Origin of the sequence: Chengkuizengella axinellae, assembly GCF_030730905.1 — a bacterium.
GTDB lineage: Bacteria > Bacillota > Bacilli > Paenibacillales > KCTC-33759 > Chengkuizengella > Chengkuizengella axinellae.
The window spans coordinates 1-57,671 of sequence record NZ_JAVAMP010000014.1 but is presented as its reverse complement, the minus strand read 5'-3'; the positions used below and the strand labels follow the sequence as shown (position 1 = coordinate 57,671).

Genomic DNA, 57,671 nt, shown 5'->3' with positions numbered 1-57,671 from the left:
AGTAATAATCGTTTTATGAGAGTAAATAAGACTAGCTATCGTTTGTATAACTTCATTAACATACTGTAAGTCGGCTTCTCCATCTGGAAGAGGAGGTGTGCCAACTGCAATGAGTATAACCTCAGCTTTTTCAATTGCTTTTTCAATATTTGTAGAAAAAGACATGTTTCTATTAAAACTAACAAGCAATTTTTCCAATCCTGGTTCAAATATTGTAACAGAACCTTCTTGCAGTTTTTTTATTTTATCAGCATCTTTATCTACACAGTTTACTTTATGACCAAGTCTTGCAAAAATGACAGAAGAGGTTAAGCCAACATATCCTGCCCCTATAACACAAATTTCCATTAATAACACTCCTTCGTGTTAGAGATGATATATAGTTTATATCGCTCCTTTTGTTTTTGTGACAATGGAATGTAAAGGGATTTGAAAATGGTATAATGTTATACATCAAAAGCTTGCTAAAGATTTAATATTGGAGGTGTCGACATAGCTGCCATTATGCTATGAAACTATGAGATTATTAGAAATGATTTTATTATTGCTAGTCATATTGATGGTATTGTCTAGGGGATTTCGGTGGAATAAGATGAATAGGTATTTACCAGGTTTAGCTTTCTTGACATTCATGCTTCAGGCTGTAATAGAAGGTATGAGATGGCAATTGATACCTATATATACTCTAGTCGTTTTATTTTTAATGTTTAGTATTCCTTTCCTGCAACGTATTACTTTTAAAAAAATAAGGCTTAAGAAAATGGGTTATATAGTCATGATTTCGTTTATTGTCATATCCTTACTATTTACATACGCATTTCCAGTCTATAAAATGCCTGTACCAAAAGGGAAATATGAGGTTGGAACTGTTTCATTTGATCTTATAGATGTAAACAGAAACGCGATTTACAGTGATGATCTGTCCAATAACAGAAAAGTAAAAATGCAGGTATGGTATCCTGCAGAGGATGTTAAAGGTTACGAACAAGTACCATGGTTGGGGGAAAATCCAAAAGCGGTAGCAGAAGGGATATCCTCTATGATGGGATTTCCTAAATTTATTTTAAGTCACACTGCCTTGGTCATGTCTAATTCCTATGAGGATGCCCCTATCATTGAAGGTAAAGATAGCTTGCCAGTTGTAATCATATCTCATGGGTGGACTGGATTTAGCAATGTTCATGCTGATGTGGCTGAACTGCTTGCAAGTCATGGATATATTGCGATATCCATTGATCATACATATGGTTCAGCGGTAACAGTATTTAACGATGGTGAGGTTGCTTATGTGAATGAGAACGCATTGCCTGAAAGAGAAATCACACCTAACTATTTAGAGTATGCTAATAAGTTAGTAAGGACTTTTGCAGGAGATATCTTATTGACATTAAATACGTTAGAGGATTTAAATGAAGTCGATTCAAAATTTGAAAATAAATTAGATCTTTCTAACATTGGGTTAATAGGGCATTCTACAGGTGGTGGTGCTTCTGTTTATACAGCACTTAATGATGATCGAGTAAAAGCTGTTTTAGGTATGGATGCGTGGGTAGAGCCGATTCAAAAGAATAATTTAGAAGCAGGACTTCAAGTTCCTTCTTTATTTCTAAGGAGCTACGAATGGGAAGAAGGACGAAACAATGAAAATTTATTTATATTGTTAGATGAAAATAGAACGCCAACAGAATTGTTTCAAATCAATGGAACGGGTCATCAAGATTTTTCAATGATATACATGTACTCTCCACTTAGCAAGTACTTTCAAATTACAGGGGAATTGGACGGAAGAGAGGGTGCTGCGATGCAGCATGATTTTATTTTGAACTTTTTTGATTTGTATCTAAAAGGCAATGCTGATAAATCCGTTGATGAGGTGTCTAAACAATATGAAGCAGTGGAAAAAATATATAGCAAAACAAAGAATTAAGCGAAGAGGTGTTTAGGAATGAGCAATGAAATGAATAATGAAAGATTAATCATATTGCGTCGACATCAGTTTATATTGCAAAACATCACAATGCTTATCATTTTGATCATTATTCTAGTTTTATCTATGTTGGACATTACGATGAAGCAATTTTATATTGGGACTACTATTTTATTCCTTATTCAGTTCATTTTATATTTAGTGTATGGTAAAACCGATGTAGTAGTACATACGAAGAAAATGAAAGAGCTACATGAATATGAGGAAAGTAAGCTTGGTAAGGAAGCAAAGAAACAAAGAAAATTCGTGATTGGAACTAATTTATTTGCCATTGTTTGTTTTGTTTTTATTGCTATCATTACTCCTTCTGAAAAGATTTTCTTTAATGAATTAACTTTTTCATCTGCACCTCAGTTTGGCATTTTTTTCTTCTTAATATTTTGGATGATTCTTATAAATATCATTACTTTTTTTAGGAACAAAGCATTTGATCGCAGCAAAAATTTAGAAGGATTTACGATGAAAATGTTTTTGTCTTCGCTGTTTCTATCGTTGATTTTGTTTGGTGTTGTTGTAGTTTGTTCTATATTGTTTATCATATATTGAATTTAATTTACATGTTTACATGTACTATTTTGAATAATTTTCTAGATTTGATCAAAATAGAGGAAATGAGGGTCTTATATCGATGTTTTTCTATAGATAATAGGGAAACATAAGAATAAGTCCAAAATATTCCTCTTTTTTGTGTTTTCTTATAACATCGATGAAATAAGGAAAAAAAATTCTCTTATTTATTTCTGATTTTGACAGTAGTGAAAGTACAGTTTCTATGTATTTTTTTTATTTCCTACTATTGACAACTTTGGACTACATGTGTAGTATTGTATTTACGGACTACACGTGTAGGAAGTGTTATCAAAGTTAGTTCACTAAGGGCAGCCTGAGGAAGGGGAGTGAATAATGTTTGAATCTAACATACATATTTAATCATATTTTGTATTTATCATTTATGGGAAGCGTTGTTATTGGAATTATTCTGTTCACGAAATTTATTTTTAAAGATAAGTTGAATGCTCGATGGCATTATTATATATGGTTGATTTTGATCATTAGACTCATCATTCCGTACACGCCAGAGAGTTCACTAAGCATTTATAACATATTACCACAACAGCAACAACAGAGTGAACCAGTTAAGAATAACATTGTTAATACGAAAGTAGAAAATGAAAGTCCATTGATTACAAACAGTGATGAGATTTATGAATATCAAATGGCATTGAACAACATAAATATGAATAGGTCTATCCACGAGGAATTTTCTTATTATGAAAAGTTGGGATTTATTTGGATTATTGGAATGATCATCATGCTGCTAACGATTTTATATTCAAATGTAAGGTTTCAAAAAAAACTTAGTTTACAACAAATGTGTGAAGATCATGATACTTTACTTCTTTTAGAATGGTGCAAGAAAACATTAAATATAAAAACAAATGTAGCAATTATTTATGATGACACAATAAAAACACCATCCATTGTAGGTATGCTTCGCCCGAAACTTTTAATACCAAAAAAGATGGTCAATCAGTTGTCTAAGTATGAAATGAAGTATGTACTTTTACATGAACTTACTCATTTAAAAAGAAAGGACATCTTCATTAACTGGATTACTATAATAGTTCAAGCCAATTATTGGTTTAATCCATTGGTATGGTATGCATTTTATAAAATGCGTGCGGATTGTGAAGTTGCTTGCGATGCCTATGTATTGTCTCATCTTAAGAAATCTGAACATGTTGAATATGGAAAAACAATTATTAATGTGTTGGCAGCAATATCTAGACCAAATTTCATTCCAGTTGCGGTTGGGATGTCTAATCATAAATCAAATTTAAAAAGAAGAATATGGAGAATAAAAATGTTTAAAAGAACATCATGGAAATGGTCAATCATGGCAGTAGTCCTAGCAGTAGGAATTGGAGTAGTTGGATTGACGAATGCTTTAGGAGAATCAGATCTTGATTCAGATCAAGATGATCCAATCGATATGCAAAATACTGCGGGCAGTGATGATATTGAATTAGATATACTTACCATTGAAGGTAAAAAAGTAATCAGAACTGAAGGTTCAAGGAGTGAGAGTGGATATATCGACTACATTTTTATAAAATTCACAAAAGATATTGATCCGAGTTCTTTATTAAAAGAATTTTTTACAGTTGAAGGTTATCAAATTGAGGATATTCATTTTAGACAAGAAATTAATGAAGAGAGGGAGAAACAATTATTGGCTGGGGATGGAGCCTATTCAAGAAGCGAGATTAGGGAAGAGGATTATGAAGATGTCAGAACTGACGTGATTATATGGATAACAAATGATAGTGAAATTCCAAATGGGAATGAAACTCCGAAGGTTACGATAGCTAAACAAGCGCTCAAAGATATGGACGGAAATCCTTTTGTCGGAATACAAGATATGATTCCTTACGATAATATTGGTCCATTTGCTACTTACATAAATAACGCTAGTTTTACAGAAGGAGGTTCAACTGAAAGTCACATTGAAGGTAGACTTATGTTTGATGTTAGACGTGAGTTTGATGTGGATCACTATGAAGTCACGGTCTATGATGAAGAGTATAATATGGTAGAAAAATCTACTGCGAAAGTGTATGCAAATGGGAGTGAGAATTACTCCATTGATATTGAATTCCCCAATAGAACAAGCCCATTTAATATTTACATTACTCCATTTGATGAGAGTGGAAATAGAGGGACTGGTACAGGGTTAAACATTAATTTGAATCAAACTGAATAAATAAAGGAGATGTTTACGATTAAAGAAATTCCAAAAATTTCAGAGGCAGAGTGGTCAATTATGAAAGTGTTGTGGGAAAAGTCTCCTTTAACATCAACTGAGATTATTCAAGCGTTAAAGGAAGTTACAAGTTGGAGTCCAAAAACAATTCACACCTTAATTAGCAGATTAGTAAAAAAAGAAGCTATTGGTGAAAAGAAAGAATCCAGATTAAAATCATTCTTTCCGCTTGTTACGGAGGAAGAGTGTAAAAGTACAGAGACGAAGTCATTTTTAAAAAAGGTTTATTCTGGATCGCTTCAAATGTTTATTGCCAATTTTGTTAAAGATGAGAAATTATCACAAAATGAGATAGAGGAACTGAAAGACATATTAGATGGAAAAAAAGATTCTTAATAGGGTTGTAAATAGAGTACTCTTTTGATAGTCATCCAGAAAGTTTATATTGACATCAAAGAAAGACTTTCTGGGATCTAAGTAACTTGAACAAGCACAAACTTTTCGATAATGGAAATAGGACTTATGAGCACTTACTTATAGGAAATGTGTTTAAAGAAAGGAGAGGGAGCTATTGGATCTAACCTATTTATCTAAATATATATTGTATCTATCTTTTATGGGTAGTGTTGTCATAGGAATCATCTTACTTACAAAAGTGATATTCAAAGATAGACTGAACGCACGTTGGCACTACTACATATGGTTTCTAGTGATATTAAGATTGATGATTCCATATACACCAGAGAGTTCATTGAGTATATTTAACTTTTTACCGCAAATCTCACAACAGGATGAAGTGATAGAAAGTTTACGAGAATCACAGGGTTCCGAAATTGAATATGAATTTAAAGTTGTTAATGATAATCAGATTGTTTATGACGATTCATTTGATGATAGTACATATACTAGCAATACCCTACCAAAGGTCAATTCTATGATACGAACTGAAGTAGATAATACAGCAGATTCTAGCATCCATGAATCTATTATTTTTGAAAGCAAAAGTGATTTTTCAGTAAACAATGAAAACTCAATAAGTGAAGAAGTGAATAATGCTTCTAGAGAAATTAAGACTCCTATCATCAGTAGCAATATATCTTCAGAAAATATAAATGGTATACGAAAGATTGATCCAGTGCTTCAATATGCTGTTCCAGGTACTTTATCAAAGAATGATACATCTATGAATTTTAAATATGATGTTTTTAGCCTTATTTGGCTCTTTGGTGCATTATCTGTCTTGTCCACGGTTTTGTTTGTAAATATAAAATTTCACTGGAAGCTAAGAAAGCAGCGTAAATGTGATGATCTAATCTTAAATGAGCTGTTAGCTAAATGTAAACAGCAATTAAATATAAAGACTAATATTCAGATTGTATATGATGAGAACTTAAAAACGCCATCAATTATAGGCGTTATGAAACCAAAAATAGTACTGCCAAAAAGGATCAATGATCAATTATCTCATGATGAGCTGAAATATGTACTTTTACATGAGTTGACTCACTTAAAAAGAAAAGACATTCTCATCAACTGGATTACTATATTGATTCAGGCGATTTACTGGTTTAATCCTTTAGTTTGGTATGCATTTTATAAAATGCGTGAGGATTGTGAAGTAGCTTGTGATGCGTCCGTGTTATCTTATTTAGAAAAATCTGAACATATTGAATATGGGAAAACGATTTTAAGTGTGTTAACAAATCTCTCAAGACCCAATTTCATTCCTGTTGCAGTAGGGATGGCTAACAACAAATCAAATATAAAAAGAAGAATATGGAGAATAAAAATGTTTAAACAAACGTCTTGGAAGTGGTCCATTATTGCTGTCGTTTTAGCAGTAGGTATTGGCTCAGTAGGTTTAACGAGTGCACTAGGTGATTCCAATAATGATGATACTTTAGATATTGTAACTTTAGAAAATGGACAAAAAGTGATTGAAACAAGAGATAAAAATGAGAACGGTAGAATAGACCATATTTTCATCCAATTCACAAAAGAAATAGATCCTAACTCACTTTCTGTTAACAACTTTACAGTAGAGGGATTTCAGGTGGAAGATGTACATTTAGAGAAGGTATTAAAGGAAGAGAAAATTCAGCAATTAGTGGCTGAAGCATCCGAGAAGTATGATATGTCTTCTGAGATTTTAGAACCAATGTTAAGAGATCAGGAGAAAGGGAAGTATCAAACTAAGTTTTTTAAAGAAGAGAAATTTACCGATGCAGATTATGAAGCAATAAATACAAACGTAATTGTAGAAGTCATGGAACTCGAGGATAGAGATGGAGCTGAGACACCTAAGATTTCAATTAATAAAGATACTTTGAAAGATAAGGATGGAAATTTGTTTACAGGACTAAATAATGAGATATCTAATGATAGAGTTGCGCCAACAGTTGGAATTCGTTATGAATCTTTATTTTTTGAAGATGAAAATCCTGATCCGTATATTGTTGAAGGTACATTAACATTCGAGTTTCATAATCAGTACGTATTTTATGATATAAGTCATTATGAAATCCTATTAGAAAATCAAGATAATCGAGCAGAAGAGGCCATTAGTACAGTAATTCCAGATGGTAGTACAAAATATGCTGTGAATATTAAAATAACTGAGAAAGAATTGATCGAAAATAGTTTGTTTATCACAGATCAGTCAGAATTTTTAAGATTCCGTTTGCGTGCTATTGATGTTGGTGGAAATATCAGCTATCCAAATTTTAACTCTGAAGAAATTGTAGATTTTACAAACGACTTAGAATTAACTAATTTTGCAGCACACGATGTTTTATTAGCAGATGAACCAGAAATTGCTTATCTATCCTTTAACTTTAGTAAACAGATAGATCTAAGTTCTTTATCAAAGGATTCCTTTTCAGTAGAAGGGTATGATGTAGAGGATGTATTCTACAATTACCTTATAGATGAAGATAAGGTTGAAAAAAATATTGCAATAGTACGTGTTAAACAAAAGTCAGAAAATAGCTCCAAAAAACCTAATGTTTCAATTTCTAAAAGTGCTATCAAAGATTTATATGGCAACTTATTTGAAGGCATGAGTAATGTCCAGGTTGAGAAAATAATAAAAAGTGACAGCTACAACGCAATCTTAGATAGTCAGGATATTACAACAAGAGATCAGGATCTCAATGGAAAGATAGAACACATTATTATTAGATTTGCCAAAAGAATAGATCCTAGCACATTGTCTAAAGAGTATTTCACTGTGGAGGGATACAATGTTGAAGATGTGTATTATAGACATGAATACTTTAATGAAGACTTGCCGCAGAATGAATTAGTTTGGGTTCGAGTCACTGAGCAAGGACATCCAGATGGATTATATTCACCTAAAGTTTCCATTACAGGAGACAAACTTAAGTACGAAGATGGCAAATATTTTGAAGGGATAAAGGGTATGCAAGCTACTGCTTTTGTTGGGCCTAGGTTTAAAGATAGTAAATTATCTTTTACCGATACTAATTTCCAAAAAGGTTTCATCGAAGGAACACTTACATTTGACGCATCTCCTGATGAACATTTTATTGATTATTATTTAGTCAGCTTTGATGGTGAAGAACAAACTTCAAAATTATGGATAGATAAGGATAAGTTAGCAAAATTCTGGGCGGTAGATGTAATGAAAGATAACGAGGTGACTACCCCTAATAAATATGTAGACGCGTTTGCTGAGCATTATGTTGAATCTTTATTTCAATTGAATACTGGATTAAGCATGGAAATCTTGCCTGATGAAAGTAAAACTTATTCTATTGATTTTAAGCTTTCTGGTTTCGAGGAACAGGACTTCTATTCCTTCGAAGTAACTCCTGTGTCTGGAAAGGTTTATGGGCCTACTCGTACGATTGAAATACAAGATTACTTAGGTGGGTAGAGGATGTGATAGAAGTGGGGGATATCCTCCACTTCATAAAAAAATCAATTGATTAATGCACTAACATCACGATGGGTTTGATAAGAATGGGGAAGGTGCTTTTGTTTGAAACCATGTTTGAAACGATTTTACGATTATCTATAATGTCGAGTGTACTAATAGGCATTATCTTACTTACAAAAGCAATATTCAAAGACAGTCTGAACGCTCATTGGCATTATTACATATGGTTTCTAGTAATATTAAGATTGATTGTTCCATATACACCAGAAAGTTCAGTGAGTATTTTTAACTTTTTACCGCAAATCTCTCAACAGATTGAAGAAATAGAAGGTATACAACAATCACATGATGCTTCTCCAATAAATGAGGATGCAATGATTGCTAAGAACCTGACCAATGTTAGTCTACCAACGGAAGAGAAAAGTGTGGAAATTATAGGGGAAGAAAATGTTATAGCTTTTGAAACAGGAGAGCAGAAGGATGTATCCTTTAAGCTAAATTATGAATCTATAATTATAATTTGGATTATTGGTGTAATCATCATTCTTTTAGTTATTGCTACAGTAAATATAAGATTTCATTGGAAGTTAAAGAAACAGCCAAAATGTAAAGAAGATGCTCTATTAAATATATTAGAAGAGTGCAAAGCTAAACTAAAGATCACATCCAATGTATCTATCATTTATGATGATACGATTAAAACTCCTTCAATTGTGGGAATGGTTTTTCCTAAATTATTAATGCCAAAACAGATGGTTAATGAATTATCTAGGGATGAAATAAAATATGTGATTTTACATGAACTTACGCATTTAAAAAGAAAAGATGTCTTTATAAATGGGGTAGCTATTTTGCTGCAAGCGATTCACTGGTTTAATCCTTTGGTGTGGTATGCATTCCAAAAAATGCGCACAGATTGCGAAATTGCATGTGATGCAAAAGTACTATCCTATTTAGAGAAAAATGAACATTTAAAATATGGACAAACGATTATTAATGTTTTGTCAAAGCTATCAAAAACGAACCTGATTCCTATTACTGTAGGAATGGCAAGTAACAACATCACAAATATAAAAAGAAGAATATGGAGGATAAAAATGTTTAAAAAAACGTCCAAGAAGTGGTCAGCTATTGCAGTTCTATTAGCTGTTGCCATTGGAATAGTAGGATTAACAAATTCCATTGATACTCCGGTTAGTGCGAATGAGAATAAACTTGAATTTGAAAGTTTAGATCAGATGATATTTAGTTCAGATCAATGGCTTTCCAATAAAGTAAGTATTTCTAGTGAAAAAAACATTGAGGATTCATTTGAGATTGTAACGATGGAGAATGGTTTAAAAAGAATTGAAACCAGAGATGAAAATGAGAATGGTAAAATAGATGCTATTTTTATAAAATTCACACAAGATATTGATCCGTCTACTTTATTAGAGAGTTACTTTACAGTGGAGGGATATCAGATTAAGGATGTAAGATTTGAACAAAAGTTAGATGGGGAATTGCTTGAACAATTAATAGATAGAGCAAACGAAACAGGAACAGAAGTGACGGTTGCTGAAGAATATTTTGAAAATGTGAAAACGAATGTGATCATTAACGTAGTGGAACTTACAGAGTTTGATGGAGCTGAAATGCCTGTGATTTCAATTGCAGAAAAAGTGATTCAAGATATGGATGGTCATGTGTTTGCAGGAATGAACAAGACACCTGCAACTGTAGACAACGTCTTCCCATATACTAAACTGAAAAATGCAAGCTTCAAAGATCAAAATTTAAATTCAGGTTATATCTCAGGAACTCTAACGTTTGAAACGGATGGTATTGAGTATGACACTGCATTTTATGATGTTTTCTTATGTGAAAATGAATGTAATGGAAAATACGAAGTAAGATTAGATAGAATATGGGCAAGTGGAAATACTACGTATTCAGTAGAAATTGAAGAGTTTCAAATTTTAAAAGATAACATTCTTCCATTAAAGATTGCAATCCTACCTGTCGATGCATCGGGCAATTCTAATAGTTTAGCTAGTGTTGAGGTACAATTTCATGATTATAGCTCCATTATTAGTGACTCTATCCATTCTGAATCTGACAATCAAGGTATTCATGAGAAAACAGCAGTTAATGGAGAAACGATATCAGAAGAAGAAATACTGGATAAATATCCAATCATTGAAAATAAGATATATCATGTTTATGTAAAAGAAGAATTTTTTACTAAGGGAGTAGTTGAGGATAAACCATACATTGAAAGAAGTGGTTATACGATTAACGGTATAGAAGGTTATGCTTATCCTAGTTCATTGGTTATTGCTGTTCCAAAGGAAATAACTAATTTAAAGCAGGCAAGAGAATATTTAGTAGAAATGAATTCAGATCAATTACAACTACCTGACTCAAGCATTATTCACGACAGTTTAATAAAACAGTGGGAGTTAGAACAATATGATGCTGTTTATGAATACTGGGAAGAATCACCGAAAGGTTTATCTGTAGAAGACATTAAATGATAACAGCAATTAGAAAGAATGGCAAGCAGAGAAGGTATCTAAGTTTAAAAGGATATCTTCTCTTTTGGTATTGAAATAATGCCTAGACCTAAGTCTAGGAAATAAATTAGCCTTAGGTCTATTTAGCGTTCCGTATAAACATCCTATAGTAATTTTAGGAAAGAAATTATATTGGAGCGTGAAAAAAATGAATCATATAAAAACTATGTTAAGGCAAGAAAAAGTATTAGTATCTACAGGTATTGCAGGATTTTTGGCAGGTATCTTTTGTTTGATTTATATTGTTTTTCGGGGCGGTTCTATAGTACCTCCTGAAGGTGATATTTTGAGAGCTGTTTCATTTGATTTTGCCATTGGATTGTTTGCCCTGACTACAGCATTTCTTATGCCTTTTGCTAACTTTTCTAGGATAAGTGGACATGTTTTTAGGTTTTCTGTTCTTATTACTTTTTTAATTTCGATACTGATTGAGACAACACAGCATTTTAGAGGAATAGATCCTAGATTCTCATCTAGTACAGCACCATTTGATATTACATTAGGCTCAATGTTTGGTCTCAATGCCATTTTGATTATCCTTACATACTTATTCTTTACTTGGCAAATTTTTCGACCTAGTACGATAAAGCTTTCACCTAATATGGTTGTTGCTATACGTTACGGTATGTTATCTGTTTTATTATCTTTTGCTGTTGGTTTTTGGATTACTTCTTTGGGAAGTCGTTTTACTGGAATGGATGGAAATATCATATGGCTGCATGGCTTAGGTTTTCACGGTGTACAACTTATCCCAATCTTGGCATGGCTTCTGGGAAAAAGCCATTTGCAAGATCAGACTCAGAAAAGTTTAATCCATGTGACAGGTTTTCTCTGGTCCATTGTATTGCTTTCAATTGGAATACAAACATATAACGGTCAATCTGTATTTGAACTGTCTCCGATCATGCTGGTTGGTTGGATAAGTGCTGCAGTATACGTCATTCTTTTAAGTTATGTGGTTTCTCTTGTTCCAAAAAAGAAGGATTTGAATCTTAAAAAGACGGGTTAGAACCCCGTCTTTTCTTTGTTAAGAAAGATATTAAGGATCCAACGATCTCTCTGAGAGACTCCGATACGTGTTTTAAACAGCTTATTCAATTGGAATTGTAATTTCTAATCCCTCTCTGAACCAGACAGTAAGAAACGCTGGTACTTCCTGAACTGCTTCGTATTCAGCTTCCCATTGAACTATATTTTCATCATTTCCAAAGGATACGCCACTATTATGTCTTCTTAATGATTCACCTTGATCATCTATGACTTCAAAATCATCATATGTGTCATATAATACTCCTGGTTTAAGCATTTGTGCTCTTATTTTCGTGCTAGTTAAGGTGAAATTCACTTCCTCTATAATAATGGTTGTTTCTCCCTCTGTTATTGTCAGCATTGGTAATATTGTTGTAGTTTCACTCTTTTCCTTTGTAAGTGGGAATGAGAATGACCAATTTCCTTTTGTTTCTCCGATTTGTTCAATAATTAAATCAAATTGGAATTGTTCTGATGAGGGTTGATCTGTATTGATAGTAAACATATTTATATAAGTTAGATCATTTATCCATTGTCCAGAGCTAGTATCAACTGACACAGAAGATGGAGATTTCCCATCTAGCTTAATTTTGAAATCAGGAAAAATATTTGAGGAGTTTAATTTATCAGAAAAATGAATGGCATATCCTACTGAGATATTTATGCCGTCATTAAAAACCTCAATGATACTGACTGTAATATTTTCATCGGTTGCATTCTGATCAATATTTGAAATTAACCCCATTTCGTTGGCTTTATTTAACCCTTTATTCTCTAAAAGCTGAAAGACGTATTCGATTACTGGAACTTGTTTTAAAGCGTTTGTGATGCTAGGAGAAGATATAGAGATAGCAATTAGTAATGCAAATGATGCAACCGTTACAGACGATGTAATTAAAAATCTTTTGAGAAATTTGTTTTTCTTTTTTGCAGTTGGCAATTTTGTTAAAGTTTGATCGATACGTTTTTGAATGGTAGTAGGAATTTCTGGTTCACTTTCTCTCAAAATCTTTCTGAGTTCTGAGTCCACACTATTATTTTCCATCTCTAACACTCCTCTCATTTTCACTTTGAAGTAAGTTTGCTAATTTGGAGCGAGCTCTGTTTAATCTAGATTTGACTGTCCCTTCAGGTATTTCTAATAATTTGGCTATTTCTTTCACAGGGCGATCCTCCAAATAAAACAGCACAGTAATGGTTCGAATATCTACATCCAAAGAATCGATCGCTTCTTGTATTTCGATAGAATGATATGAATCCACCTTTGTTTCTTCCACAACTTCATTTACAACCTTCTTTTTTGATATAATCATTTTTTTGCATTCGTTAATTAGTATGCGAATCAACCATGTTTTGAAATATTTAGGCTCTTTTAGGTTTTTTAAAGATTGGAAAGCTTTTAGAATGGTTTCTTGTATAACGTCGGCACAATCTATATCATCTTTAAAAAAGGATCTAGCTACTCTATACATCGAATTCTCATTGTTTTTGATTAATAGAACAAAAGCATCTTGATCCCCTTTTTGTGCAAGTTTAACCCACTTATCATATTCCACAAATAAATACCCTCCTTTTATGATTTTCTGAACCAGACTGTTTCATCATTTACTTATTAGATATTTCATCTAGATATTTGGTTCACAAAAAATATGATTTGGGTATAAAAATATAAATTTGAAGAAAAAAACCCTCCAAATCGTTTGATTAGTGATTTGGAAGGCTGTTTAGATGATATATTATTTTGATCTCTTACCATGGAACAGGGTTGCCCTTAAGCTCTTTTTCCCAGAAGTTTTGGAGCTGTTGTTTGATTTCATAATTCATTTTTAAGTTACTCGCGGACAAATTGCTGAATAATTGCTCTTCATTTTTTATACCTGGAATCACTGTAGATATTGCATCGTAAGATAGGATGAATCTTAAAGCAGCTTGTATTAACGTAGTATCCTCTTGTGTAACAAATTCAATTTTATTTAAAAGCTCAAACCGACGCTGAATATCCTCTTCTGACCATCTACTGCGAATGCCTTCGAACTGACTGCTTGCATTGTATTTTCCAGACAACCATCCAGAATCAAGAGGAACTTTGGCAATGATTCCAACGCCTTTTTCTTGTGCCATCGGAAATGCAGCAGCTGTTTCTTGGTGGAAAATGTTAAACAACACTTCTAACACTTGACTGTCTGTTTTTTGAATAACCTCCAACATTTCTTTGCTAGAATCAACTGAAGCGCCATACGCTCTAATCTTACCTTCTTTTTTCAGTTTCTCTAATTCTTCATAGATGGGGCTTTCACCATTTAAAAATTCAAATGGTGGGTTATGTAATAATATTGTGTCGATATACTCAGTTTGTAATCTTTTTAAGCTTGTTTCAAGAGATGTTTTTAATTGATTTGGACTGTAATCTTTACCAACCTTTGTGTTGATGACTACTTGATCTCTTTTCCCTGTAAAGGCTTTACCTAGCAATTCCTCACTTTTTCCACCGCCATAACCAGGTGCAGTGTCAAAAAAATTGCATCCTTGGTCTAAGGCTGTATGAACTAAATTGACAGCTTCTTGCTCAGTCATGCTTCCCCAGTCTTTTGCATTACCTAATTGCCATGCGCCAAATCCAATCTCAGAAACCTTAATGCCTGTACTGCCTAATACTCTAGTTTCCATATTTATACCTTCCTTCAATGCGATAGTTTGTGTGAGCTTTTTGAATACCCTATTCTTTGTTAAATTTTATCATAGTCGTAGTGATAATATACAGTTTAAATTATTTCCTTCAAATTCATAAAAAAACCTTGACTGAGTTCCAATAGTTGGATAAGCTTTCATTTAAATCATTTTCAATTACAAAATGATATCAGGAGGGAACTTACATGTCTGTAATAGAAAAAAAATTAAAAGAATTAGATATTGTTTTACCTGAAGCGAGTGCACCAGCTGCAAAATATTCAAATTTTGCAATCGTAAATGGATTGTTGTATGTTTCGGGGAAAGGACCTTCTGGAAATCCGAGAGGAAAACTTGGCAAGGAATTTACAACAGAACAAGGGTATGAATTTGCAAAGCAGGCAGGAATTGAAGTGTTGGCCGTTATAAAAGATGCGTTAGGTTCATTAGATAAAGTAAAAAGAGTGGTGAAAATCCAAGGATTTATTAACTCTTCTGCTGAATTTGAAGAGCCGCATAAAGTATTAAATGGTTGCTCTGATCTGATGTTAGAAGTATTTGGACACAAAGGTGACCATGCAAGATCTGTCTTTGGCGCTAATTCATTAAGAGATCAGCTTCCAATAGTGGTTGATTCTATCTTTGAAATAGAAGAATAGAACGAGATGTCTACTGATTGGGAAGATTCATAGATAGGAAAATCAAGAAATTTAGTTGGTCATACTGAACTTATTGTTCCTTCAGTACGTACCATGATTCAAAATGATAGAGAGCATTTCTTATTCACTAAAAGAAGAGATAGTGAAAGCTGGGGAATGCCATCTGGTTCGATGGAACTTGGTGGGAATATAGTTCAATGTTAAATAAATTTTTTATTATAGGCTTGGCATTTTGCCAGGCTTTTTTTGTATGAATAAGGATGAAAAAGACAAAATAATTAGAAGTCAAATGAAAGGATTTCTAATATGAAAATAATAAATACATTAATTATTTTAAATATATCTTGTGTACTATTTGCTTTTGTAACATTCATTGTATTGGCTGAAGATAGAGTTAAGATTTTTATAAATGATTTGGAAATGACCCCAGATGTCTCTCCACAAATTGTAGATAACCGAGTGATGGTCCCATTAAGTTTCATTTCTACGGCATATGGGAAAAGAGTGTTTTGGGATCAATATGCCAAACATGTATTAATCAATGATAAGGAAGAGTTTCTTTCAGAGTTAAAAGAATTAAATACTGGCAGTGTCAAGATTTTTGGAACGTTAGGAACATACGGAAGCTATTATCACAATCTTAAAATCAAAACAGATAGTCATGAACGAGTTTTTGCTTGGAGAACTACTTGGAACCCTACATATTTTCCAAAAATATATGAAGCAGATTTGAATGGCGACCACAAAAAAGAAATTGTAGTGGTTGTGACAACAGACCATGGAACAGGGATCAGTCAGAAAGAATTATATGTTTTTGATAAAAATTCCCTGTCAGAAATTCCAGTAGAAAAAGCAGATATCTTATTTATGGAAAACTTCAGTGGGAGTCTTACAGATGAAGGGATTAATATAAAAATTAATGGGAAGGAAGCATTTTCTGCCCCATATGATGTAACTCAATTTCAGGCGAAAAAAAAGGGGCTTTTATATAAAGTTCCAACCATAAAGGATTTACAAGATTATTACGTTGAAAATAATATATTATATGCAACAGCAGGTATACAAATTGCCCCTAGCAGGTTTATTGGTGAATTGAGGATGAAGTATGTGTATGGAGATGGATTTTATTACGGAGATCACATATCATTCTCAAAAAAAGTGCATTAACTATAAATAAACTTATGGACAATAATTAGATGACGAAACTTTAAATTTTTGAGTATTGGAAAAGACACAAGTTAATTTAGAGATTCAAATTCAAATGGAAGGATGTTTATTATGAAAATGAAAAATACATTCATCATTTCAAGTATAACTTGTGTGATATTTGTTTTTGCAACTTTTGCTATATCGGCAGATGATGTGATTAAAGTTATTTTGAACGGTTACGAAATAAAACAGATGTCTCACCTCAGGTAATGAATGATAAGGTTCTATTTCCATTAGAAACAGTTTCTGAAGTGTTTAATAAAAAAGCAACTTGGGATCGTGACAATAACTAATAAAAAAACATTTGCTTGGAGAAATGTAGATGGACCAAAACATTTTTTGCCTGAGATCTATGCAGTTGATTTAAATGATGATCAAAAAAAAGAAATAGCAGTGGTATTGACCACTGGATATGGAATTGGCATGCATTATTCAGAATTACATGTATTTGATCATTATATGCTGTTTGAAGCACGAGTTGAAGATGCGGAGATTGCATTGATGAGAAAGTTTAGTGGGATTGTTTCTAACGAAGGCGTTAAGATCATTATAGATGGAGAAGAAGCTTATGTTGTACCTTATGAAGAAATCGAAACAATCGAAGAGAGCCATCTATTTAAAAAAGCAGTAATAAGAAATCATATCACCTATAATGTTGAAAATAATACCTTGTCTGCCAACAGCAGGAGTACAAATTACACCAGCTATGTATATTGGTGAACTTAAGATGAACTATGTGTTTAAAGATGGATTTTATCAAGGTGGTCACATATCGTTCTCAACATATTAAATTGGGGTCTGCTTCTGATTTTTAGTTGATATGAATAAGCTAAATTAATAGTACAAAATTAAAAACCCAAACAAAATATTGTATTTGAAGGGAGCGTGATGATACTCCATGAATTTACAATTTAGAACGGGATATGACCAACATTTAAACGTATACTCCAGTCGTTTGATGGTCTTCTTTTTTATTTTTGTTATTTTGTTGTCTATATTTTTTAGTCTTATGGTTTTAAAAACGCCAGCACCGATGGAATTCAATGCAGATTCAACACAATTTTCTGCCGAAAGAGCAATGCTGCATTTAGAGGTGATAGCAAAAGAACCACATCCCGTTGGATCTGAAGAACATGAAAACGTTCGTAATTATATATTCAATGAACTGAATGACCTAGGTCTTGATCCTGAAATACAAGAAGCAGGTGAATTTAAGAATATTATGGCTAGAATCAATGGGACAAATTCTGATTCTGTAATAATGCTTTCTGCACATTACGATACTGTTTCTGAATCTCCAGGCGCAGCAGATGATGGTATGGGTGTAGCGACTATACTAGAAGTATCAAGAGCCATTATAGAAGGGGATTCTATTAAACATGATCTTGTTTTATTGTTCACGGATGCGGAAGAGAAGGGCGATTATGGGAAAGGAACGCTCGGTGCTCAGGCTTTTGTGAATGAACATCCTTGGTCAAATGAAGTAGAATTTGTCGTTAATTTAGAAGCTCGTGGTAATAGCGGTCCTTCAATTATGTTTGAAACAAGTGATCAGAACGGATTGCTGATAAATGAATTCAAAAAGGCACCTTACCCAGTAGCTTATTCTTTTTCATATGAAGTTTATAAAAGAATGCCTAATTATACAGATTTCACAGTCTTTATAGAATCAGGTATGCAGGGTTTGAATTTTGCGCCTATTATTGGATTAGACGCTTACCATACACTAGAGGATAGTGTAGACAATTTAAATGTGGGGACGATGCAAGGTCAAGGTGATAATGCATTGAGTTTAGTTCAATCGTTAGGGAATATGGAATTGGGGAATGAAAAAGATGACAATGCAGTATATTTTACTGTTTTTAGCAAGCAGTTTATCTCTTATTCAAGCAAACTCGTCATTCCATTCATGATAGCCATTGCATTATTGTTTATATTTATTTTTATCTATGGAATTAGAAAACAAATGCTTTCATTTAGAGGGACTGTCATTAGTATGTTTGTTTATATTGTTTTATTAGGGTTTGTATACGCTATCTTTCAACTAGAATGGAATGCAGTGTATAACTTATTTTCTGATTTTGAGTCTACATTCATTATGGATCATCGTTATAGTGATATGTTTTTAATTGGCTTTGCACTGCAAATTTCTGCGTTATTTATCCTTGTTTACCAACTATTAAATCGAAAAATAAATCAAAATAACTTAAGCTTTGGTGTATTATGGATATGGTTCACTTTCATGATTGTTTGCAGTTTGTTCTTGCCAGGAGCCAGCTATTTATTTACTTGGCCGCTACTCACTAGTTTGTTGGGTATGTTCTATGTATTCATTAGAGGTGAAAATTTAAGACGAGATAGCTATAGCAATTTTGTGTTATTATTATTGGCGATTCCAGGGATCTTTATATTTGTTCCAGTTATTTACTTACTATCGATTTCATTAACTTTGAATATTTCAGGTGTGATCTCATTGGTTATGGCTTTAGTATTCAGTTTGTTTGTTCCCATATTACCTGTACTCTATAGAAAGAGAGTTATTTTATTCCCGTTTGTATTATTTATGTTAGGGTTTCTATTCGTTATGATCACGAGTTTAGTTGCGGGCATTGTTTAATCTGAATTTCAGTGTGCTTTTTTGGTCAGATTAGGCTTTACCCATAGCTTGGAAAAATCAACATAACCAAAGTGTGTGATGTTAATATTCATTAAGTCATGAGAGAAGGGAATCTGTCTTTTACTATAATAAAGTGGAATCATAATTGAACTACTTATCAATGTTTTTTCCATTTGTAAATTCAATGAATTCCATTTTTTAAATGGTGTATTCACGTAATTATTTAACAATGCTAATAAGGTTGGATCCGTTTCTAACACATTAGCTAATGGTGATCGTCCATTTTGTAAGAAGTAATAAAAAGAAAAATCATGATTTATTTCAAAGCCTTCTCCATGAATAAAAAGGTCAAAATGTTCATTCCCTTTCCGCTTAATTGTATCTTCAAAAGAAAGCCATTTGATTTCGACTGGGATATTTTCTTTTTCTAGTGTTTCTTTTAACCACATCGTTGTTTGTTCTGTATAATTGACTCCACGTATTATAATTGGTTCTGTAAAATGTGGTCGTTCCACCTCTTTTAACATATAAAGTTGGCTTTGACCGATTAAGCATCCTTCATGATTGGCTATAAGACGAGTCGATACTTTATCGATTTCATGACGTTGTTTTCCTATAATGTAATGTAAATAATCACGGACTCCCTTGTGCTGAATTGCGGACTGACGAAATGTATTCATGATGATTACACCAAAGCCTGAATTGCTTTCAACCTGAAAAGTGGAGTCCTCTTTCTCTTGATTAGCTGAACGATAAATCATATCAAAATCTAGAGGAACTTGCACAAATTCAACAGCATCAAGCAGTGGCCTTTCTTGAAAATAGTCCTTGAAAGCTAATAAAGTAGTCTTAAACTCATTATTTTCTTCTATATAAAAGCATCCAGTTCCAAATAACCTTCCATTCACTTCTTTATATATGCAGGCGTTCAATTTACTAAGCATTTGAAGACTACAACTCCAGCCAGATGAGAAGTCAATATCTACAATTAAAGGAGACAGAGCACTGATATTATCTGCATGTTTCCAGAGTCCTCTGAAATCTTCATGATTACGCAATCTTTGAAGGCAAAACACCACATCCTCAGCACTCAGTACGGAACCATCATGGAACTTTATATCTTTTTTCAAATATAACCTTAGTTTGTAAGAAGTTAGATCCCAACTGTGTGCTAATTCAGGCAAGACTACTCCTTTTTCATCGATAGAAACCAATTTATTATAGACATTGGCTACAATATTAGCACTTTGAATATCAGCAGATTCTAATGGATGAATAGTAAGAAATGGGTATTTTCTTGGGACAATCAATTTATCATATACATTTGTACTTTGAGTATATCCAAACTTGGAATGAAATTTTTTAAGCAAACGCTGTTTACTTTCTATGGACCAATCAAACAATAAATATTTACTAGTAATTTCAATGGGTTCTTGATCCATCATTTTCATAATGTGATCCTCATATATTTCTTCTACATTTTTTAACCACTGTAGTTTAGAGACATTACCTCTACCACGACCAGAAGTAAAGGTTAGCCAACCTTCCTTTGTCCATTTGTGAATATACCTAGTTGTCTGTTTTAGACTTAATCCTAATACTTCAGCTAAGTGTTCCTTTTTACTGCTTCCTGAAGATACGGATTGCCATAATCTTAATAAGTTTTTATCCATCATACTCTCCTTGTAAAAGTGGACGTAATTATTTAAAATGTCCATTTTTAATATATTGAGTCTAGTTTAATATACAATACACGAAGGAGAGTGACAAGATGAGTTGGAAAGACTACCCACAAAATATCAAAGTTCGTTTAATTACATCTTTTTTTAGTCGAGTTGTATTTTCTGCTGTAATGCCCTTTATGGCATTGTTTTTTGCTCAAGAAATGAATAAAGTTTGGGCAGGAATATTTTTAATCATTACAGTTTTTATTGGTTTTTTTGTTAATTTGATTGGTGGTTATATTTCGGATCGCCTCCCTCGAAAAAAAGTGTTGCTAATTACATCCTCATTAAGTGCTTTGATGTTTTTATTTATGACGATTAGCTTATTACCTAAAGATAACTTAATCTGGATATTTGCGATTGCTTACGTAGGATTCATAGTGACCAGCAGTTTAGGTCGACCAGCAATGCACGCAATTATTCTCGATTCAACAACACCTGAAAATCGTAAATCTGTATATACTATTGATTATTGGCTTGTAAATTTATCTATGGCCATTGGTGCTGCTTTAGGAGGTTTATTATATTTAAACCACCAAATTTTGTTGTTTTCTTTACTTTGTATAACTTCTTCTATGCTTCCGATTGCTTATAAAATCTGGTTAATAGATGAGCAAAAGAGAATGTTAAAAAAACAGCATCATAATGTATTTTTAGATTTAATACAAAACTATAAAATAGCATTGCAAGACAAACCATTTGTTAAAGTAGTTGTAGGATATATGTTTATCCTTGCAGCTGAGTTTTCAAAAAATAGTTACATAGGTGTACGTTTAGCAGAATCGTTCCAACCTATTGAAATTGGACAGTATAAAATTGTAGGCGTTCATATGTTAAGTATTCTTAATATCCAAAACATGCTTTTAGTAGTATGTTTAACATTTATGGTTAACAAATTTACGAACCGCTTCAGCAGTCAGAAGGTGTTGTTAATAGGACTTATGATATATGCCATTGGCTATATCACAATTACCTCAGCAAATTCGCTGCTCATTCTAATTTTATTCAATTTTATTGCTACGATAGGAGAGTTAGTATATTCCCCAGTAAGGAATGCGGAGCAGGCTAACATGATTCCTGATGATAAAAGAGGTTCTTATTTAGCTTTTGCAGGTATTTCCTTTAGCGGAGCTGATTTAATTGCACGATCTACCATCATTATAGGTGCCTATTTGATCCCTACAATGATGTCAGTATATATTGGGATTGTGATTATGCTAGGCATATTATTGGTTTATACAGGTTTGTTTGTGAAATCCTCCGTTTCATCAAATAAACAAGTAACTGAAAAAACGGCTTGAGTAAAAAACTATGAACAAAGATAGGTCTATATCTTTGTGAAAATACCTTACTCCTCATCCTGAAATGAAAATAAGGGAAAATTTTTCCCTTATTTTTTTAATTTCAACATATCATACGAAATTAGGGGAATTTCTTAGCCCTATTTGCTCGTTTTCCTCTATTTAAAATTCATTAAATCTTTTGAGGGTTACATGAAGTATTGGGAAACCTCTTCGAAAGACCCCAATAGGAATTTTTGTTATAGAAACGAAATGTAACTTCTTTGTAACCATCTACCTATATTTTTATAGTAGGATGATTACAGAAACAAAAACGAGTTTGAAAAATGATTCATAGAATTACAATGGGTAGGATGAGCCTTAAATGAGCCTTAAATATAATTTAAGCAACATACATCAAAGGAGAGATAAACATGAAAAAAAATGCAATGATCATTACATTAGCAGGAACACTATTAATCGGAGGAGCTATGCAACCTAGCTTAGCGAATCAATTCCCATTACAAGGAACGAATATGACGTCACAATTGCAATTGGCTCAGAGCATTGAGCAGGTAATAACGATAAAAGAACATGATCTGTCTTTTGAAAATGACGAGGTAGCAGTAAATGCGATCCTGCCAGAAATTCAAGGTTTAATAGACAAGGAATTTCAAAAGGAAATCAACGAGAAGATCAAAAAGAAATTTGAACAAAATATAGAGGAAATAAAAAGTAATGCAGAAGAATTTGCAGAAGAAGCAAAAGAAAACGATTGGACTTACCACAAGTACACTTTGGATATGAACTATGATATGAAATTATTTAGTGATATCGTTTCTATTGTGATAAACTCATCAACTTACACAGGTGGTGCAAATGCAAATAGTACTGTTGATTCAGTAAATATAGTGAATCAAGCTGAGGCAGAGGAAGTGAGTGCTTCAGATTTAATGGACTTAGAGCTAATCAATGAATTTATCTCTAATGAGATCGCTAAAAATCCAGAACTTTATTTCACTGGTGACTCGGGATTTGAAGGTATTAGGGAAGATCAAGCTTTTTATGTAGAGAATGCAAAAATGGTATTTATTTTTAACGAGTATGAAATCGCCTCTGGTAATTTTGGTACACCTAAAATCTCAATTGCATTTGAAAATGAAAGAATGGATCATACGTATGGGGAAGAGGTAACTAGCCCCGATGAAATAAGCATAGTTATTAATGGAGAAGTTCAAAGTTACGCTCAATCTCCTGTTATTATGAATGATACAACATTGGTTCCATTAAGAGGAATATTCGAAGAGTTAGGTGCAGTAGTAAAGTGGAATAATGAATCAAAAACAGTTACAGCAGAAAAAGATGATGTTGAAATCTTATTAACTGTAGGTGAGGATGCAGCGCAAGTTAATGGTAAATCCATTACTTTATTACAGCCTTCAAAAATAATAGAAGGTTCAACGATGGTTCCTCTTAGATTTGTGAGTGAAGCATTTGGTGCAGATGTGAATTGGAATCAAGATACTAGAACAGTGACAATTAAGACAAACTAATATCGAATGAAAATTATGAATTTGGGATAAATGAGTGATGTAATTGTTAAAAATAATGAAAATAACATGCCCTTTATTATTTCTTCTGTATATACTTTCTGGATGTAATGTACTTGAGTCACCTACAACTCTAATAAAGCCTCCTAAGCTGGAAGAAGATCAATCCATCTTAGTTAACGCTGTACAAGCAGTTTTGCCATCAGGAGCAAAGCTGCTTAGTCCAGTGGAAAAAGGGGACTCTTCACCCTATTCACTTATTGATTTAGATCAGGATGATATAGATGAAGCTGTTGTTTTTTATTATGATCTTAAGACGTACGAGTTAATAGGTTTGGTTTTTATAGAAGTTAAAGGGACATGGCGTTTGGATCAAACCATTTCAGGTTTTGGAATTGAATTATATGACTTACAGTTTGCTGATGTAACAGGAGATCACAATTTAGAAATTATTGCAGGTTATGCTAATGGTGTTTTAGAAAAAGGTTTAAATATTTATCATTGGCAGAAAGGAAATATTCAGCCACTATTTGATACAGCTTATTCTAAATTTATTGTAGACGATTTAAATCAGGATGGATTAAATGAACTAACCGTTTTATTAGTCAATCGAGGGGTGTCAGCAGAAGTAACCTCATATCTCTATAAACAAAATGGATTTATAGCTCTTGATCAAATGTTACTAGACGAATTTGGGAGTTATGAAAACGTCATTTCAGGTTTTGTTACAAATGATAAGAAGGGGCTAGTATTGGATATTCAAGTAGGGGCTCATGCTGCCTATACTGAAGTTTTATTATTAGAACAAAATCAACTTCAAAAAGCTTCTGAGGAAATGGAAAATATAACTTGGAAAGAGTACCCTGTAAATAGTGAAGATGTAGATATGGATGGGATTATAGAGATTGGTAAATTAATTCCTCCTGTTGGTTTTGAAGATGAATCTTATGCATCTACACCGTATATTACCTCGTATTATCAGTGGTATGTGAAAGATGGGCTGGAATTAAAAGTACAGAGATTTTATGAGTATCAAAAAGGGTTTTATTTTGAGTTTCCTATGAAATGGAATGATTTATTAACAATTGAAAACTCTAATGAAAATGAATTCTCCTTTATAACAATTGACGAAGGTAAATTAGTTTTTAACGTGATTTCTGTACCAGTGGAGGAGTGGGAACCAGAAGAAAATACATATGAATTAGGTAGAAATCATGAATATGTATTTATAACGACTGTAAACAACGCTGAGTTACGCACCTATTTTCATCTTCAATAATTTAACGATAAAATCCGAGGGTTTCCTTTAATTGAAGAGGTGATGGGATAAATGAAAACGATCCTAGTTTTAGAAGATGAAATGAGCATACGTAGTTTTATCACTGTAAATTTGGAGAGAAACGGTTATAGAGTGATTGAGGCGGAAACAGGAGAACAGGCATTAGAACTTTTTTCTGAAAATAAGGATCAAATTGATATTGCATTGTTAGATGTTATGCTGCCTGGAATAGACGGTTTTCAAGTGTGTAAAGAGATGAGAGCGAAAAATGAACGAATTGGAATCATCATGCTAACGGCAAGGGTGCAAGAGGTAGACAGGGTACATGGATTAATGTCAGGAGCGGATGATTATATTAATAAACCATTTATCCCTTCTGAATTAATAGCAAGAATTTATTCATTGTTAAGAAGAATGAATGTATCTTCAGATGGAGAAAACAACAAAATAGATCAAGAATCCATCACATTATTTTCTAAAGAGAAAAGAGTGAAAAAAGATGGAAAGATGATTGATTTAACACCTACTGAATTTATGATATTAAAACATTTACGAGAGCGGAAGGGACAAGCTGTGAGTAGAAATGATTTATTAGATGATGTTTGGGGTCTTGATTACCCCGGTGATCCCAAAATTGTGGATGTAAATATGCGAAGACTCCGTCAAAAAATAGAAGAAGACCCATCAGATCCAAAGTGGATTGAAACGGTTTGGGGTTATGGATATAAATGGACAGGTGAATTGTAATGAATGGCATCAAAAAAAAGATCGTATTGAATTTTATGTTCATTATCTTAATCACGATTTTACTTCTTCAAGGTGTGTTTTTCACCGTAATCTATCAATATTATTATAATGGGGTTTCTAATGCACTTATGAATCATGCACAAACAACAGCAGTGTTTGCGAATCGCTATATGACTCTTTCTGTTAGTAATCTCAAACAAAACATACCACAACTTAAAGAGAATTTTGCTTTCAATCCAGCAGAATTGCAGCTTATAAAAATTGACGGGACTGTATTAACAACAACAAGTGGATTCAATATAAATAGAAAAGTGAATACAGAGGATGTGAAACAAGCTTTACTCGGAGAAGAAGGAGTTTGGAAGGGGACTAATGAAGTAACAAACGAAAAAATAATGTCTGTCTCTGTACCGATTTTAGTAGATGGAAAAGTAGCCATTATTGCGAGATATATGACTTCACTTGAGCAAATTGATCAAAAAATTAAAAATATTATCATGTTAAGTTTAGGAGTAGGATTGGCTGTTATGTTGATTGTTTTTGTGATTAGTTATAAACTAGCCTCTAATATATCTGCCCCTATAAAAAAAGTGACTGAAGCATCACGTAAAATTGCAAAAGGAAGATATGATATTAAACTAAATGAAAATGACAAGGATGAAATCGGTGTTCTTTCTAAAAGTTTTAATGAAATGGCAGTGGAAATTAACAAAACAGAACAGTTGAAGAATGAATTTATATCCTCCATGTCTCATGAGTTGAGAACACCACTTACAGGAATCAAAGGCTGGAGTGATACTATTTTAACAGGCAGTTTAGATAAAAGGGAAGAAACAGAACGAGGATTAAAGATTATTAATAAAGAAACAGATCGTTTAATGGAATTAGTAGAGGAGCTATTAGATTTTTCAAGGTTAGAAGCGAATAATTTAAATCTGTCTATTTCTAAATTTTCTCTATCTGAATTACTTGATGAAGTGATTTTACAAATGAAAATAAAAGCACAGCGAAAAAAAATTCAAATTCAATCTGAAGATATAGAATCCATTCAAATTATTGCCGATAAAAACCGTTTGAAACAGGTATTTATCAACATCATTGATAATGCAATCAAGTTTTCCAATAATGAGGGTATGATTAAGGTTGCAGCGAAGAATCTTAATGAAAATGAAATCGAAATCTGTGTGGAAGACAATGGGATCGGAATAGAAGAAAATCACCAAAAACAAGTGATACAAAAATTTTATCAAGTGGATGCAAATAAAGAAGGGACAGGAATTGGACTAGCTGTAGTAGCACAACTCGTCCAACTTCATAAGGGACAGCTTTCTATTGTTAGTGGATTGAATAAAGGGACGACAGTTACGATTGTTTTACCTAAAGAGGTTTACATGTGATTCATTATGCAGAATATTTATGAATTCGATCAATTCTACTTTTGGTGTCTTCAATATATTTTACAAAGAAAAACTGACAAACTCCTCCAATCACGAGAAATATGGCAGCCAAATAAAACAAGGCTGCTCCTCCAAAATGAAGAAAAATAAGTCCTCCTAAAAAAGGACCGACAAATCTCGAAATATCCCAATGCGTTCCGTAAATCGAAAAATAAAGTCCACGTTGGTGTTCAGGGGCAAGTTTGGCAACAAATTTAAGAAAGTGGTTCAATCCTATACTCTCCGCAACAACTAATATCAATTGTGTAACGAGCAAGAGCGTAAGATTAGATGAAATGCCATAAAAAATAGCAGCGATAACATAAGAACCATATGAAATTACAACCACTTTTTGCATTGATAAGCGCTCTGTCCATTTCACTAGACCAATTTGTAATATAATATCCATAATCGCTTTAACACTAGAGAGAATAGCAAGAATAAATATAAAGTTAGGAAACAGTTCTTGTATATAAATTCGGTAATTACTCTCTAATTGTGAATAAAAGAAACTAATAGGAAGAGTGAAAACCATTAATCCAAGGACTACATAATGTTTAGTGATCATTTGAATGAAGGTATACCGTTTTTTTATTTCATTATTTGAAGAATGAATTTCACGATGAACAACAGGTACCGTTTCAGGCATCTTCAACCAGACTACAAGTAAATAAACCAGAAGAGCGGATGCTTCCATTCCAAATATAATCACCGGATTATAGAAGAAAATAATGGATCCCAATAAAGGACCAATGGCCATCCCTATTGCACCAGCTGTATTGATGACCGCAAAGACTTCTGCTCTTTTTCCTTCTTCCGTTGCATCCGTTATTTGAGCCCGCTGAGCAGGAATATATAATCCACGACCGATTCCATTCATCATATATAAAATGACAAACAGGACAATAGAATCAGCAAAGATAAATCCTGCCATCGCACTTGCTTGTAAAAACAATGCGATAAGTGTTATCGATTTACGTCCAAATCTGTCTGTAAGTCTCCCACCCAATAGAGTGACAAATATTTCAGAAAGTGGCTGCAATCCAATGATCAACATTGGCAACAACACACTTCCGTCTAACTTTTGATGCAAATATATAACAAGGAACGGAGCTAACATTGATCCCGTTGTGCTTGTTAATAGTTCTCCGAATAAACGTACCCATATTGGTGCGTCATATCTTTTTTTTATTTTATGAATTAGTTCCATGTCCTCACTCCCTTTACTTGAAGCATTTTATATTGGAAAACAAAATGAAAAAAGGGTAGAATGAGATACAGCTTTTTTTCCGCTTTTATATGAAACTTTAATGTACTTGATTTGAGGGATAAAAAATGAATTTAATTGATGATTATATAAAGCTATATTCACATTTTTCTGAGATAAAGAAAGATGAGAAGTTAGAGCTGTCCTTAGAAGTCGTATCTAGAATCTTTTTTTGTACTACACGAAACAGTAGATTGATTCTAAAAAAAATGGAAGATGAACATTGGCTGGTCTGGTATCCAGGAAGAGGTCGAGGCAATCGTTCTAAAATCACATTTCTTGTGGAGCCTTCGGATTTGATTTTTGATCGATCTGTTACAATAGTTAAAAGTGGAGAATTAATAGATGCAAAAGCGTATATTCAAAAATATAAAATAAGATTTCCATCTGTGTATAAACAATTTCATTTGTGGATAGATACAGTGTTTGGTTATCATTCCGTTTCTTTTGATCAGAAAAAAATGGATACGCTGCGTTTTAAGGTCAGTGTACTGCCCATTAATAGGCTTGATCCCATACATGTGTCTCTACGTTCAGAAAGTCACATTGTGAAACAAATATGCGACACATTAGTTTGTTTTAATGCGGAAGCAGAGGAGATAGAGCCACACATTGCATTTTATTGGGAAACGAATCAAGATGCTAAGGAATGGACTTTTTATTTAAGAAAGGGAATTAAATTTCATAATGGAGAACTGTTGACTGCTTCAGATGTTTATTACACATTTCAACGATTTAGAAATGACAGCCACAATTTGCATGGTTGGATGCTTGAAGATGTTAAAGACATTGAAGTTCTAGATGAATATACGATTCAAGTTCGACTTTATCATGAAAATCATCTATTTTTACATATATTGTCAGATGAGCATCTATCCATTTTGAGTTGTCAAAATGAAGCAGTTCACTCGAACGACTTTCTTATAGGTTCAGGACCATTTAAGTTAATACGAAATGATGAGTCAATGCTTGTTTTAGAAGCTAATGATGTGTACTTTCGTGAACGTCCTTTTTTAGATCGTGTAGAGCTTTGGAATTTTACAGATGATTTCAATCTAAAAGATCAAAAGCTTAATGAAGTTTTATATACTCCACATGCTCATCATCAAATTAAAGGGCATGTAGATCCAAATTGGAGAGATACAGCTTTAAATGAATGGAATGTACAGTATGTAACCTTTAATCTTAATAAGCATGGACCAATCCAAAATATTTATTTTCGAAAAGCACTTCAAAGCATCATGAATCGAGTTGATTTAATGAAAGCTTTAGGAGGATCTAGGAACGAAGCGGCAAATAATTTATTACCTGTAATCAGCCGAGAATATGAATATAGTAACCATGAAGAAGTGAATGAGCTTATTAAAAAGAGTGGATATAATGGAGAAAGACTTAAATTATATACTTTTGCCGATCAAGACCATGTTGAAGATTGTAGTTGGATTCAAGAACAATGTGATAAAGTGGGTATTTGGATTCAACCCTCATATTTAGAGGCAGATGTGTTACTGCAGCCTCGTATTTTAAAAGAAGCTGATATCCTTCATGATAGTGCAAACTTTAATGAACAATTTGAACTTTGTTTTTTACATATGCTGCTAACGAAAAATAGTTTTCTGTACACTCACTTAACCTCTTCTTTTAAAGAAGAAATACGAAGAAAGAGTTTGAAAATTTATCAAACTAAAGTTCAGAAGGATCGAATTCAATTATTGCAGGAAATAGAAAATGAATTATTGGAAAAAATGAATATCATTCCATTGTATCGAAATAAAGTAAATGTTCAATCTCATTCTATGGTTCAAAATGTGTCTTTAAATTTACAGGGATGGTTGGATTTTTATGGGATTTGGTTTAAGAGAATCCTCAAAAATTGATTTCATTAAAATTGGATGGGTAAAATAAATGTGAAATTGGATGGAGTCAAACTGATCACTGTTTATTATTCTGAAACATAATGAAATGAATATAATTAGGTGGGTGTATGAACATGTTATGGAACATGGTTTTAGTTGTGATCGTATTGTTGGTAGGTGTGATTGGAACCATCATGATAGGTCAATCGAAAAGTAATAAAGAAGGAAATCCAAGCTATTTTCAACAAACAGGGAAGAAGTGGGCTCGTCTTAGCGCTTTTTATGTGATAGGTATTATTGTGTTTGCTATTGTATTCATTATTTTTTTTAATAGATAACATTTTCACGCTTTTAAACAACCGCAGAGGTATCTATTCCCGGCGGTTGTTTGTTAAGTTTTGTAATGCTTTAGCAAATTTTGAAACTCCTGAACTAATTTCTTCAACTTGTGGTCTAGCAAAAGTAAACCGTACAAATCCAGAGTCTGACCCATACACACTTCCTGGTACGAAAACAACCCCATTTTTAATGGCTTCTTCTAGAAGTTTTCCATCATGGACTTTTGGAACTAGTTTGCACCACATGTGTAGTCCCCCTTGAGGTATTGTGTAACAAACCAAACCTGGGAGTTCCTTCTCCAAAGCTTCGATCAGTAAATCTCTTCGAAAGAGAAGATTCATTCTCAAGCGATCTAGATGCGGTTCAACATAGGGGGATTTCAGAAACTGTGCTGCTACCTGCTGTGGTATAACACTTAATCCAAAATCCATCTGCTGTCTGGCATCCGCCAGCCTTTCCACAATGGTATGCGGAGCCACCATCCATCCGATTCGAAGACCTGAAGCTGCTATTTTGGAGAATGAACCAATATGGAGGATAGACCCAGTTGAATCTATGGATTTTAGCGGCGAAGGAGGCGTTTCCTTATAAGCCGTTAAACTGAATGGGTCATCTTCTACAATCGGAAGCCCTAATTCACTTGCAATATTGAGCAATTGGATTCTCTGTTCAGCTTTAAGCACTGTCCCAGTAGGATTTTGAAAATTTGGATTAATAAACACCATTTTAATGCGGTGTTTTTTGTATAAAGTGCGAATGTCCTCAGGACGAGCTCCATCCTGATCCACTGGAAGGCGAAATAAACGAAGTCCAGCTGATTGAAACATGGGTAATGAATAACAATAGGATGGATCCTCTATAGCAACTGCATCCCCAGGAGACAGAAGACATTGCGTGATTAAATACAAAGATTGTTGAGAACCAGACGTAATTAAAATGGAAGATTCAGTTGTCTGAATTCCCCGATAATCTCTTAAATATGAAACGAGAGCTTGTCTAAGTGGAGTGTATCCTTGTGGGTTATCGTATCCTAGATAAGAAATGGATTGAGGTTCATTCAGTAAAGTTGTTATTTCATCAATTGGAGATAAATCTTTAGAAAGTTCCCCACTGGCAAAATCAATTAGAGAAGGATGCTCCGTAAGTGCTTTTCTAATCCTTCGCATAAAAGGCTGGTTAGGTAGAAAACTGCCACCTTCTGCATAACGGCTCCAGTTTGGAGTATGTTTAGGTGTAATCCCCCATTTGTATTTACTTACTCGAGTTCCGCTGCCTGTCCGACTCTCTATGATCCCCATGGAACGAAGCTCTGCAAAAGATTGAACAACAGTACTTCGATTCACGCCTAGTTGCTCGGCTAATTTTCGCTCCGAAGGAAGCAAGCTCCCTGGTGGAAATTCCCCGTATGAAATTCTCCGTTCCAAATGGTCTGCAATTTGTTCATATAAGGGTTGCTTGCTTTGACGATCAGGTTTCCACATCATATCACCTCAAATTTGCACATAAAAAGTAAGTTAATGTTTTAATCTTACCATTGATTTTTAATTATATTGAAATAGGTTATATCTTAATTGTGAATAATATTTTGTCTATTTTTTGAACATCGTTGGTTTTTTGCAGGTATTATCTATGATATTGTACAATATTATTAAGTTGAGCTATGGCATAATGAACAGCAATCTCCTATCGGAGTCTCTAGGAGGTTGTCTAATACTGATGGTAAATATGGCCCAGAAAATTAAAATATAGTAGGTGTTTCTAATGATGAAGTTTATTGGTTTTTTATTATTGTGGCAAATTCTTGGGAATCCTTTTGTAGCTTTACTTCTCATTTTTTTCATTTTGTATGTATTAGATAGACGTTTTATCGGTTTTTTTCCTAGTCTAACAAAACCTTTTAAACGTATGCGAAAGACATCAAGTCTACGGCAACAAATCAGACTGAATCCTAATGATGTGTCTTCTAAATATGAACTAGCTAGTTTATTGTTGGAAAGGAAAAAGTATTCTGAAGCAAATCAAATTCTAACTGAAATCCTTCCACGAATGGATCAAGATTCTCATGTATTATGTGACCTTGGGTTAACTTATATTAAACTAGGGGATATTGGTGTAGGAGAAAAGTACATTTTAGAAGGTTTAAACATCAATCCAAGAACAGGTTATGGTCAGCCATATCTTGAATTGGCTAAAGTGTTTACCCAAAGTGATAAGGATAAGACCTACCATTATTTAAAGGAGTTTCGGGATATTCATTCTTCATCCTGCGAATCTTATTATTTGTTAGGCAAGTTATATGAACAAAGTGGTCGTAAAGAAGAAGCCAAAGAAGCATATAAAGAGGTTATTGAAATATATAGATCGCTGCCAAAATATATGAAGCGCCATGAGAGAAAATGGGCGATGCTAAGTCGCATGAAATCTAAATAAGAAGTGAAAAACAACCCCTTAAAATATGATTTCATAAATCTTTTAAGGGTTTGTTTATTTAATAACATCTAAAGAAGGGTTAGATAACATCTCCGAAAGGTGACTAATAGATGCTTTTGTTATTTACGCAAATCTCCAAGTTCCTTTACGATCGCTTCCATTTCTGAAATACTGTAATTGCTTTTGCTGCTTACTAATTCATAAATGTCTTTAATATCCTCGTAACGTTCAATGCTGAAATGCTCTGGGTTCATGGCAGCAGCTGTTGCCATTTTTAATTTTTTTATTATTTCTTCAACCATAAAGTGGATATTTTCAGTCGATTTTTGAGACAAATCCATGTGGTTCTTCATTCCTTTCATTATTTCAGGTTCAGTCAATATAAATCACATATAATTGTATCACGAAAATCAAAGTAGTGGTATGATAGAGACAAATGCGGTCTTAGTAGGCCAATTAAATAAAAGGAGCTGTATAGATTTGAATTCACCGAATCAAATGTGGTTATCTATCGAAAAAGAGTATAGAAAAATGATCGTTAACAATGTTTGGTGCGCTAATTGTGTCGATGAAATAACGATTGTTCAATATGTAATTCAAGAGCATTCAACAGGCATCGTATTAAGAGGTAAATGCAAAAATTGTGGACAAGATGCTGCAAGAGTAGTAGAATTCGAACAATAAATGGATATTATATTTATGAAATTTTACCTTCCCTCAATTCATATTTATTAAGATGTAGATTTTAAGAAAATGAAATATATCTTTATGAGTTCTCTGCTGGTATGCTCACTGTCCCCACGTTAGTGGGTATTTTTATGTGCTTTTATCCCATTTCTCCTTTGGATGATATCCCAAACCTTCCTACCTTATTTTCAGATTCAACTTTATAATATAAGCCCATTTTCATTTCCTTGTATAAATATATGATGAAATGTTTATTTTTGTACATTATTATTAAAATATATGTAATAAAATACGTAATAATAAAAATGATTAAATTTATATATTGTACATTAATAATATATATGATACATTATTTAAAACACATTAACACATTAAAGTAAGAGGGTGAGGAAAGTGATATCATTACGTGAAGAAGCGCTTGAAATGCATCGAGTGAATAAAGGCAAATTAGAAGTAAATACAAAGGTAGGGGTTAAAACGGTTAAGGACTTATCTCTTGCTTATTCTCCAGGTGTAGCAGAGCCCTGTAAAGAGATTCATAAAGATGAAGCAGCTGTATATGACTACACAATAAAAGGGAATAGCGTGGCTGTTATTTCTAACGGAACAGCAGTATTAGGTCTTGGAAATATCGGTGCAAAGGCATCACTTCCTGTCATCGAGGGTAAAGCCGTTTTGTTTAAAAGTTTTGCGGGTGTGGATGCTTTTCCGATCTGCTTAGACACAACAAACATTGATCAGTTTGTTGAAACTGTAAAAATGCTTGAACCAACTTTCGGTGGGGTTAATTTGGAAGATATCGCTGCACCCGCATGTTTTGAAATTGAAAAAAGATTAAAGGCTGAATTGAATATTCCTGTATTTCATGATGATCAGCATGGTACAGCTATCGTTACTGCTGCTGGATTGGTGAACGCTTTAAAACTTGTGAAAAAGTCTATGGGTTCTATTAAAGTTGTAATAAACGGAGCAGGATCAGCAGGAATTGCCATCGTGAATTTATTAAGTCGATTTGGTGTGAATGAAATTATATTATGTGATTCTAAGGGTGTCATTTATGACGGCAGAGAATACGGAATGAATGCTATAAAAAATGAAGTTGCAGCATACACAAACCCTAACCATGAAAAAGGAACTTTAGCAGATGTTTTGAAAAATGCTGATGTATTTATTGGTGTTTCAGTTGCTAATGTTGTTACGAAAGAAATGGTTAGATCCATGAATAGAGATGCCATTATTTTTGCAATGGCCAATCCAAATCCAGAGATTATGGTTGACGAAGCAATTGAAGCCGGAGCTAGAGTAGTTGGAACTGGTCGATCGGATCTTCCAAACCAAATCAACAATGTATTGGCATTTCCTGGTATATTCCGTGGAGCATTAGATGTACGTGCATTAGATATCAATGAAAAAATGAAAGAAGCAGCTGTATTTGCGATTGCTTCACTCATATCTGAGCAAGAATTAACAGAAAATTATATTATTCCAGCACCATTTGATGAACGTGTTGCTCCTGCAGTAGCTGCTGCTGTGTCCAAAGCAGCTGTGGATTCAGGGGTTTCTTTGAAAACAGGTAAACCAGCACTTATTTAATATTTGCAACTCGGAAATTCATTTTCCGAGTTTTTTTAAAGGACAAGATCATTTTTCATTCTTAAATTGGCTCAGGGCCCCGCAAAAGTAATAGGATTTTGCTAACGAAGCTTATCTTAACTTTTGTGGGTTGTTCTATACCATTTTTTCATGATTATGACACATTATTTATTATTTTTAATTTATATATTGTGCATTATTTTTATATATGATACATTATATATAAATAAGACGTATTATTAGGATTAGGGGATGAATAACATGATAGGTATTAATGGGATGGGGAGAATTGGTAGACTTGTTCTACGAAAGGCTTTTGATTCTAATTACAATCTAAATGAAACAAGGGTTGTTGCCATCAATAGTAAATATTCGATTGAAACTGTAAGTCACTTAATTAAATACGACACTGTTCATGGAAAATTTAAAGGAACTGTGGAGATTCAAGATGGTGATCTTATCATCAATGGTTTCAGAGTAAAGGTAACCTATGAAATGTATCCTGAAAATATACCTTGGGAGAAGCTTGGTGTTAAAGTAGTCATTGATTCTACAGGACAATTTAATAACAGAGAAAGTGCTCAAAAACATTTGCTAGCAGGAGCTGAGAGCGTGATAAATACGGCACCTGCAAAAGATATGGATTTAACCGTAGTGATGGGAGTAAACGATAGAGACCTTGATCCAAGTCGTCATAAACTTTTATCATCAGCGTCATGCACTACAAATTGCGTGGCTCCCATTCTAGATGTTTTAGACAAAGCGTTTTCTATAGAAAATGGATGGGTAACCTCCGTTCATTCTTATACAAATGATCAAAAGCATTTAGATAATCCTCATCATGATTTAAGAAGAGCACGAGCTTGTACACAATCTATAATTCCAACAACAACAGGCGTGGGAAAAGCTTTGAAAAATGTGATTCCACATTTAGCACCGATTGTCCATGGTTTGTCTGTTCGAGTTCCTACTCCAGATGTCTCATTAATTGATATGACATTACAAGTGCATGATGAGGTTACTTTGGGAAAAGTAGAGAAAGTGTTTGAAGGAGCATCTAGAGGTCATTTATCCCCATATATGGATTATATAAAGGAACCTTTAATTTCTAGCGATTTTGTTGGAAATGAGAAATCTGCTGTGATCGATGGATTATCGCTCGCAGTAACAGACCGTCAAATCAAAGTGTTGGCTTGGTATGACAATGAATGGGGATATTCCTGTCGAGTTGTTGATTTAGCTCATTTGGTTGTGAATAAACAAAAACAAGGAGAGTGTGAGTTATGGGACAAAACGGTCATATGAATGATTTAGGTACAATTGTTTGTAAGCACTGTGGGAATGTGATTGATACGGTTGATACAGAGAATGTCGTCACTTTTTATAGCTCTTGTCAAAACGATCAATGCAAGGATTTAAATTCGGAGGTACTTTTTAATGACAGTGACAGTTAAACGAATTTTCCATTTTCATGAGGGAAATGCGAATATGACTTCTTTACTTGGAGGAAAGGGTGCAAACCTTGCAGAGATGACGAACATAGGATTGCCAACTCCTCCAGGTTTTACAATAACAACGGATGTTTGCAGAGAATATTACAAATGCAATGGAAGATTACCTGAGGGTTTGATAGATGAAGTAACTGCAGCTTTAACAGAATTAGAGAAGGTTAAAAATCAGACCTTTGGAAACGCTGATAATCCTTTATTAGTATCTGTTCGTTCTGGATCAGTAACTTCTATGCCGGGAATGATGGATACGATATTAAATTTAGGACTAAATGATCAAACTGTTAAGGGACTTGCTAGAAATGCACAGGATGCACGTTTTGCTTACGATTGTTACCGCAGGCTGATTCAGATGTTTGGAAACGTTGTGTTTGGCATCGAATCCTATTCATTTGAAATAAAACTTCATGAGTTGAAAAGTAAAAAGAAATACGAGAATGATAGCGATATCCCAGCAGAGGATTTGTTAGTTCTTATTGAAGAGTTTAAACAATTGATTAGATATCAAGTTTCGAGAGAGTTCCCTCAGGATGTACATGAGCAATTGAGATTAGCGATAGAAGCTGTATTTCAATCATGGAATAACCAGCGTGCAAAAGTGTATCGTAAAGCTTATGGTATTCCTAGTGAGCAGGGAACTGCAGTAAACATACAATCTATGGTTTTTGGAAACTTGGGTGAACAAAGTGGTACAGGAGTTCTTTTTACTAGAAATCCATCCAATGGAGAAGATGAATTATATGGTGAGTTTCTAACGAATGCGCAAGGAGAGGATGTTGTTGCAGGGGTAAGAACACCTATACCAATTCTGTATTTAAAACAAAAATTCCCTTTCATTTATGATCAATTATTTGAAACCTCTTATTTACTAGAGAAGCAATATAAGGATATGCAAGATATTGAATTTACAATTGAAAATCAACAACTATATATATTGCAAACTCGTAACGGGAAACGAACAGCCCAAGCCTCAGTGAAAATAGCAGTAGACTTATCAAAAGAGGGAGTAATCACGAAAGAGGAAGCATTACAAAGAATAGAGGTTAATCAATTAGAGCAGCTTTTCCACCGTTCTATTGATGATGAGAATGAATTAAAGGTCATTGGTAAAGGCCTTCCAGCTTCATCTGGAGCTGCTTCTGGGCAGGTTGTATTTGATCCTGATACAGCGCAGGAATTGTCTATGGATGGAAAAAAAGTCATTTTAGTAAGAATAGAAACAACGCCAGAGGATATCCATGGTGTACTCGCATCTCAAGGGGTATTAACTAGTAGGGGAGGCATGACTAGTCATGCTGCAGTAGTTGCTAGAGGAATGGGAAAACCTTGTGTATGTGGTTGTAGTGAATTAGAGCTTGATCAAGATGAAAATTGTTTTACAGTAGAAGGAATCGCCGTTCAAGAAGGGGATTGGATTTCAATAGATGGTTCAACAGGTAGAGTAATCCTTGGTCAAATTAAATTAAAAGACCCAGAAATTTCCGATGAATTGTCTACTCTATTAGAATGGGCGGATGATATAAGAGATTTAAAAGTTTACGCAAATGCTGATAATGGAAAGGATGCTAAAAAAGCAAGAGAGTTTGGGGCTGAAGGTATTGGATTATGTCGTACAGAGCATATGTTTATGTCCCCAAGCAGACTGCCTATTGTACAAAGTATGATTATGGCTCAATCATATGAAGAGCGTAAAATTCATTTGGATCGATTAATGCCATGGCAGCAATCTGATTTTGAAGAGCTCTTTTCAGAGATGAATGGTTTGCCAGTTACGATACGTTTATTGGATCCACCTCTACATGAATTTTTACCAAAACTGGAGGAGCTGCTGCTTCAAAAACAAAGAATAGATCTAGGTGTTGACAAGGATGTAGATCGAAATGAATTAGAGTCATTGATCGTGAAGGTTCGAAATTTACATGAAATGAATCCAATGTTAGGACAACGGGGATGTAGATTAGGTATTTTGTATCCAGAAATTTATGATATGCAGATCGAAGCCATCTTTCGTGCCATTTTATCCAGCCTTCAAAAAGGCCTTGAGGTTAAACCACAATTGATGATTCCTCTCATAAGTGATGTGAATGAATTAAAACGATTGAAAGCTTTAGTGGATCAAGTCGCTGAGGAGATATTAGGAGAAGAACTTAAGTATTGCAATTATGAGGTTGGAACGATGATTGAGGTTCCTCGAGCAGCATTAACAGCCAATGAAATTGCCCAATATGCTGAATTCTTTTCTTATGGAACCAATGATTTAACACAAATGACTTTTGGGTATAGTAGAGATGATGCAGAAGGAAAGTTTTTAGATCAATATACTGAGGAAAAAATATTGGATCATAATCCTTTTGAAGTATTAGATCAAAAAGGAGTAGGGAGATTAATACAATGGTCAGCTGAACAAGGAAAAATGGTCAAACCTAAATTAAAGACAGGTGTATGCGGTGAGCATGGAGGGAATAAGGAATCTATTTTCTTTTGCCAACAAATTGGATTAGATTATGTTAGCTGTTCTCCGTTCAGAATTCCACTCGCTAGAATTGCTGCGGCACAAAGTGCGATTGAATTAAATTAACTTTTAGTTAATAATTAAAGTAACAATGTTAAGTTATCATATGTTGTTTCATCATTCCGAAAATCTCTCTCTATAATAAGAGGGAGATAACGGACTGTAGAAACCCTATAATATGTCTACATCTATATACAGTCTTGTACTGTGACTATGGATGTAACAGTAAGTCCTTTAAAAGTTTATCTTTCACAGGGAGTAATCCACTCCGATGAGGAAAGCCTTACTTTAGGAAACGTATGCACTATTGGAGGTGGAAACAATCGAACTTACATCGCGCCAATTAAAAATCATAGAAATTGTACAAGAAAACGTACCTATTACTGGAGATCAAATTGCAGAATTGATTGGGGTCAGCAAACCTACAATACGTTCAGATTTATCTGTGCTCGTCATGTTAGGTTATTTAGAAGCTAAACCAAAGGTAGGATATTTCCCGGGAAAGTCAGCCTTGCCAAATTATGAAGCTGCAAAAAAATTAGAACAAATTAAAGTCAAAGACATTCAAAGCATTCCAATTGTGGTAAAAGAAACAACAACCGTACATGATGCAGTTGTCACTCTTTTTATGGATAATGTAGGAAGTTTAATTGTAGCAGATGATGAAGGTACATTAAAGGGTGTCTTATCTCGGAAAGATTTGCTTAAAGTTACATTAGGCAATCCAGCCTCTTCTACAATGCCCGTTCATTTGGTTATGACAAGACAACCGAATATTGTCACGATTCATCCAGAGCAGTCTGTTGTTGAAGCGGCTAAAAAAATGATTGAACATGATGTGGATACGTTGCCCGTAATTTCTGAAAAGGATGAGATTATAGGAAGAATTACAAAAACGAATATGACTCGTTTATTGTTGGACTTAACAGATACTTTATTATAATTCAATTGGAGGAAAGATAGTGGACGAGAAACTGAGATACAAGATTTATATATGTTCAGATTCCATTGGGGAAACAGCAGAAACCGTAGTAAAAGCGACAGCACGTCAGTTTGATATGACTCAAATTGAAATTAAGAGAGTGGGTCACATCCAATACGAAGATCAAATTAAAGTAGTCATGGAAGACGCAAATGCAGAAAATGCAGTTGTTGCTTATACACTAGTACAACCAGAATTGCGTGAGATGATGAAACAAGAAGCCATTCGTTTAGGTGTTCGAGCTGTTGATATTATGGGTCCTATGATGCAAGCCTTTATTGATACTTTTAATAATATACCAAAACAGGAGCCAGGACTGCTTCATAAAATGGATGAGAATTATTTTAAAAAGGTTGAAGCTATAGAATTTGCAGTGAAATTTGATGATGGCCGTGATGTGAGAGGTCTTTTGCAAGCAGACCTAGTACTTGTTGGTATCTCAAGGACATCTAAAACACCGTTAAGTATCTTCCTTGCTCATAAAGGAATTAAAGTGGCTAATCTTCCATTAGTACCTGAAGTAAAGCCACCAAAAGAGTTGTTCGAGATTCCAAGAAGCAAAGTTATTGGATTATCGATGCTGCCCGAGCAAATTTTAAGAATTAGAAAAGAAAGATTAAAAGCATTAGGCATGGCTTCAGGTGCAAATTATGCTACCTTAGATCGAATAATAGAAGAACATAATATTGCAAGTGATTTAATGAAAAGAGTTGGGTGTCCAGTTATTGATGTTACGGAAAGAGCGATTGAAGAAACGGCAGCCATCATCATAAGCTTGCACGACAGCAACATTCATTCTTAATGAGTTGGCATTAATAACGAAATAAAAAACAGTGAAGAGAAGTTTAAAGTGGAGGCACTGAGGGGATTATTGTACCAAACAATACGATTCTCTTTTTAAGCTTCTCTGCACATAACATAAAATGATTGAATATTTTGAAAATTTTATAAAAGGAGAGGATATCATGGAGCGCGAATTAGCATTAGAAATAGTTAGAATTACTGAGTTAGCTGCATTAGCGTCTGCTCCTTGGATGGGGCGTGGAAATAAAGAGGGGGCGGATCAAGCAGCAACCTCAGCCATGAGATACGTATTAAACTCAGTATCTATGAAAGGTACAGTTGTTATAGGTGAAGGTGAGATGGATGAGGCACCAATGTTATATATCGGTGAAAATGTAGGAAGTGGATCTGGGCCGGAATTAGATGTTGCTGTTGATCCTTTAGATGGTACAGAAATTGTAGCTAAGGGACTAAATAATGCGCTTGCCGTGATTGCAGTAGCCAATAAAGGGAACCTGCTTCATGCCCCAGATATGTACATGGAAAAGTTAGCAGTAGGACCAGAACTAGTAGGCATTTTAAATATTGATGATCCCTTGGAGGAAATAATTAATAAAGCTGCAAAAGCTTTAAATAAAAGAATCTCAGATTTATCTGTTACCATATTAGATCGTGAACGTCATAACCATTTAATTTTACAATTGCGCCAAATCGGAGTGCGAATTAAATTATTGTCTGAAGGTGATGTCGCAGGAGCTATAGCCCCTTCATTACCTGAAGCAGGTGTAGACATGTATATTGGGTCAGGTGGTGCTCCTGAAGGAGTATTAGCTGCAGCAGCACTTCGTTGTTTAGGAGGAGAAATACAGGGAAGATTAATGCCTGGTACGCAAGAAGAATATGACCGTTGTGTAATCATGGGTTTTGAAAGACCATGTCAGGTGTTAACTATGGATGATATGGTTGGTACGGATGATGTCATTTTTGCAGCAACAGGAGTAACAGAAGGAGATTTCTTAAGCGGAGTTCGTTATCTCTCAGGTAAGCGAGCGGAAACAGATTCAATTGTGATGAGAGCTAAAACGCGTACAGTCAGAAATATCAAATCGATTCATTATTTACCGAATAAAGCCTTTTTCAAAGATAAAGAAAAAGTAATTTCTTAAGATAACGAAAAAGATGCCATCTTCAATTTTTTTGTTAAAACATTCTGATATACCTATCAACCCTTTCTTTATGAATAGGCTTGACCAACGTTAGACTGGGTGAATAAAAAATTCATTCCAAAAGAAACAGGAAGGTCAGATTATATAAGGATAAGTTGAAATAAGGGAAAAATGTTGGCTCTATTTCTATTGTTTTATCAAATCTAAGGTGATATTAATAATAAGACCCTCGAATTCTCTTATTTTAATTTAACATTTAACTCTGACACGAATCCACTCATGAAAGAGAAACGATTATACTTCACTTTCTGGAATGCATAGTTGTGGACTCCGCAAAAGTAATAGGATTAATCATCAAAGCTTTTTCTTCACTTTTATGGGTATTTAAAACAATAACGGTTCCGTATACTCCTCAATACATTCTGGTGAATCGTTTTTAACATTGCCAACTACATTGGATACAGGATAAGCCATCATTTGATCCGAAGGGTAAGGTTTGAACAGCGGTTTAAGAGAATCAAACTGATATTGTTCATGATTAAGCCATTGATTCTCTTCTTCTCGGTTTAAAATCACAGGCATGCGATCGTGAATATGTAACATGAGTTGATTAGGTTCCGTAGTGATAATTGTGCAGCTATGTAATTTTTCTCCTTCGGAATTTACCCATGTATCATATAATCCTGCGAGGGAGAATACGCTTTGATCTTTTAGTTGGATTCTCATGGGTTGCTTCATACCATTTGTTTTCTTCCATTCATAGAAACCATCTACTGGTATAATGCACCGTTTATTATGGACTATTTTTTTGAATGATGCTTTTTCCTGAAGAGTTTCTGCTCTAGCATTTATTAGTTTGTATCCGATTTTTTCATCCTTTGCCCAAGAGGGTACAAGTCCCCACTTTAGCTGCCCGATTCTATTTTTCCCTTTGTTAGCAATGATAGAAGTAATCAGTTGTCCTGGTGCAGCATTATATCTTGGGATGTATCGAAAAGGAACGGATTCTATTAAATAACGACTTAATAATTCATCAATTGTAACGGTAATCGTAAATCTACCACACATTATTTTACCTCCTAGTTCGAGAAGATTTTATGCTGGTATCAATCTATTTTTTTACTATTTTAATCATCGGAGCATTCTCTTCACTTTTGTGGGTATCATATTATAGTTCTTCAATAATATCTCCAGCAATTAAAGAATTTTGAGAATTTCTTTTTGCAGCTGCACGGTCCCCAGCTAATCCATGATGATATACTCCAAGAGCTGCTGCTTGCTCTGCAGAAAATCCTTGTGCTAACAATCCTGCGATCATTCCTGCAAGTACATCACCAGCGCCTCCTGTAGCCATGCCTGCATTTCCAGTGTTGTTAATATAGATGCTGCCATTGGGTAACGCAATAATAGTGTGTGCCCCTTTGAGTACTACAATAAGCTGATGTTTCACAGCATAAGCTCTAGCCTTTTGAATTCTATTTTCTTGTATTTCATTAGTCGTACAATTCATTAGGCGTGCCATCTCTCCTGGATGAGGAGTAATAATGATGGGAATTTTATTGCGATGCCAATCTTTAAAATGTTCTGCATCTGAGATGATATTTAAAGCATCCGCATCTAATACAACAGGACTGTTAACACCTTCCCAAATTTTTTGTAACCAAAGCTCATCATCTTTAAACCTTCCTAATCCAGGTCCAATTACAATAGACTCTTTGTTTTTACTTACATTTATAATATTTTCAGTTGATGGCAGGCTCCATTGTCCACTATTCTTATCCTCAATAGGAAATAACATGGCTTCAGGCAATACTCCTAACATGTGTTTTGCAACAGTTTTTGGCAAAATCCAAGTAACTAATCCACTGCCTGAACGTAATGCTGCTTTGGAACAAAGCAATCCTGCACCGCTCATTTGAATAGTTCCTGCTATGACAAGTACATGTCCATAGGTTCCTTTATGTGTGTTCACGTTTCTAGGGAGATTAATATCCACATTTAGTTTTTTTGTAAAAACGGATGGTTGTAGTACATAAGTATGTATTGGATAATTTTCAGCAGATGATATGGGAATTCCTATGGGTTTCACTATAACATTTCCTGATGCTTCTGCTCCAGGGGATTGGACAAGACCACATTTTAAAAATGCTAAAGTAATAGTTTGATGTGCTTGGATACATGGTTGATAGATCATTCCAGTATCGGCATCTAATCCACTCGGGATGTCTATTGAAAAAATTGGAAGACCTGAAGCGTTTGCTTCATCAATAAGGGAAGAATAGGGTTCTTTAGGTGTTCCTTTAGTACCCGTACCAAGTAATGCATCTATAATCCCATCATATTCAGTCCAGCTTATTGTATCTTTTTGATAAACAGATGAGGATAGATTTATGTTTTTTGTAATTTTATATTGAATGATCATATCCCCTTTGAATGTATCTGAAGACTGAGCATATATGATTTTAATATCAAAACCAGCTTCTATTAAATGTCTAGCAGCAACCAAACCATCACCACCATTATTTCCTTTTCCAACTAGAATCAACCATTTTTTTGCACGATGTTTTTGTTGCTCAGACCAAAAGATAATTTCATTAGCAACTTCACGCCCTGCATTTTCCATCAGAACTATAGAAGGGATTCCAATCGTTTCTATAGTATATTGATCAAGCTTGCGCATCTCCACTGAAGTAACTACATGCAATGTAATTCCTCCTTAACAAAAAGTTTAATTTAGAACCTAAAAAGTTTGTTTGAATATTCAAATATTCATCTCTATCTTTTCCATAATGAATACCTCTAAGTCCTTGTTGGTGGTTGAGTATCATCATTAGACTATTCTATCTCTGAACATAAATATTATTAGTGAATCATTTCTCCATGCTAAAGTTAAATCCTTCTTTAATGCTTGTTAAGTTCCCTTTGATGGAATGAATCTAAAATGATTTGAAAACTAACTCATAAACATTGATCTTTTAGATTACTGCCTTTTTTAATAGATTTCATTAAATACCTATACAAGCATGATTTCACCAGCATAATATATAGTAACTCTATAAGAAAAGAGGTGAAATATAGAATGTATAAAAAAGTAGATATATTGGATTTTGAATTTGTTACTCCTAGAAATACTCCTGAACAAACACTACTATCAACCGATCCTGACGATCCTACTGTTGTCGCAGAAATTACTTTTGAGGATTGCTTAGGACCAAAGGATATCATTTGGTTAAATAGTATTTTTCATATAGATAACGATAATACTCTTAATGTTGTATCAATCACTCATCAAATATTAAAAAATGGCACTCCTATTTACACTTCAATAACAGAAGTTGATCGAGAATTAAATGATGATTTTGGACAAATTTTTTCACAGCAATATGTTGATGAATTTTCTGATTTTGAAAATGGTGTGACTTATGAGGTTGTTGCTTATTCGAGCAATAGTAACGTATTCTTACAAGGTCCTATTACCTTTACTGGAACAAAATTATTTTTCAAATATAAAGAGACAGATTGCTGATATTCAATATTAAGGCGCCCTTCTTAATGTGAAGGGTACCTTTTAAATTTAAAAATATTTACCATTAAGAATATGGGCAGTCCATACTATGGGGGATATTTGAGAAATAGAGATTTAGTAGACATGGAGATAAAAGGGAAGTTCTACCTTGCTGTTGATAGGTTTATAATATTTATATTACATTTGATGCCCAAGAATAAAGGGTAAGTATTATGAATACCTCAAAATTCAAATATTAACAGCCACCCACACATTGTCCAGCGGGGTCGCTTGTACTACAGACATTATTTGCGACGGTGTTCGTATTTGGATCAGCGACAAGATCTATATTATCATTATCAAGGGAAGTATTTTTAAACACAATATTTTGTTCACTAGTTGATGCTACTTCAATACCGTTAGCGATATTGTTTAAAGCCGTATTTTTTTCAACTGTGTTATTGTCAGAAACCTCTAATTCTATACCATCAGAACCATTATTTTGAACAGTATTTTTTTCAATTGTATTGTTGAGAGAAACTTCTAACTCTATTCCGTCAAATCCATTATTCTTAGCTGTATTTTTTTCAATTGTATTGTGCTTAGAAACTTCTATCTCTATCCCGTCAAACCCATTATTTTGAGTGGTATTTTTTTTAATCGAATTGTAGTCAGATCCTACTATCTCTATACCATCAAAGCCATTGTTTTGAACGGTATTCTTTTCAAGTGCATTGTCGTGAGAACCTTCTAATTCTATCCCGTCAAAATCATTATTTTGAATAGTATTTTTTTCAAGCGCATTGTTGTCAGAACCTGCTAACTGTATCCCATCAAAAAAATTATTTTGAACGGTATTCTTTTCAAGTGCATTGTCGTGAGAACCTTCTAATTCTATCCCGTCAAAATCATTATTTTGAACGGTATTTTTTTCAATCGAATTGTTGCCAGAACGTTCTAATCCTACCCCGTCAGAACCATTATGTTGAACGGTGTTTTTTTCAATCCAATTGTTGTTTCCTACCAATAAATTTATTCCATTAAGAAAATTATTCTGAACAGTATTCTTTTCAATCGTATTGTTATTACTTGTCATTAGAGTTATACCATTAAGATCATTGCTATCGATCGTATTTTTTTCGATCATGTTGTTGTTACTAGACGCTAAAGTTACACCACTAACACTATTATTTTGTGAGGTATTTTTTTCAATCGTGTTGTCGTTACTAGACGCTAGAGTTATACCATGAATACTATTATTTTGAAAGGTATTTTTTTCAATCGTGTTATTGTTACTAGAAGATAACCATATACCTTGTACACTATTATTCTGAACAGTATTTGTTTCAATGGTGTTGTTGTTACTAGACGCTAAATTTATCCCATCTACACTATTATTTTCAATGATATTCTTTTCAATCCAATTGTTGTTACTAGCTAATAAACTTACACCACTAACACTGTTGTTTTTAACGGTGTTTTTTTCAATGGTGTTGTTGCTACTAGACATTATATTTATACCATGAACACTATTTTGGATAGTAAAACCCTCAATTGAGACACCCGAAACGTTGTTAAGTAAAAAACCATTTACGGAATCTTTTAGAACAGGATTACCTGTGCCTTTGAGGGAAAGGTCATTCGTTGAGATTGTTGCGCCAGTGTAGGGTCCACCTGCTGCAAGAACCTCAATGGTATCGCCTGAATTGGCCGCGTCAATCGCTTCTTGAATCGTACTAAAATCTGTTGGAACGATTAGTGTATTCATATTTTCATTTCCTTTCTTTTTATATTGTTTTTTAAGGGATAGTTTCAGGATAATTTGGATTAACAACGATAAGATGATCTATATATTTTGAGACATTTATATGAGACGCTATCACTTAAATTATCATATGCGTTGACAGAAAAAGCGTATAGACGAGTGTTTGGTTATTGTTAAAAAGGGCGAATCATGGAAAGGTAGGATTCTAGGATCTAAAATAGTACCAGAAATATATCTTTTACTATTCATAAAAATTGAAACCAATATAGTAGAAAGCAAGCGAACTACTGAATGTAATAAAAAGTATGTGGTTTCTAAATTCATAAAATGATATGGTAATACCTAATGAATTAGAGCGTGCAGAGGCAATCAAACATCCAGTAACTTATCTGAAACATTAAGAAGAGGAGAATACAACTATGAAAGCTATAAATTATGGGCTGCTATTGATCACTAGTATGTTATGGGCGGGTAATTTTGTTGCATCTAAAGTTGCAGTGGGTTATGTTGGACCAGAGACGGTGGCATTTTTGCGCTACTTTATTGCCATTATCATTTTAATTCCTGTTGTTTTAATACAAGAAAATAAGTTTTTACCCCCTAAACAATCGATATGGCCTTTAATTGGTATGGGATTTACTGGAGTCTTTTTGTTCAACATGTTAGTATTAATGGCCCTTGAGCATACTTCGGCTACGAACACAGGAGTTATATCAGCATTAAATCCAATTGCTATTGCATTGTTAGCATTTATTTTTGTGAAGGAAAAACTCTCTTTAAGACAAATCCTTGGAATGGGTATAGGTTTAGTAGGTGTTTTAATAGTAATCACAAATGGAGATTGGCTCCGAATGTTGGAATTAAATTTTAATATTGGAGATTTATATATGCTGTTAGCTGTGCTTACTTGGGGAGTATATTCTCTGATCATCAAAAATGCAGCAGGTGATCTAAGTCCATTATTCATTACTTTTTGGTCAGGTATTTTTGGATTATTCATGTTTGTGCCTTTTACATTTAAAAAAATATATTTTATTCAATCCCCTGATCTAAACTTTTGGAGTTCTATTGGATACACTTCCATTGGTGCTACGGTACTGGCTATGTTGTTTTGGAATATTGGAGTTCGGAACGTTGGAGGGACTCAATCAGGAATGTTTTTGAATTTTAATCCTATATTTACAGCATTATTGGCGTTTCTTTTACTAGGAGAGACGTTATCATGGCCTCAAATTTGGGGTACAATAGTAGTTATAAACGGAGTGATTATATATTCTTCTAAATATCCTACATATAAAATCACCAATATTTTAACACGCTTTAGACTAGGAAAAGGTTAATGAGGAAAAACAAATGAAACATGGGATTGAGACAATATCTTTTATTCAAACATGAGACATTCAGTAGTATGGTGTTATCAACAAATGGCTCGAGATATTGGAGAATTGCAGATGCAAAAGCGAATTCAAAGTCTCTCATATGGAAATGAGAGCAGTTATTATTAATCAAGATTGAGAAGAGGTTATTCAGAATAAAGTAAGCCCTACTAGTAGTGCTTACTTTTTGCTAACTATGTTTTTCTTCTCATTATTTTTCTCGATAAGTGGTTAAGAAATTGATTATTATGTTTTATATTTTCAATTAATCTCATATCATTCACATTTTTGGATTATAAAAATTTCAAAAAAATGATAACAGCAATGATGTAAAAAATGCTGGTAGATAAACTAATAATTCCTGATACTGAAGACATTACCCTCAACTTATTTTATCTTTCATCATATGGAGACAAAATTTATTAAGTTCTACGATTCTCTTTATTATAAGAGCCGTATGTTCATTCCTAAGCTTTTCAATAATTCAAAGTAGTTAGGACAAGTTTTAGAAACACAACCAGGGTCAGTAATTTTAATCCCTTCCACTTTTGAACCAATAAGAGCAAGTGACATAGCTACTCTATGATCATCGTAGGAATCTAAAAGAGCAGGCTTTGGATTTCCTGGATATACTTTTAATCCATCTTCAAATTCATCTACTTCAATCCCCATCTTAGAAAGAGAATCACATATTACACTTATTCGATTTGATTCGTGGTGTCGAATGTGGGCAACATCTCTTATTGTAATGGGGTCATCTGTAAATGGAGCAATTGCTGCTAATGTTAGGGTTTGATCAGACATTTCTCTCATAGAGATTTCAAATCCCCCTTTTAACTTAGATGCTCCCTCTAATTCAATAAAAGATTTCCCTCTTGTTACTTTACATCCCATTTTTTCAAACACATTAACCATCTTGATATCTGGCTGCTGCGTTTCATATGAAAGATTATCAATTCGGATTCTTCCATTTGTTAATGCAGCTAAAGCCAAGAAGTAACATGCAGTAGAAGCATCAGCCTCTAAATCAATATTTTGTGCTAAATAATTTGATGGATGTACTATGATCTTTTTTAAGGTATTATCATATTCAACATGTGCACCAAACTGTTCCATTAATTTTAAAGTAAGCAATACATATGAATGTTGCACAATGTAGTCAGTGATATTTATAGTTACAGGTTCCTTTGCATATGGAGAAGCAATAAGCAACCCACTGATAAACTGGCTTGAGATCTTTCCTGAAAGTGAGATTTCTCCACCCTTTAATCCTTTTCCTTTAATGGATAAAGGATAGTAACCACTGTTTTTCATATATTCTATGTCCGCACCTATTCCATTTAGGGCTTCTATTAAAGGGGCTACAGGTCTTTTACTCATTCTTTCACTTGCTTTAATCTCCCATAACCCTTCAGTTATTGCCAACGCACCTGGTAAGAATCTTGCAATCGTTCCTGCTGCCCCGATATATAATTTTCCTGAATTCCACATCCCACTTTTTCCAACCATATGAACCGTATGATCATTGACTTCTACATTTACTCCTAATTTTTTGATTGAATCAATACACCAATATGAATCATCGCTTTTTAAGATGCCATTGATCTCAGATTTTCCATTTGCAAGAGCGCTCATAATTAAAGCTCTATTTGTTAAGCTTTTACTGCCTGGAATTGTGATGGTTCCGTTTAATTTTTTGGTGTTTGGATATATTTCTACTGTTTTTCCAGCATCAATTTTTGTCCATGGGGAACGAGCCCTTGTATCGTAATTGTTTTTTTTCAACATCTTCTACTCCTTAATGATTGTCGTATCAACCTTCCGCAAGATAGAACTTCCATAAGAGGAATAAACGGTCTGTAGATACCTGATCTTTATTATTTTTTGTAATTTCATTATAATCAGGAATATGATATAAATGAAATTGATATATTTCATGACAGTTATAGGTGGTGTCTATATGATTAATTTAGAATTGTATCGTGTTTTTTATGTAACAGCCTTAGAAAAAAGTTTCTCTAAAGCAGCAATTAAATTATTTATTACTCAGCCAAGTGTGAGTCATGCAATAAAGCAGTTAGAAGAAAAACTCGAGTTGCAATTATTTATTAGAACATCAAAAGGAGTGAGTGTAACAAAAGAGGGGGAAACATTATTTAAATATATTGAACAAGCTTTTACTTTCATTGATAGTGCAGAAAGGAAGATTTCAGAGATCAAGAATTTGAATAGAGGAGAGGTTACGATCGGTGGGAGTGATTCCACGTGTAAACACTATTTGCTTCCGCATATAAAAACTTTTCAAGAGTGTTTTCCAGATATACAGATCAAGCTTCAACATGGTTCAACACCAAGTATTATAGAAAAATTAACAAGTGGAATCATTGACTTTGGCATTGTACACTTGCCTGTAGATCATAAGCAAATACAAGTAACGGAATTTTTAAATATTAATAGCACATTTGTTGTAGGGGAGAAATATAAGGAATTAACCAAAAATGAAAATACACTTGAAGAGCTCCTTAAATATCCCATTATTTCTTTTTCAGAAAAAAGCAGCTCAAGAAAATTTCTTAATCTTTTATTTCAAAAGCAAGGACTAAATGTGAAGCCAGATATTGAAGTGGGCAGTGTAGATTTACTCATAGAATGTGCCAAAATAGGAATGGGAGTTGCCTTTGTTACGAAAGAATTAGTCACAAAGGAGTTAAAAAATTGTTTGTTATTTGAGATTAAATTAAATGAAAAGATAGAAAAAAGAAAGATTGGATTAGTTACCAAAAAAGAACTTCCTTTGTCCATTGCAGCAAATCAGTTTTTTCAACATTTATTAACTAAATAAATCACGTTAGATTCTTTTTATGGAAATAAAAAGACGCCTTCTTTATAAGAATTGCGCCTTTTAGGAATAGAATGTAGCTCCCGAATATTTAAGTAAGTCTTTTTTCTAAATAATACTGTTTACAACCTTATATTTACACCTTAGAATAACGTTCAGAAAGCTTTTCTTTATGTAAACGAAATATTTTTTCTAATGAGATATCATACTTATTTGCAATGATGATCAGGTTACCTAGCACATCTCCTAATTCTTCTGCTAACTCTAGTTTATTTTCATCAAATGATCCTGTTTCTTCATCAGGTCGATCCCTTCCTATCTCTAGGGCCCTTATAGCTCTTGCTACTTCACCTGTTTCTTCAGCTAAAAATCCAATTCGAATAAAAATATCTAACTCTGACCATCCTCTACTATCGTAATAATCCTTGATCCATTGTTGAAATTCATTAACATTCATATGTATTATCTACCATCCACTTCATAGTGTGCTGATACAATTTGTTTCTGATCCTTTGATATTATGAGGAATTAAAAATTGATTAAGGATTTAACTTCATAAAATAATCTCTGATCTCTTCAGGCAGTTCCTCAACCGTTAGAACCTTTAATTTTTCAGTGCCAGGTGTTGTCATAAGCAACAATGTCTTCTCGTCAACTTTTTCCTCTATCTTTTTATTACTCCAGAAGTAATTTTCATATTTGGTGCATAAGTTAAAGATGAGTCCATGTTGAATAGCCTAGAAAACCGCAGTTCTGCTTCATACTGAGCCTGTGCTTCACTAAATGAAGCATCTCGTTTCATTAAAGTTTCTATAAATTCTTCTTTTTCACCAGGTGCTATACCTAGCCCTTCTTCCTTGAGTGAATCAAATAAACTCTGCTTATTTGTATGATTTATATGAGTATCAAGGAAATTTACTTTGTCACTAATGCGGCAATCGATGTTTGTTACGCCTAATTCACTTAGGTATGCAGGTAGTTTAATCCCAATGTTTCCATCTTTGCCATTACGTTTTGTATCATTTTCAAACAGTTTTTGAAGAAAACCAAGCTGCATGATTTCTGATTGATCGTATTCATGAAGATATAATGAAGACATATTTGAAACCCAGTGCGGTTCAAAACATATAATTCTGCCCTCATTAAAGACGGAATTGATCATCTTTTGCAGTATTTTTTTGGGGTTAGTCATATGCAGAAGGAAGGCATGGCAGATTGCGATATCATATTCTCGATTTATATTCATCTCAGTTACATCAGTTGCAGTAAACTCTGTTTCGTATGGAAGGTTTTTAAACAAATTCTTTGCTTTATCTATCAATTGCTCTCCTTTATCAATCCCTTTATATATTGAACCTTTTGGCAGTAGAGGTAATAGTTTAAGCCCTAAATAGCCATAACCACAACCGTAGTCAATAATATGTACAGGTTTAGAAATCTTCCAAACTGAACTCACTAAAAACTCCAAATAATCATCGTTATAATATAAATCTCTTGTATTTTGTAAATACTCTAATTGGCTGTCCCAATAATACTCTTCCAATATAACAACTCCTTTTATTAATCATAAGTTAGTATATTTGTTTATTTCAAATAAAAATATGAGGGATTCAAAATTCAACCAAAATAAATATAAGGTATGAAATTATCAAATGAAAAAATTACTGATCATAATAATGATGTGTTTGGGGGTTTATGGAACCATGTTGTTGTAGCTATAGTGGATCATGAAATTAAAATTAGAAAAAATATCAAGTGGGATACTCATTATAATCAAACGCTCATTAAAGATCAAGTGGATATAAGTTGTACCAAAATATGATATAGAATACAGTTTGATCAAAGCTCATGAATTAGAATGTGATTCATGAGTTTTTTGAGATTTAAATTAGACAAAAGGGACAAATTGTAGAAGAATTATTTAGTTTTAGTTTTAGTTTTAGTTTTAGTTTGTAGAAATACTAGTACATAAAAGTGATGTAAACATATGAAAAGTAGGTTAATAATGATAAAGGAAATGGAAATTAGATGTTTCCATTCACTAGCTAAAATACTATTTCAAAGCAGGACACTACTAGATAAAATTGGATTCAATCAAGAGGGAGTATTACGTGACAACTATTCCATAAATGGAAATATATATAATTTAGTAAAATGAGGCTCTATATTATCTGTATGAATGTCTATTGGGATATTCGTTTTTTGACTTGTAGATATATTTCTTACATATAATCTCTCGTTACTATTTTTCTGATACAGGTTGGAAAAGGTATAATAATTAGAAGCGTAGAGAGCATGGTTAATTATGGGTTTAAAAACCTAGGGCTTAACCGCATTGAAATAAGTTGTGCTGAAGATAATCATGGTTTCTGCTAGGATCAACTGCAAATTTTCAGCGATCCTTAGATTTAGTATTATGATTGACCCTATGATTTTTAGAACGTACAAGAATCGATTTAGGAGAAATAATGATAAACAGGTTAAGAAGGTGGGAATACTAATTAGTTCAGGGAATTCTAAAATTATATTATAAGAAGAGCTACATTAATTATGGTAAATAATGTTGATAAAAAAATACTCTAGAATATGTCAAACATATATTAAGGAGATGAATATGAAAATAGACCGTATGCTGACAATCATTGTTACATTACTTAATAGAAGTCGAATATCGGCAAAAGAACTTGCGGAAAAGTTTGAAGTTTCAGTTCGAACGATTTACAGAGACATTGAAGCTATTAATATGGCTGGTATTCCAATTATATCATACCCTGGGAATAATGGCGGTTTTGGTATTAAGGAGAATTATAAATTAAACCATCAGTTGCTGACTCTAAGCAATTTGTGTTCCATACTTTCAGCACTTAAAGGTGTTAACTCAACATTTGAGGATGTTGAGCTTGAATCATCTATAGAAAAACTGCGAAATATTATTCCACAGGATCAAACTCATCATCTTGACCTGCATATGGAGCAAATCATAATTGGTATGCAGCCCTGGTCATACACCTCAAAACAAAAAGAGCTGGTCAAAAACATCCGGAATGCTATCACTCAATCACAATTGATTACAATTATATATAGAAACTATACAAATGAAACAAGTACAAGGCAGATAGAACCGATGTCATTAATCTTTAAAGGTTATACATGGTATCTGTTTGGCTATTGTCACTTAAAAACAAATTTCAGGGTATTCAGGATTTCACGCATTATTGACTTGCAGGTTGAAGATGTACTATTCAAGCGTAGGGAAAAGTCATATCAAGAAATTGAAGAGGCATCAAAGAAGCAGGTCTCTTTAACCAGCATTACATTAAAATTCGTACCCCAAGTGAGGTCCCGAGTTGAAGATATTTTTGACAAAGAAAATATTGAAATTCTGAACACAGGTGAACTGATTGTGACTGCACAATTTCCAGAGAAGGAATGGTATTTCGCATTGATATTCAGTTTTGGCGAACACGTCGAAGTGTTAGGTCCTGAAAAGGTACGCAAAGCTGTTGCATCTAGAATAAAATCGATGCATGAAAAATATCAATAAAATTATTTTTTCAAACCTGACATACTATTGTCACACCATTATGCTACTATGCTAACTGTAACAGTCTTTTAGTACAGTTAGTATAGGAGGTAATATGATGACTAATAAAACTGATTTTCCCAAGTCTACCCTTATTTCAGTCAACGGTGTGGAACTCGAAGTCTTTGAAGCAGGCCAACAAAATGTAGGAAAACCTATTGTACTCTGTCACGGTTGGCCAGAACATGCCTTTTCTTGGCGCCATCAGGTGCCCGTCCTTGTCGACGCAGGCTACCATGTCATCGTCCCAAACCAACGGGGTTATGGCAACTCATCCAGTCCGACTGAAGTAACCAATTATGACATTGAACACTTGTCGGGTGATCTTATCGCACTTCTCGATCACTACGGATACGAAGATGCTATCTTTGTCGGTCATGATTGGGGTGCAACTGTCGTTTGGGGACTGACCTTATTGCATCCAAACCGTGTAAATAAAGTGATAAACCTGAGCGTGCCTTACTTCGATCGAGGAGAAAAACCCTGGGTCGAGTTCATGGAAGATATGCTTGGCGCTGACCACTATTTTGTCCACTTCAATCAAAAGCCAGGCGTCGCAGACGCTGTATTCGAAGAAAATACATCCCAGTTTCTTCGCAACATGTACCGAAAGAATGAGCCATTCAGAGAGCCTCAGCCGGGTATGGCATTGATCAATCTCGCCAAAGAAGAAACACCATTCGGTGAACCCATAATGAGTGACAGCGAACTGGCTGTTTTTGTCTCTGCCTTCGAATCAGCAGGGTTCACGGGGAGTATAAATTGGTACAGAAACGTTGATCGCAACTGGCACTTATTGGCGGACGTGAACCCTATCATCCAACAGCCTACACTCATGATCTATGGCGATCGGGATGGGGTCGCGAAGTCTGAAAAACTAACAGAGTTCGTGCCCAATGTTGAAGTGGTAAATCTAGATTGCGGTCATTGGATTCAGCAAGAAAAGCCAGTAGAAACAAACCAAGCGATTTTAAAATGGTTGGAACAATGGGAGATGTAATTTTTTTCAACAACCAAGAAGAGTTTAACGATTGGTTAGAAGAACATCATGCTGAAGCTAGTGAAATTTGGGTGGGCTATTTTAGGATAAGTACAGGGCATGCAAGCATTACTTGGTCTGCATCAGTAGATGCCGCTCTTTGTTTTGGGTGGATTGACGGTATACGAAAAACCATTGATAAACAAAGCTATAAGATTCGCTTTACTCCGCGCAAAGTAAATAGTGTATGGAGTGCTGTGAACGTAAAGAAGGTAAAAGCACTAATACAGCTTGGAAAGATGAGACCAGAAGGAATACACGTCTTTAACAACAGAACCGATGAACAAGGCTATTCCTCTGAACAAAGAAACGTGGAACTTGCCAAAGAATATGAAGAACAAATCAAGGCAAATCAAACAGCCTGGCTATTCTTCACTAATTTAGCACCATCCAATAAAAGAGATTCTATCTGGTGGGTAATGAGCGCCAAGAAAGAAGAAACACGATTAAGAAGGCTTGGAATATTGATCACTTCATCTGAAGAAGGGCTAAAAATTCCAACATTGCAAAAAAAATAATAAAAATATTACAGAACAAGGAAAGATAAATAACAAAGGAATCGTTAAAAGGATTTTGGGTACTGCATAAATCTGAGTGTATTGTTTCCCTGATAGGAGAGAAGAGCTACTGTATTTCTCAAACATTTAGGGTTTAATTTTCATCAAAAGTCAGGACGTTTTAAATGCGAAACATAGATCAAATCGCTAAATGTAGAAGGGATGAAACAGCTCATCCAAGCTAATGTGTAATGTTAATGAAACACGGGTATGAGACAAAAAATATGTACTAACGAACGTAACAAGAGAAATCCATGGAATCTGATCATTCGGATTCTATGGACTTTCTCTTGTTTCATTTTGCACAACTCTGATATAATGAACGGAAAATCTTTTATGTAGGTTTGAAATAAAGTTTGATCACATGAAAAAAAGTCTGATCATATTGAATAAAGTTTGACCATATGTAAAAAAAAATGATCAAAACTCATGAATTGGAAGGTGATTCATGAGTTTTTTCGATTTTCATATTAGACAAAC

The 57,671-nt window shown here is 33.9% G+C and carries 48 protein-coding genes (1 of these 48 running past the window's edge); 34 read left to right on the top strand and 14 right to left on the bottom strand.

What is annotated here, in order from left to right; genetic code table 11:
• A protein-coding gene (locus Q5Y73_RS20160) for a UDP-glucose dehydrogenase family protein (protein WP_305993717.1) crosses the window boundary here: on the bottom strand, positions 1-348 show its 5' end (the start). The gene continues 930 nt to the left of window position 1, outside the view; the window shows 348 of its 1,278 coding nt (coding positions 1-348); it begins with the start codon at positions 346-348; its stop codon lies beyond the left edge, outside the window.
• Positions 349-592: 244 nt separating this feature from the next.
• Between Q5Y73_RS20160 and Q5Y73_RS20155 the strand changes: the two genes are divergently transcribed.
• The 7 genes from Q5Y73_RS20155 to Q5Y73_RS20125 all read left to right on the top strand — a co-directional run bounded on the left by Q5Y73_RS20155 (position 593) and on the right by Q5Y73_RS20125 (position 12,216).
• Entirely contained in the window at positions 593-1,927 is a 1,335-nt protein-coding gene (locus tag Q5Y73_RS20155; protein WP_305993716.1) for an alpha/beta fold hydrolase, read from the top strand.
• Between the two features lie 18 nt (positions 1,928-1,945).
• Positions 1,946-2,533, top strand: a complete 588-nt coding sequence (locus tag Q5Y73_RS20150) for a hypothetical protein (protein ID WP_305993715.1) — start codon at positions 1,946-1,948, stop codon at positions 2,531-2,533.
• Between the two features lie 361 nt (positions 2,534-2,894).
• Entirely contained in the window at positions 2,895-4,751 is a 1,857-nt protein-coding gene (locus Q5Y73_RS20145) for a M56 family metallopeptidase (RefSeq protein ID WP_305993714.1), read from the top strand.
• 9 nt (positions 4,752-4,760) lie between these two features.
• Positions 4,761-5,147, top strand: a complete 387-nt coding sequence (locus Q5Y73_RS20140) for a BlaI/MecI/CopY family transcriptional regulator (protein WP_305993713.1) — start codon at positions 4,761-4,763, stop codon at positions 5,145-5,147.
• Positions 5,148-5,322: 175 nt separating this feature from the next.
• Positions 5,323-8,649, top strand: coding sequence for a M56 family metallopeptidase (locus Q5Y73_RS20135; RefSeq protein WP_305993712.1), 3,327 nt, complete (start codon positions 5,323-5,325; stop codon positions 8,647-8,649).
• 101 nt (positions 8,650-8,750) lie between these two features.
• Complete coding sequence (locus tag Q5Y73_RS20130) at positions 8,751-11,168, top strand: M56 family metallopeptidase (protein WP_305993711.1); 2,418 nt, start codon at positions 8,751-8,753, stop codon at positions 11,166-11,168.
• 187 nt (positions 11,169-11,355) lie between these two features.
• Positions 11,356-12,216: a hypothetical protein gene (locus tag Q5Y73_RS20125; RefSeq protein ID WP_305993710.1), complete on the top strand. Its 861-nt coding sequence runs from the start codon at positions 11,356-11,358 to the stop codon at positions 12,214-12,216.
• An 81-nt stretch (positions 12,217-12,297) separates the two neighbouring features.
• On the opposite strand, the gene Q5Y73_RS20120 is transcribed toward Q5Y73_RS20125, so the two are convergent.
• From Q5Y73_RS20120 to Q5Y73_RS20110, 3 genes are all read right to left on the bottom strand, one after another.
• Positions 12,298-13,281 (bottom strand): DUF4179 domain-containing protein, encoded by a 984-nt coding sequence (locus Q5Y73_RS20120; RefSeq protein ID WP_305993709.1) that lies wholly within the window; start codon positions 13,279-13,281, stop codon positions 12,298-12,300.
• Entirely contained in the window at positions 13,271-13,792 is a 522-nt protein-coding gene (locus tag Q5Y73_RS20115) for a sigma-70 family RNA polymerase sigma factor (RefSeq protein WP_305993708.1), read from the bottom strand. The genes Q5Y73_RS20120 and Q5Y73_RS20115 overlap by 11 nt, the downstream gene beginning before the upstream one ends.
• A 193-nt stretch (positions 13,793-13,985) precedes the next feature.
• On the bottom strand, positions 13,986-14,903 hold the full coding sequence (locus Q5Y73_RS20110) for an aldo/keto reductase (RefSeq protein WP_305993707.1): 918 nt from the start codon (positions 14,901-14,903) through the stop codon (positions 13,986-13,988).
• Positions 14,904-15,109: 206 nt separating this feature from the next.
• On the opposite strand from Q5Y73_RS20110, the gene Q5Y73_RS20105 reads away from it, so the two are divergent.
• The 5 genes from Q5Y73_RS20105 (at position 15,110) to Q5Y73_RS20090 (ending at position 19,388) form a co-directional block, all read left to right on the top strand.
• On the top strand, positions 15,110-15,562 hold the full coding sequence (locus tag Q5Y73_RS20105) for a RidA family protein (RefSeq protein WP_305993706.1): 453 nt from the start codon (positions 15,110-15,112) through the stop codon (positions 15,560-15,562).
• A 306-nt stretch (positions 15,563-15,868) separates the two neighbouring features.
• On the top strand, positions 15,869-16,729 hold the full coding sequence (locus Q5Y73_RS20100) for a copper amine oxidase N-terminal domain-containing protein (RefSeq protein ID WP_305993705.1): 861 nt from the start codon (positions 15,869-15,871) through the stop codon (positions 16,727-16,729).
• A 251-nt stretch (positions 16,730-16,980) separates the two neighbouring features.
• Positions 16,981-17,064 (top strand): hypothetical protein, encoded by an 84-nt coding sequence (locus Q5Y73_RS24935; protein WP_371320248.1) that lies wholly within the window; start codon positions 16,981-16,983, stop codon positions 17,062-17,064.
• Complete coding sequence (locus tag Q5Y73_RS20095) at positions 17,051-17,491, top strand: hypothetical protein (protein WP_305993704.1); 441 nt, start codon at positions 17,051-17,053, stop codon at positions 17,489-17,491. Before Q5Y73_RS24935 ends, Q5Y73_RS20095 begins: the two co-directional genes overlap by 14 nt.
• Positions 17,492-17,669: 178 nt before the next feature.
• Positions 17,670-19,388 carry a M28 family peptidase gene (locus Q5Y73_RS20090; protein WP_305993703.1) on the top strand — a complete coding sequence of 573 codons (1,719 nt, stop codon included), beginning with the start codon at positions 17,670-17,672 and terminating at the stop codon, positions 19,386-19,388.
• An 8-nt stretch (positions 19,389-19,396) separates the two neighbouring features.
• On the opposite strand, the gene Q5Y73_RS20085 is transcribed toward Q5Y73_RS20090, so the two are convergent.
• Positions 19,397-21,061 (bottom strand): ABC transporter substrate-binding protein, encoded by a 1,665-nt coding sequence (locus tag Q5Y73_RS20085; protein ID WP_305993702.1) that lies wholly within the window; start codon positions 21,059-21,061, stop codon positions 19,397-19,399.
• Positions 21,062-21,159: 98 nt separating this feature from the next.
• Here Q5Y73_RS20085 and Q5Y73_RS20080 point away from each other — a divergent pair, with 98 nt between their 5' ends.
• The 5 genes from Q5Y73_RS20080 to Q5Y73_RS20060 all read left to right on the top strand — a co-directional run bounded on the left by Q5Y73_RS20080 (position 21,160) and on the right by Q5Y73_RS20060 (position 27,365).
• Positions 21,160-22,413 carry an MDR family MFS transporter gene (locus tag Q5Y73_RS20080; RefSeq protein ID WP_305993701.1) on the top strand — a complete coding sequence of 418 codons (1,254 nt, stop codon included), beginning with the start codon at positions 21,160-21,162 and terminating at the stop codon, positions 22,411-22,413.
• Positions 22,414-22,826: 413 nt separating this feature from the next.
• Positions 22,827-23,945, top strand: a complete 1,119-nt coding sequence (locus Q5Y73_RS20075) for a stalk domain-containing protein (protein WP_305993700.1) — start codon at positions 22,827-22,829, stop codon at positions 23,943-23,945.
• A gap of 43 nt (positions 23,946-23,988) precedes the next feature.
• Positions 23,989-25,221 carry a hypothetical protein gene (locus tag Q5Y73_RS20070; protein ID WP_305993699.1) on the top strand — a complete coding sequence of 411 codons (1,233 nt, stop codon included), beginning with the start codon at positions 23,989-23,991 and terminating at the stop codon, positions 25,219-25,221.
• 51 nt (positions 25,222-25,272) lie between these two features.
• Positions 25,273-25,968, top strand: a complete 696-nt coding sequence (locus Q5Y73_RS20065) for a response regulator transcription factor (protein ID WP_305993698.1) — start codon at positions 25,273-25,275, stop codon at positions 25,966-25,968.
• Positions 25,968-27,365 carry a sensor histidine kinase gene (locus Q5Y73_RS20060; RefSeq protein WP_305993697.1) on the top strand — a complete coding sequence of 466 codons (1,398 nt, stop codon included), beginning with the start codon at positions 25,968-25,970 and terminating at the stop codon, positions 27,363-27,365. The genes Q5Y73_RS20065 and Q5Y73_RS20060 overlap by 1 nt, the downstream gene beginning before the upstream one ends.
• A gap of 4 nt (positions 27,366-27,369) precedes the next feature.
• Here Q5Y73_RS20060 and Q5Y73_RS20055 read toward each other — a convergent pair whose 3' ends face one another.
• Complete coding sequence (locus Q5Y73_RS20055; RefSeq protein ID WP_305993772.1) at positions 27,370-28,605, bottom strand: MDR family MFS transporter; 1,236 nt, start codon at positions 28,603-28,605, stop codon at positions 27,370-27,372.
• A gap of 134 nt (positions 28,606-28,739) precedes the next feature.
• Between Q5Y73_RS20055 and Q5Y73_RS20050 the strand changes: the two genes are divergently transcribed.
• Positions 28,740-30,548: an SgrR family transcriptional regulator gene (locus Q5Y73_RS20050; protein ID WP_305993696.1), complete on the top strand. Its 1,809-nt coding sequence runs from the start codon at positions 28,740-28,742 to the stop codon at positions 30,546-30,548.
• A gap of 113 nt (positions 30,549-30,661) precedes the next feature.
• On the top strand, positions 30,662-30,865 hold the full coding sequence (locus Q5Y73_RS20045; RefSeq protein ID WP_305993695.1) for a hypothetical protein: 204 nt from the start codon (positions 30,662-30,664) through the stop codon (positions 30,863-30,865).
• Between the two features lie 33 nt (positions 30,866-30,898).
• Here the strand turns inward: Q5Y73_RS20045 and pdxR are convergent, their stop codons facing one another.
• Positions 30,899-32,347, bottom strand: a complete 1,449-nt coding sequence (gene pdxR / locus Q5Y73_RS20040; RefSeq protein ID WP_305993694.1) for a MocR-like pyridoxine biosynthesis transcription factor PdxR — start codon at positions 32,345-32,347, stop codon at positions 30,899-30,901.
• A 280-nt stretch (positions 32,348-32,627) separates the two neighbouring features.
• Between pdxR and Q5Y73_RS20035 the strand changes: the two genes are divergently transcribed.
• A complete protein-coding gene (locus Q5Y73_RS20035; RefSeq protein WP_305993693.1) occupies positions 32,628-33,296 on the top strand; it encodes a tetratricopeptide repeat protein in 669 nt (222 codons plus the stop codon).
• Between the two features lie 119 nt (positions 33,297-33,415).
• On the opposite strand, the gene Q5Y73_RS20030 is transcribed toward Q5Y73_RS20035, so the two are convergent.
• The gene (locus Q5Y73_RS20030) at positions 33,416-33,676 is read right to left on the bottom strand and encodes a DUF1128 domain-containing protein (RefSeq protein WP_371320247.1); all 261 of its coding nucleotides are present in this window, start codon (positions 33,674-33,676) and stop codon (positions 33,416-33,418) included.
• Between the two features lie 100 nt (positions 33,677-33,776).
• Here Q5Y73_RS20030 and Q5Y73_RS20025 point away from each other — a divergent pair, with 100 nt between their 5' ends.
• The 8 genes from Q5Y73_RS20025 to glpX all read left to right on the top strand — a co-directional run bounded on the left by Q5Y73_RS20025 (position 33,777) and on the right by glpX (position 42,527).
• Positions 33,777-33,980 (top strand): hypothetical protein, encoded by a 204-nt coding sequence (locus tag Q5Y73_RS20025; protein ID WP_305993692.1) that lies wholly within the window; start codon positions 33,777-33,779, stop codon positions 33,978-33,980.
• 399 nt (positions 33,981-34,379) lie between these two features.
• Complete coding sequence (gene ystJ / locus Q5Y73_RS20020; protein ID WP_305993770.1) at positions 34,380-35,576, top strand: NADP-dependent malic enzyme; 1,197 nt, start codon at positions 34,380-34,382, stop codon at positions 35,574-35,576.
• Between the two features lie 252 nt (positions 35,577-35,828).
• Positions 35,829-36,881 (top strand): type I glyceraldehyde-3-phosphate dehydrogenase, encoded by a 1,053-nt coding sequence (gene gap / locus Q5Y73_RS20015; protein ID WP_305993691.1) that lies wholly within the window; start codon positions 35,829-35,831, stop codon positions 36,879-36,881.
• A complete protein-coding gene (locus tag Q5Y73_RS20010; protein WP_305993690.1) occupies positions 36,860-37,030 on the top strand; it encodes a GapA-binding peptide SR1P in 171 nt (56 codons plus the stop codon). Before gap ends, Q5Y73_RS20010 begins: the two co-directional genes overlap by 22 nt.
• Complete coding sequence (ppdK, locus tag Q5Y73_RS20005) at positions 37,014-39,662, top strand: pyruvate, phosphate dikinase (RefSeq protein WP_305993689.1); 2,649 nt, start codon at positions 37,014-37,016, stop codon at positions 39,660-39,662. The genes Q5Y73_RS20010 and ppdK overlap by 17 nt, the downstream gene beginning before the upstream one ends.
• Positions 39,663-39,903: 241 nt before the next feature.
• A complete protein-coding gene (locus Q5Y73_RS20000) occupies positions 39,904-40,539 on the top strand; it encodes a helix-turn-helix transcriptional regulator (RefSeq protein WP_305993688.1) in 636 nt (211 codons plus the stop codon).
• Positions 40,540-40,555: 16 nt separating this feature from the next.
• Positions 40,556-41,380 (top strand): pyruvate, water dikinase regulatory protein, encoded by an 825-nt coding sequence (locus Q5Y73_RS19995; protein WP_305993769.1) that lies wholly within the window; start codon positions 40,556-40,558, stop codon positions 41,378-41,380.
• 163 nt (positions 41,381-41,543) lie between these two features.
• Positions 41,544-42,527 (top strand): class II fructose-bisphosphatase, encoded by a 984-nt coding sequence (gene glpX, locus Q5Y73_RS19990; RefSeq protein ID WP_305993687.1) that lies wholly within the window; start codon positions 41,544-41,546, stop codon positions 42,525-42,527.
• Between the two features lie 384 nt (positions 42,528-42,911).
• Here the strand turns inward: glpX and Q5Y73_RS19985 are convergent, their stop codons facing one another.
• Together Q5Y73_RS19985 and Q5Y73_RS19980 are read right to left on the bottom strand one after the other, a co-directional pair.
• Positions 42,912-43,595 carry an SOS response-associated peptidase gene (locus Q5Y73_RS19985; RefSeq protein ID WP_305993686.1) on the bottom strand — a complete coding sequence of 228 codons (684 nt, stop codon included), beginning with the start codon at positions 43,593-43,595 and terminating at the stop codon, positions 42,912-42,914.
• A gap of 100 nt (positions 43,596-43,695) precedes the next feature.
• Positions 43,696-45,231, bottom strand: coding sequence for an NAD(P)H-hydrate dehydratase (locus Q5Y73_RS19980; protein ID WP_305993685.1), 1,536 nt, complete (start codon positions 45,229-45,231; stop codon positions 43,696-43,698).
• A gap of 375 nt (positions 45,232-45,606) precedes the next feature.
• Between Q5Y73_RS19980 and Q5Y73_RS19975 the strand changes: the two genes are divergently transcribed.
• Positions 45,607-46,053 carry a hypothetical protein gene (locus Q5Y73_RS19975; protein WP_305993684.1) on the top strand — a complete coding sequence of 149 codons (447 nt, stop codon included), beginning with the start codon at positions 45,607-45,609 and terminating at the stop codon, positions 46,051-46,053.
• Between the two features lie 235 nt (positions 46,054-46,288).
• Here the strand turns inward: Q5Y73_RS19975 and Q5Y73_RS19970 are convergent, their stop codons facing one another.
• Positions 46,289-47,800 carry a right-handed parallel beta-helix repeat-containing protein gene (locus Q5Y73_RS19970; RefSeq protein WP_305993683.1) on the bottom strand — a complete coding sequence of 504 codons (1,512 nt, stop codon included), beginning with the start codon at positions 47,798-47,800 and terminating at the stop codon, positions 46,289-46,291.
• A gap of 416 nt (positions 47,801-48,216) precedes the next feature.
• Between Q5Y73_RS19970 and Q5Y73_RS19965 the strand changes: the two genes are divergently transcribed.
• Positions 48,217-49,137 carry a DMT family transporter gene (locus tag Q5Y73_RS19965; protein WP_305993682.1) on the top strand — a complete coding sequence of 307 codons (921 nt, stop codon included), beginning with the start codon at positions 48,217-48,219 and terminating at the stop codon, positions 49,135-49,137.
• Positions 49,138-49,617: 480 nt separating this feature from the next.
• Here the strand turns inward: Q5Y73_RS19965 and aroA are convergent, their stop codons facing one another.
• The gene (gene aroA / locus Q5Y73_RS19960; protein ID WP_305993681.1) at positions 49,618-50,958 is read right to left on the bottom strand and encodes a 3-phosphoshikimate 1-carboxyvinyltransferase; all 1,341 of its coding nucleotides are present in this window, start codon (positions 50,956-50,958) and stop codon (positions 49,618-49,620) included.
• Positions 50,959-51,133: 175 nt separating this feature from the next.
• Between aroA and Q5Y73_RS19955 the strand changes: the two genes are divergently transcribed.
• Positions 51,134-52,015 (top strand): LysR family transcriptional regulator, encoded by an 882-nt coding sequence (locus Q5Y73_RS19955; RefSeq protein WP_305993680.1) that lies wholly within the window; start codon positions 51,134-51,136, stop codon positions 52,013-52,015.
• A gap of 133 nt (positions 52,016-52,148) precedes the next feature.
• On the opposite strand, the gene Q5Y73_RS19950 is transcribed toward Q5Y73_RS19955, so the two are convergent.
• Positions 52,149-52,469, bottom strand: coding sequence for a MazG nucleotide pyrophosphohydrolase domain-containing protein (locus tag Q5Y73_RS19950; protein WP_305993679.1), 321 nt, complete (start codon positions 52,467-52,469; stop codon positions 52,149-52,151).
• A 207-nt stretch (positions 52,470-52,676) separates the two neighbouring features.
• Positions 52,677-53,555, bottom strand: a complete 879-nt coding sequence (locus Q5Y73_RS19945; RefSeq protein WP_305993678.1) for a methyltransferase domain-containing protein — start codon at positions 53,553-53,555, stop codon at positions 52,677-52,679.
• Between the two features lie 1,017 nt (positions 53,556-54,572).
• On the opposite strand from Q5Y73_RS19945, the gene Q5Y73_RS19940 reads away from it, so the two are divergent.
• The 3 genes from Q5Y73_RS19940 (at position 54,573) to Q5Y73_RS19930 (ending at position 57,152) form a co-directional block, all read left to right on the top strand.
• A complete protein-coding gene (locus Q5Y73_RS19940) occupies positions 54,573-55,556 on the top strand; it encodes a helix-turn-helix transcriptional regulator (protein ID WP_305993677.1) in 984 nt (327 codons plus the stop codon).
• Between the two features lie 97 nt (positions 55,557-55,653).
• Positions 55,654-56,595 (top strand): alpha/beta fold hydrolase, encoded by a 942-nt coding sequence (locus tag Q5Y73_RS19935; RefSeq protein ID WP_305993676.1) that lies wholly within the window; start codon positions 55,654-55,656, stop codon positions 56,593-56,595.
• The gene (locus tag Q5Y73_RS19930) at positions 56,514-57,152 is read left to right on the top strand and encodes a YdeI/OmpD-associated family protein (protein WP_305993675.1); all 639 of its coding nucleotides are present in this window, start codon (positions 56,514-56,516) and stop codon (positions 57,150-57,152) included. Before Q5Y73_RS19935 ends, Q5Y73_RS19930 begins: the two co-directional genes overlap by 82 nt.
• The last annotated feature ends 519 nt before the right edge of the window (positions 57,153-57,671 follow it).

Coding starts and splice junctions, on each gene's coding strand:
- Q5Y73_RS20155 (WP_305993716.1), top strand. CDS start 593: ATGAATAGGTATTTACCAGGTTTAGCTTTCTTGACATTCATGCTTCAG.
- Q5Y73_RS20150 (WP_305993715.1), top strand. CDS start 1,946: ATGAGCAATGAAATGAATAATGAAAGATTAATCATATTGCGTCGACAT.
- Q5Y73_RS20140 (WP_305993713.1), top strand. CDS start 4,761: ATGTTTACGATTAAAGAAATTCCAAAAATTTCAGAGGCAGAGTGGTCA.
- Q5Y73_RS20125 (WP_305993710.1), top strand. CDS start 11,356: ATGAATCATATAAAAACTATGTTAAGGCAAGAAAAAGTATTAGTATCT.
- Q5Y73_RS20120 (WP_305993709.1), bottom strand. CDS start 13,281: ATGGAAAATAATAGTGTGGACTCAGAACTCAGAAAGATTTTGAGAGAA.
- Q5Y73_RS20110 (WP_305993707.1), bottom strand. CDS start 14,903: ATGGAAACTAGAGTATTAGGCAGTACAGGCATTAAGGTTTCTGAGATT.
- Q5Y73_RS20105 (WP_305993706.1), top strand. CDS start 15,110: ATGTCTGTAATAGAAAAAAAATTAAAAGAATTAGATATTGTTTTACCT.
- Q5Y73_RS20100 (WP_305993705.1), top strand. CDS start 15,869: ATGAAAATAATAAATACATTAATTATTTTAAATATATCTTGTGTACTA.
- Q5Y73_RS24935 (WP_371320248.1), top strand. CDS start 16,981: ATGAATGATAAGGTTCTATTTCCATTAGAAACAGTTTCTGAAGTGTTT.
- Q5Y73_RS20090 (WP_305993703.1), top strand. CDS start 17,670: ATGAATTTACAATTTAGAACGGGATATGACCAACATTTAAACGTATAC.
- Q5Y73_RS20085 (WP_305993702.1), bottom strand. CDS start 21,061: ATGGATAAAAACTTATTAAGATTATGGCAATCCGTATCTTCAGGAAGC.
- Q5Y73_RS20080 (WP_305993701.1), top strand. CDS start 21,160: ATGAGTTGGAAAGACTACCCACAAAATATCAAAGTTCGTTTAATTACA.
- Q5Y73_RS20075 (WP_305993700.1), top strand. CDS start 22,827: ATGAAAAAAAATGCAATGATCATTACATTAGCAGGAACACTATTAATC.
- Q5Y73_RS20065 (WP_305993698.1), top strand. CDS start 25,273: ATGAAAACGATCCTAGTTTTAGAAGATGAAATGAGCATACGTAGTTTT.
- Q5Y73_RS20060 (WP_305993697.1), top strand. CDS start 25,968: ATGAATGGCATCAAAAAAAAGATCGTATTGAATTTTATGTTCATTATC.
- Q5Y73_RS20050 (WP_305993696.1), top strand. CDS start 28,740: ATGAATTTAATTGATGATTATATAAAGCTATATTCACATTTTTCTGAG.
- Q5Y73_RS20045 (WP_305993695.1), top strand. CDS start 30,662: ATGTTATGGAACATGGTTTTAGTTGTGATCGTATTGTTGGTAGGTGTG.
- pdxR (WP_305993694.1), bottom strand. CDS start 32,347: ATGTGGAAACCTGATCGTCAAAGCAAGCAACCCTTATATGAACAAATT.
- Q5Y73_RS20035 (WP_305993693.1), top strand. CDS start 32,628: ATGATGAAGTTTATTGGTTTTTTATTATTGTGGCAAATTCTTGGGAAT.
- gap (WP_305993691.1), top strand. CDS start 35,829: ATGAATAACATGATAGGTATTAATGGGATGGGGAGAATTGGTAGACTT.
- Q5Y73_RS20010 (WP_305993690.1), top strand. CDS start 36,860: ATGGGACAAAACGGTCATATGAATGATTTAGGTACAATTGTTTGTAAG.
- ppdK (WP_305993689.1), top strand. CDS start 37,014: ATGACAGTGACAGTTAAACGAATTTTCCATTTTCATGAGGGAAATGCG.
- glpX (WP_305993687.1), top strand. CDS start 41,544: ATGGAGCGCGAATTAGCATTAGAAATAGTTAGAATTACTGAGTTAGCT.
- Q5Y73_RS19985 (WP_305993686.1), bottom strand. CDS start 43,595: ATGTGTGGTAGATTTACGATTACCGTTACAATTGATGAATTATTAAGT.
- Q5Y73_RS19975 (WP_305993684.1), top strand. CDS start 45,607: ATGTATAAAAAAGTAGATATATTGGATTTTGAATTTGTTACTCCTAGA.
- Q5Y73_RS19970 (WP_305993683.1), bottom strand. CDS start 47,800: ATGAATACACTAATCGTTCCAACAGATTTTAGTACGATTCAAGAAGCG.
- Q5Y73_RS19965 (WP_305993682.1), top strand. CDS start 48,217: ATGAAAGCTATAAATTATGGGCTGCTATTGATCACTAGTATGTTATGG.
- Q5Y73_RS19955 (WP_305993680.1), top strand. CDS start 51,134: ATGATTAATTTAGAATTGTATCGTGTTTTTTATGTAACAGCCTTAGAA.
- Q5Y73_RS19950 (WP_305993679.1), bottom strand. CDS start 52,469: ATGAATGTTAATGAATTTCAACAATGGATCAAGGATTATTACGATAGT.
- Q5Y73_RS19940 (WP_305993677.1), top strand. CDS start 54,573: ATGTTGATAAAAAAATACTCTAGAATATGTCAAACATATATTAAGGAG.
- Q5Y73_RS19935 (WP_305993676.1), top strand. CDS start 55,654: ATGACTAATAAAACTGATTTTCCCAAGTCTACCCTTATTTCAGTCAAC.